This window comes from Chloroflexota bacterium (genome assembly GCA_016875875.1).
Classification (GTDB): domain Bacteria; phylum Chloroflexota; class Dehalococcoidia; order GIF9; family UBA5629; genus 9FT-COMBO-48-23.
This window is the reverse complement of sequence record VGOP01000013.1, coordinates 1-57,671: the sequence shown is the minus strand read 5'-3', so window position 1 is coordinate 57,671 and position 57,671 is coordinate 1. Positions and strand designations below refer to the sequence as shown.

At 46.2% G+C, this 57,671-nt stretch carries 47 protein-coding genes and 1 riboswitch (1 of these 48 running past the window's edge); of the genes, 25 read left to right on the top strand and 22 right to left on the bottom strand.

Annotation, left to right across the window (positions count from 1 at the left end; all coding sequences use genetic code 11):
- Window positions 1-1,315, bottom strand: the 5' portion of a protein-coding gene (locus FJ023_09060; protein ID MBM4447471.1) for a hypothetical protein. The gene continues 125 nt to the left of window position 1, outside the view; the window shows 1,315 of its 1,440 coding nt (coding positions 1-1,315); it begins with the start codon at window positions 1,313-1,315; its stop codon lies off the left edge, out of view.
- A gap of 156 nt (window positions 1,316-1,471) precedes the next feature.
- On the opposite strand from FJ023_09060, the gene FJ023_09055 reads away from it, so the two are divergent.
- On the top strand, window positions 1,472-1,693 hold the full coding sequence (locus tag FJ023_09055) for a biotin/lipoyl-binding protein (protein ID MBM4447470.1): 222 nt from the start codon (window positions 1,472-1,474) through the stop codon (window positions 1,691-1,693).
- Window positions 1,694-1,714: 21 nt separating this feature from the next.
- Window positions 1,715-3,265 (top strand): methylmalonyl-CoA decarboxylase, encoded by a 1,551-nt coding sequence (locus tag FJ023_09050; GenBank protein ID MBM4447469.1) that lies wholly within the window; start codon window positions 1,715-1,717, stop codon window positions 3,263-3,265.
- Between the two features lie 60 nt (window positions 3,266-3,325).
- On the opposite strand, the gene FJ023_09045 is transcribed toward FJ023_09050, so the two are convergent.
- Window positions 3,326-3,736, bottom strand: coding sequence for a DNA-binding protein (locus tag FJ023_09045; GenBank protein MBM4447468.1), 411 nt, complete (start codon window positions 3,734-3,736; stop codon window positions 3,326-3,328).
- Window positions 3,737-3,781: 45 nt separating this feature from the next.
- Here FJ023_09045 and FJ023_09040 point away from each other — a divergent pair, with 45 nt between their 5' ends.
- Window positions 3,782-4,852: a hypothetical protein gene (locus FJ023_09040; GenBank protein ID MBM4447467.1), complete on the top strand. Its 1,071-nt coding sequence runs from the start codon at window positions 3,782-3,784 to the stop codon at window positions 4,850-4,852.
- 2 nt (window positions 4,853-4,854) lie between these two features.
- Entirely contained in the window at window positions 4,855-5,688 is an 834-nt protein-coding gene (locus FJ023_09035) for a PAC2 family protein (protein MBM4447466.1), read from the top strand.
- A 44-nt stretch (window positions 5,689-5,732) separates the two neighbouring features.
- Here the strand turns inward: FJ023_09035 and FJ023_09030 are convergent, their stop codons facing one another.
- On the bottom strand, window positions 5,733-6,572 hold the full coding sequence (locus FJ023_09030) for a DegV family protein (GenBank protein ID MBM4447465.1): 840 nt from the start codon (window positions 6,570-6,572) through the stop codon (window positions 5,733-5,735).
- Between the two features lie 207 nt (window positions 6,573-6,779).
- Between FJ023_09030 and FJ023_09025 the strand changes: the two genes are divergently transcribed.
- The 5 genes from FJ023_09025 (at window position 6,780) to FJ023_09005 (ending at window position 10,005) form a co-directional block, all read left to right on the top strand.
- Complete coding sequence (locus FJ023_09025) at window positions 6,780-7,271, top strand: zinc ribbon domain-containing protein (protein MBM4447464.1); 492 nt, start codon at window positions 6,780-6,782, stop codon at window positions 7,269-7,271.
- Window positions 7,272-7,395: 124 nt separating this feature from the next.
- On the top strand, window positions 7,396-8,154 hold the full coding sequence (locus FJ023_09020) for a PrsW family intramembrane metalloprotease (protein ID MBM4447463.1): 759 nt from the start codon (window positions 7,396-7,398) through the stop codon (window positions 8,152-8,154).
- 64 nt (window positions 8,155-8,218) lie between these two features.
- On the top strand, window positions 8,219-8,491 hold the full coding sequence (locus tag FJ023_09015; GenBank protein MBM4447462.1) for a hypothetical protein: 273 nt from the start codon (window positions 8,219-8,221) through the stop codon (window positions 8,489-8,491).
- Between the two features lie 10 nt (window positions 8,492-8,501).
- On the top strand, window positions 8,502-8,723 hold the full coding sequence (locus FJ023_09010) for a YtxH domain-containing protein (protein MBM4447461.1): 222 nt from the start codon (window positions 8,502-8,504) through the stop codon (window positions 8,721-8,723).
- A 181-nt stretch (window positions 8,724-8,904) separates the two neighbouring features.
- Complete coding sequence (locus FJ023_09005) at window positions 8,905-10,005, top strand: AI-2E family transporter (protein MBM4447460.1); 1,101 nt, start codon at window positions 8,905-8,907, stop codon at window positions 10,003-10,005.
- A 74-nt stretch (window positions 10,006-10,079) separates the two neighbouring features.
- Here FJ023_09005 and uvrA read toward each other — a convergent pair whose 3' ends face one another.
- From uvrA to FJ023_08930, 15 genes are all read right to left on the bottom strand, one after another.
- A complete protein-coding gene (gene uvrA / locus FJ023_09000; protein ID MBM4447459.1) occupies window positions 10,080-12,941 on the bottom strand; it encodes an excinuclease ABC subunit UvrA in 2,862 nt (953 codons plus the stop codon).
- A gap of 224 nt (window positions 12,942-13,165) precedes the next feature.
- Entirely contained in the window at window positions 13,166-16,033 is a 2,868-nt protein-coding gene (locus FJ023_08995; protein MBM4447458.1) for a hypothetical protein, read from the bottom strand.
- Window positions 16,030-18,195, bottom strand: coding sequence for a hypothetical protein (locus tag FJ023_08990; protein ID MBM4447457.1), 2,166 nt, complete (start codon window positions 18,193-18,195; stop codon window positions 16,030-16,032). The genes FJ023_08995 and FJ023_08990 overlap by 4 nt, the downstream gene beginning before the upstream one ends.
- A 374-nt stretch (window positions 18,196-18,569) precedes the next feature.
- Entirely contained in the window at window positions 18,570-19,388 is an 819-nt protein-coding gene (locus tag FJ023_08985) for an alpha/beta fold hydrolase (GenBank protein MBM4447456.1), read from the bottom strand.
- A gap of 262 nt (window positions 19,389-19,650) precedes the next feature.
- On the bottom strand, window positions 19,651-20,175 hold the full coding sequence (gene cobU / locus FJ023_08980; protein ID MBM4447455.1) for a bifunctional adenosylcobinamide kinase/adenosylcobinamide-phosphate guanylyltransferase: 525 nt from the start codon (window positions 20,173-20,175) through the stop codon (window positions 19,651-19,653).
- A 7-nt stretch (window positions 20,176-20,182) separates the two neighbouring features.
- Window positions 20,183-20,860 carry a diphthine--ammonia ligase gene (locus FJ023_08975; protein MBM4447454.1) on the bottom strand — a complete coding sequence of 226 codons (678 nt, stop codon included), beginning with the start codon at window positions 20,858-20,860 and terminating at the stop codon, window positions 20,183-20,185.
- On the bottom strand, window positions 20,851-21,582 hold the full coding sequence (gene cobS / locus FJ023_08970) for an adenosylcobinamide-GDP ribazoletransferase (protein ID MBM4447453.1): 732 nt from the start codon (window positions 21,580-21,582) through the stop codon (window positions 20,851-20,853). The genes FJ023_08975 and cobS overlap by 10 nt, the downstream gene beginning before the upstream one ends.
- 11 nt (window positions 21,583-21,593) lie before the next feature.
- Window positions 21,594-22,667, bottom strand: coding sequence for a nicotinate-nucleotide--dimethylbenzimidazole phosphoribosyltransferase (gene cobT, locus FJ023_08965; protein ID MBM4447452.1), 1,074 nt, complete (start codon window positions 22,665-22,667; stop codon window positions 21,594-21,596).
- Window positions 22,668-22,686: 19 nt separating this feature from the next.
- Window positions 22,687-23,211 carry a cob(I)yrinic acid a,c-diamide adenosyltransferase gene (locus tag FJ023_08960; GenBank protein ID MBM4447451.1) on the bottom strand — a complete coding sequence of 175 codons (525 nt, stop codon included), beginning with the start codon at window positions 23,209-23,211 and terminating at the stop codon, window positions 22,687-22,689.
- A gap of 74 nt (window positions 23,212-23,285) precedes the next feature.
- Complete coding sequence (locus FJ023_08955; protein MBM4447450.1) at window positions 23,286-24,824, bottom strand: cobyric acid synthase; 1,539 nt, start codon at window positions 24,822-24,824, stop codon at window positions 23,286-23,288.
- Window positions 24,814-25,914 (bottom strand): histidinol-phosphate aminotransferase family protein, encoded by a 1,101-nt coding sequence (locus FJ023_08950; GenBank protein MBM4447449.1) that lies wholly within the window; start codon window positions 25,912-25,914, stop codon window positions 24,814-24,816. The genes FJ023_08955 and FJ023_08950 overlap by 11 nt, the downstream gene beginning before the upstream one ends.
- Window positions 25,898-26,827: a cobalamin biosynthesis protein gene (locus FJ023_08945; protein ID MBM4447448.1), complete on the bottom strand. Its 930-nt coding sequence runs from the start codon at window positions 26,825-26,827 to the stop codon at window positions 25,898-25,900. Before FJ023_08945 ends, FJ023_08950 begins: the two co-directional genes overlap by 17 nt.
- Window positions 26,828-26,841: 14 nt before the next feature.
- Window positions 26,842-27,630 carry a heme ABC transporter ATP-binding protein gene (locus FJ023_08940; GenBank protein MBM4447447.1) on the bottom strand — a complete coding sequence of 263 codons (789 nt, stop codon included), beginning with the start codon at window positions 27,628-27,630 and terminating at the stop codon, window positions 26,842-26,844.
- Entirely contained in the window at window positions 27,631-28,710 is a 1,080-nt protein-coding gene (locus FJ023_08935) for an iron chelate uptake ABC transporter family permease subunit (GenBank protein ID MBM4447446.1), read from the bottom strand. It lies immediately after the preceding gene.
- 49 nt (window positions 28,711-28,759) lie between these two features.
- On the bottom strand, window positions 28,760-29,674 hold the full coding sequence (locus tag FJ023_08930) for a cobalamin-binding protein (protein MBM4447445.1): 915 nt from the start codon (window positions 29,672-29,674) through the stop codon (window positions 28,760-28,762).
- Between the two features lie 98 nt (window positions 29,675-29,772).
- Window positions 29,773-29,899: riboswitch (cobalamin riboswitch) on the bottom strand.
- 105 nt (window positions 29,900-30,004) lie between these two features.
- Between FJ023_08930 and FJ023_08925 the strand changes: the two genes are divergently transcribed.
- The 16 genes from FJ023_08925 (at window position 30,005) to FJ023_08850 (ending at window position 52,035) form a co-directional block, all read left to right on the top strand.
- Entirely contained in the window at window positions 30,005-32,356 is a 2,352-nt protein-coding gene (locus FJ023_08925) for an oligosaccharyl transferase, archaeosortase A system-associated (GenBank protein ID MBM4447444.1), read from the top strand.
- 502 nt (window positions 32,357-32,858) lie between these two features.
- Entirely contained in the window at window positions 32,859-33,746 is an 888-nt protein-coding gene (locus tag FJ023_08920; protein ID MBM4447443.1) for a bifunctional 5,10-methylene-tetrahydrofolate dehydrogenase/5,10-methylene-tetrahydrofolate cyclohydrolase, read from the top strand.
- Window positions 33,747-33,823: 77 nt separating this feature from the next.
- A complete protein-coding gene (locus tag FJ023_08915; GenBank protein MBM4447442.1) occupies window positions 33,824-35,584 on the top strand; it encodes a formate--tetrahydrofolate ligase in 1,761 nt (586 codons plus the stop codon).
- A gap of 85 nt (window positions 35,585-35,669) precedes the next feature.
- Entirely contained in the window at window positions 35,670-37,112 is a 1,443-nt protein-coding gene (locus FJ023_08910; GenBank protein MBM4447441.1) for a hypothetical protein, read from the top strand.
- Between the two features lie 4 nt (window positions 37,113-37,116).
- The gene (locus FJ023_08905; GenBank protein MBM4447440.1) at window positions 37,117-37,341 is read left to right on the top strand and encodes a DUF2905 domain-containing protein; all 225 of its coding nucleotides are present in this window, start codon (window positions 37,117-37,119) and stop codon (window positions 37,339-37,341) included.
- A 13-nt stretch (window positions 37,342-37,354) separates the two neighbouring features.
- The gene (gene queA, locus FJ023_08900; protein MBM4447439.1) at window positions 37,355-38,383 is read left to right on the top strand and encodes a tRNA preQ1(34) S-adenosylmethionine ribosyltransferase-isomerase QueA; all 1,029 of its coding nucleotides are present in this window, start codon (window positions 37,355-37,357) and stop codon (window positions 38,381-38,383) included.
- A gap of 174 nt (window positions 38,384-38,557) precedes the next feature.
- A complete protein-coding gene (glmS, locus tag FJ023_08895; protein MBM4447438.1) occupies window positions 38,558-40,333 on the top strand; it encodes a glutamine--fructose-6-phosphate transaminase (isomerizing) in 1,776 nt (591 codons plus the stop codon).
- 172 nt (window positions 40,334-40,505) lie between these two features.
- A complete protein-coding gene (locus FJ023_08890; protein MBM4447437.1) occupies window positions 40,506-41,387 on the top strand; it encodes an NAD-dependent epimerase/dehydratase family protein in 882 nt (293 codons plus the stop codon).
- On the top strand, window positions 41,368-42,147 hold the full coding sequence (locus FJ023_08885; GenBank protein MBM4447436.1) for a glycosyltransferase family 2 protein: 780 nt from the start codon (window positions 41,368-41,370) through the stop codon (window positions 42,145-42,147). Before FJ023_08890 ends, FJ023_08885 begins: the two co-directional genes overlap by 20 nt.
- A 91-nt stretch (window positions 42,148-42,238) precedes the next feature.
- Entirely contained in the window at window positions 42,239-43,462 is a 1,224-nt protein-coding gene (locus FJ023_08880; protein MBM4447435.1) for a GDP-mannose 4,6-dehydratase, read from the top strand.
- A gap of 243 nt (window positions 43,463-43,705) precedes the next feature.
- Window positions 43,706-44,905, top strand: a complete 1,200-nt coding sequence (locus FJ023_08875; GenBank protein MBM4447434.1) for a glycosyltransferase family 4 protein — start codon at window positions 43,706-43,708, stop codon at window positions 44,903-44,905.
- Window positions 44,906-44,986: 81 nt separating this feature from the next.
- Window positions 44,987-45,838 (top strand): SDR family oxidoreductase, encoded by an 852-nt coding sequence (locus FJ023_08870; protein ID MBM4447433.1) that lies wholly within the window; start codon window positions 44,987-44,989, stop codon window positions 45,836-45,838.
- Window positions 45,838-46,863 carry an NAD-dependent epimerase/dehydratase family protein gene (locus tag FJ023_08865; GenBank protein ID MBM4447432.1) on the top strand — a complete coding sequence of 342 codons (1,026 nt, stop codon included), beginning with the start codon at window positions 45,838-45,840 and terminating at the stop codon, window positions 46,861-46,863. Before FJ023_08870 ends, FJ023_08865 begins: the two co-directional genes overlap by 1 nt.
- Window positions 46,864-46,870: 7 nt before the next feature.
- Window positions 46,871-47,965, top strand: coding sequence for a UDP-N-acetylglucosamine 2-epimerase (non-hydrolyzing) (locus tag FJ023_08860; GenBank protein ID MBM4447431.1), 1,095 nt, complete (start codon window positions 46,871-46,873; stop codon window positions 47,963-47,965).
- A gap of 150 nt (window positions 47,966-48,115) precedes the next feature.
- The gene (locus FJ023_08855) at window positions 48,116-50,866 is read left to right on the top strand and encodes a DUF2206 domain-containing protein (protein ID MBM4447430.1); all 2,751 of its coding nucleotides are present in this window, start codon (window positions 48,116-48,118) and stop codon (window positions 50,864-50,866) included.
- Window positions 50,863-52,035 carry a glycosyltransferase gene (locus tag FJ023_08850; GenBank protein MBM4447429.1) on the top strand — a complete coding sequence of 391 codons (1,173 nt, stop codon included), beginning with the start codon at window positions 50,863-50,865 and terminating at the stop codon, window positions 52,033-52,035. The genes FJ023_08855 and FJ023_08850 overlap by 4 nt, the downstream gene beginning before the upstream one ends.
- 62 nt (window positions 52,036-52,097) lie before the next feature.
- On the opposite strand, the gene FJ023_08845 is transcribed toward FJ023_08850, so the two are convergent.
- The 4 genes from FJ023_08845 to FJ023_08830 are packed head-to-tail and all read right to left on the bottom strand — an operon-like array spanning window position 52,098 to window position 57,178.
- Window positions 52,098-53,186, bottom strand: coding sequence for an NAD-dependent epimerase/dehydratase family protein (locus FJ023_08845; protein ID MBM4447428.1), 1,089 nt, complete (start codon window positions 53,184-53,186; stop codon window positions 52,098-52,100).
- Window positions 53,186-54,142 carry an NAD-dependent epimerase/dehydratase family protein gene (locus FJ023_08840; GenBank protein MBM4447427.1) on the bottom strand — a complete coding sequence of 319 codons (957 nt, stop codon included), beginning with the start codon at window positions 54,140-54,142 and terminating at the stop codon, window positions 53,186-53,188. Before FJ023_08840 ends, FJ023_08845 begins: the two co-directional genes overlap by 1 nt.
- A 12-nt stretch (window positions 54,143-54,154) precedes the next feature.
- Window positions 54,155-56,092, bottom strand: coding sequence for an asparagine synthase (glutamine-hydrolyzing) (gene asnB / locus FJ023_08835; GenBank protein ID MBM4447426.1), 1,938 nt, complete (start codon window positions 56,090-56,092; stop codon window positions 54,155-54,157).
- A gap of 15 nt (window positions 56,093-56,107) precedes the next feature.
- Window positions 56,108-57,178 carry a methyltransferase domain-containing protein gene (locus tag FJ023_08830; protein ID MBM4447425.1) on the bottom strand — a complete coding sequence of 357 codons (1,071 nt, stop codon included), beginning with the start codon at window positions 57,176-57,178 and terminating at the stop codon, window positions 56,108-56,110.
- Window positions 57,179-57,671 lie beyond the last annotated feature (493 nt).

The window sequence follows — 57,671 nt, the reverse complement described above, 5'->3', positions numbered from 1 at the left end:
CAGTGCGGCGGAAGCGCAGAGTAATTAGTGGTTTATTATACTTCTTGGGGAGGGCAGCAAATAGCTTAGCGGCTTGAAATGCAGCCTCGATAGCATTAGCTAAGGCTTTGTCAGTATCCGCTGATGTGGGCTTGAGACCCCAAATCATGGGATTTATAGGGACATTAGTTATCACACCATCAATATAATTGAGGCTGAGGAGCTTTTCTATCACCAATTTTTCACTAAGGGCAGTGCGGTAGCTGCCGGCGAAGTCAACTGGATTCTTAGCCGGGGGGGCATGAGGTGGTAGCAGTTCCTTTAGGCTCCGCGTGGTCTCTTCATCGAACTCAGGAACTTCAAGCCCTAGGGAGACGCAGGCATCGGTTGCCACAACGCCCTGGCCACCACTTCCCATGATTGCTACTCTTCGTCCCTTAGGTAAAGGTTGTTCTACAAGTGCCTCAGCCATTTCGAAAGAGTGTATAGCTTCGTTAGCCCTTATGAGACCTATCTGGTGGCACATCCCTTCAAATACGTCTTCAGAACCAGCGAGCGAGGCAGTATGAGATAATGTGGCTCTGGCACCAGCACTGCTGCTACCGCCTTTATAAATGATTATGGGTTTCCTCTTTATCACTTCTCTGGCGAGTTGGAAGAACCTCCTGCCATCTTTGAAACCCTCCATATAGAAGACGATAGCTTTTGTCTCATTGTCTTCGGCCAGATATTCCAGGTACTCAGAAGCGGTGATATCTGCCTGATTGCCGATGCTTATGAATTTGCTCAACCCATAGCCTTTGGCATTGGCTATTTCGGATAGGTAGCCACCAAAGGTTCCACTCTGGGAGACGAAGGCGATGCCTCCTGGTTTAGGTGACTGATGAAAACATAGGTTGAGCTGCCCGGCGGCACTCCATATTCCCATGCAATTGGGCCCTACAAACCTTATTTTCCCCTCCTTGGCTATTCTCGCAACTTTATCTTCAAGCGCTTTACCCTCATCGCCAGCTTCGGCAAACCCCCCAGATATGATAATTGCGCCCTTTACTCTTTTGGCAACACAATCTTGTAGCAGCTTGGGTGTGGTGGGAGCGGGGGCTACTATCACTGCTAGGTCAACCTGGTCTGGAATGTCCAAGACACTTCGATAAGAATTGAGACCAAGGATTTCATCTTTATTTGGGTTCACGGGATATATAGCTCCGCTAAATCCTGTTGTCAATGGTCTTTCCACCATTATGTGTCCCCATTTGCCGGCCCTATCGGAGGCACCTAATATGGCGATCGATGTGGGCTTGAATATGTGGTCTAATTGCTCTACTGCACTGCTCACTATTGGGTATCTCTCTATTTTTAATAGTTTTGCATGAATCTGACGCGGCGTATAATTATACTCGATTTGTTACTTTGTTGCTCCACCTGTTTTGTTGACTTTTCGATTAGCATGAGTTTATCATGCAGGGCGATTATATCTCGAAGGAGGATAATAATGGCAAGAGAGATTGTTGTCAGTCCAATGCCTGGGATAATAAAAAACATCGATGTTGCTGTGGGTGACAAAGTCAATGAAGGTGACACGCTTTGCATACTGGAAGCTATGAAGATGGAGAATCCTATAGTGGCTCCGGTAAGTGGCAAGATCAGCGAAATAAATGTTTTTGCAGGTCAGTCAGTAAAGCGTGGGGACACGTTGCTGATAATGGAGACTTAAGACATTCTATGAGGTAGGGAAATGGACATGAAATCGGCACTGGAAGAACTTCGTAGGCGCAGGCAGAAGGCGCTCCGGATGGGGGGAAAAGTTAAAATAGACAGGCAACATAAACGTGGTCATTTGACCGCTCGGGAGAGGATAGATAAATTGCTTGACCCGGAAACTTTCTTGGAGACAGGCATTCTAAATCAATCGGACATTCCGGGCATGGAGGATGAAACGCCTGCCGATGGTAATATTGCTGGTTTTGGGAAAATAGATGGCAGAACGGTGGTTGTCTGTGCTGCTGACCGTACGGTGCTGGCGGGTGCCGAGGGTAGGGTGGGAACTTTCAGAAAGGAACAACGGGTAACAAGGATAGCTGTTGAAAAAGGTTATCCTGTTATTAATCTGGGTGATGGTGGTGGGGCTCGCATACCTGATATTATGGGTTCAGATGGGCTCAGTTCTATGACTTTTCCCATTGAGGGGCTTAGGTACCCTAGAAAGGTGCCATTTGTAGCTACTATTATGGGTGATTGTTTTGGTGGTCCATCGTGGATGGCAGCCAAGGCGGATTTTGTGGTCATGGTCAAGGGCACCTGTATGGCAGTTTCTGGGCCTAGAGTACTCGAAATTGCAATTGGGGAAAAAGTCACTCCCGAAGAGCTTGGCGGCTGGGAGTTGCATGCTGAAGTCACTGGGCAGGTGGATGCCTTCGCTGCTGATGATGAGCATTGTCTCTGCATTGTGAGAGAGTTTCTGAGCTATATGCCGTCACATTGTGAGGAGGAACCACCATATGTCACTACTAATGACCCACCAAATAGGAAGCTGAACGAGGTGATGGATATTTTGCCTGATGATCCCAACAGGTCTTACGATATGCACAAAATCGTTAAGTCGATAGTCGACGATGGTAAGTATTTTCCTATAAAATCTTATTATGATCCGAGCTTAATTACCTGCCTGGCACGGATGAATGGAAGGACTGTGGGGATTATAGCTAATCAGCCTTTGTTCTTTGCTGGGGCGGGGGGAGCGGGTGCTTGTGAGAAGGCTGCCAGCTTCATTGTGTTATGTGATTCATTCAATATACCCCTTATTTTCCTCCACGATACCCCTGGCTTCTTTGTGGGTAAAGAAGCTGAGAGGCGAAAGATGCCGGGCAAGATTATGGTATGGATGGAGGCGTTGGCTCTCTCCACTGTGCCCAAAATATCCGTAGTAGTCCGCAAAAGCTATGGTATGGCCTATTCCAACATGGCTGGTACTAATTGTGGTGCTGATTTTCTTGTTGCCTGGCCTACTGCTGATATTAGCTTCATGATGCCTCAGACTGGTGTGAATGTGGTGTACCATAATGTGCTACAGGCAGCCAAGGATCCACAAGCAGAAAGGGGAAAGCTGGTCAAACAGTGGGAGTATCAAAGTGCCCCTTGGAAAGCTGCAGCTAAGCATCTCATTGATGATGTCATAGACCCACGGGACACGAGAGAGTTTATTATCAAAGCACTCGACATCCTACGCAGTAACGGTCGGGGTTTTATAAGCAAGAAATACTTGCAAAACTGGCCTACTGTGTTGTAGGCAGGCCTGCTGATAGATTCTAGTAGTCAAATCGCTTTGTGTGGCATACAAGGCCTCGATTTAACCCAGCATCTCATTAAGGCCGGTGTAGCTATCGGTATTCCTGCGAAGCTGGTAATCAAGTTCACCTATGGTTACCTCGGCTGTAGAAAACACAATCGCCTTGGCAAGATGACCACCGGAGCAGATATCCTGTCCTGAAAGCTGGATGTGTATGTGGATAATGGGTATGTCATCCTTCAGGGCTATTGAGCCCTGAGCACAGACAATTTCCAGCGGGCCGCGATAATCCAAGCTGTCATATTTCCCAGGGAGCGCTTTTAGGAAATTGAGTTGGGCATTCTCTACCGAGCCGATGATGCCGATGACTACACCTGAAGAAACTCTATACTCTTGACAGTAATGTGCTATCTCATTAAGTAATTCTTGCCCTGGTTTGACCCTGAATACATGTACTCTTTTGAACAACAGGTTGCCTCCTCTTAATAGTCTTTCACCTTATTAGTTTATCATAGCTTGAGCCCGGTCTTCCTTCAGATTCTGTCTTTTGCTGACATGCTGTGGCTGTACAATTGCGATTGCGTTTTGGTCAGTCAGCTCATTGGGTTAAAGTTATTTAGGCTGTGTGCTATACTTATCGAGTGTAATGTCCGAAGTAGGAAAAGAGAGGCGATGATGGGATTCAGACTCTACAAAGAACCAAAGCTGAATAACCCAGTTTTGATAGCCTGTTGGCCAGGAATTGGAAACATTGGCGTCATAGCAGTCGATATTTTAAGAAGGATGATGGCGGCAGAAGAACTCGGCGAGATAGAATCATGGGACTTCTTTTATCCGAGAAGGGTTCTAATAAGAGATGGTGAATTGAAAGATTTGGAGTTCCCTAATAACAAATTCTATTTTAAGAGGACTGAGACAAAGGATTTGCTGTTTTTTATTGGAGAAGAACAGCCTAGTGATGGAACGAGAGTTTATGCTGAGGGAACAAATGCTTACAGAATGGCTAATCTCGTTCTAGATGTAGCACTGAAATTTGGATGTCAGCGAGTCTATACCTCGGGAGCGGCTGTTGCACCCATTCATCACACTGCCATGTCGAGAGTCTGGGTGGTGCCTAATAAGGAAGACTTAATTGCTGAGGTAAAAAGCTATGAGAATACAGTGTTAATGTCAGACATAGAAGGCAGGGATGGGCAAGGCAGTATCACTGGATTAAATGGTCTACTACTAGGCGTTGCTAAGAAGAGAGGACTAGAGGCTATCTGTGTGATGGGCGAGATACCGATTTACATTCATGGTTTTCCTATCCCTTACCCCAAGGGGTCGAAGGCAGTGCTCGAAGTGTTGAGCGCTGTCTTGGGAATTGAAGTTCCGATGGATGAAATTAACGCTCTCGTTCAACAAAGCGAGGATGAGATTGAGAGTGTGTATGAAAAACTGCCTTCGGAGATAAAAGAGCAACTTGATAAATTAAAATATGTTACTTATGCCAAGCCTAGCGAGCCAGAACCGATAACGGAGGAGGATAAGAAGAGAATACTCCAAGAAATCGACAGGCTGTTTAAAAAAGAACCTGGGAGAGATTAGTTTTGAACGAAGGACAGCCATTTAGACTATTTACTAAACCTAAGTTGGAGAACTCGGCCTTGGTGGTAGCCTGGAATCAGGATGCTGGGAGGGTCGGGCCAAGAGTTGTTGACTATCTAAACACAAAACTGGAGAGCCGGGAGTTCGCTGAAATCGATCCTGAGGGCTTCTTCTCGCTTGGCGGAGTTTCTGTAGAAGGCGATATAGCCCAATTCCCGGAAAGCAAATTCTACTGGTGCCAGGCAAAGAGCCTGGTGATTTTCAAGAGCGACATACCCAGATATGGGTGGTATGAATTTCTGGGCTTGGTCTTGGACATAGTTGAGAAATATTGTAAGGTGAAAGAAATATATACTGTTGGTGGCATGGTCTCTCCGAGTGCTCATACCACACCCCGAATGTTATTGTCTGTAGCCAATTCGGCTGAGATGAAGATGATGTTGAGCCATCATGACCTTATAAGCGATATGGATTATGAAACTCAAGATGGCCAAAGACCAACCTTTAGCTCCTTTCTTCTTTGGGCTGCCAAGAGGAGAAATATTGCTGGGACAAGCCTTTGGATGCCAGTGCCTTTCTATCTGTTGGCAGTTCAAGACCCGTGGGCCTGTAAGAAAGTCATGGAATTTTTTAACAGGCATCTAGAGCTAGATATTGATTTTACAGATATGGATGAGGAGGTGACAAGGCAGAACAGGGAAATAGCTCAGGTAAGGAGGCAGTTTCCTGAGATCGATGGCTACATCAGCAAGCTTGAAAGTAACCTTGGCCTGACTGTGGACGAAAGCGAAAAACTGGTTAAGGAAATAGAGGCATTGCTGAGGAGAAGACATTGAAACTGAGCCATTGAGATGGTTTTTATACCCTGAGTGTATAAGTTTTATTTGGCTTTCTTAACGATTGCGACCAGAGCTCCAGGTCCGCCGTGTACCCCTAGTGCAGGCCCGAGCCTTGTTATGCGTGGTACCAAATTGGGAAAGAGTGACCGTGCATAATCGGCAAGTGTTCGGGCATCGTCAAGTGTAGTGCTATGGACGATGGCCAAGTCATCTATGTCTGATGCTGCTATGAACTCACGTAATTTATCTATCCCTTTCACTCGGGTTCGTGCCAATCCGGCTGGACGTACTTCGCCATGATGCAGAGTGATCAGTGGCTTCACTTTAAGCTTTGATTCGATCGCAAAAATGGTATTTCCAAGGCGCCCACCTTTGACTGCATATCTCAGAGTATCTAGAAGTGCTAGGGCACGCAGTTGATTAATGGTCTCGTGTGCTTTGTTTACCACCTGTTTTAAGCTGCTTCCGGCCTTGGCAGTATGAGCTGCGGCTATGGCGACGAGACCTTGCCACATTGTTATGCCACGAGAGTCGATAACTTCAACCTTATAACCTTTCCCTTCAGCAATTTCCTTGCCCACTAGAGCAGAATCATACATGGCGCTGTGCTTGCCGGTAACATGTATGGAGACAATCTCGTCGGTTTCTTTGGCTATCTCCTCATAGACTTTGGCGAAATCTCCCGGTGATGCTGCTGCAGTAGATGGGTGAATCGAGCTGGTTACCAGTTTGTGATAGAATTGGTCGCAGTCAATGTCGACTCCGTCACGATAGACCTCGTCACCAAAACGGAGATATGCTGGCACAACTGTAATGCCTAATTTTTTGGCTTCCTCTTGTGTGATATCAGAACAACTGTCAGTAACAACTTTGATCGTCATAACTTAAATACCTTTCTAAGAACTATAGCTCGTGCGAGATTAGGCTTAGAGTATACTGTATGGTTGTGGTTGTGTAAAGTGATTAGCTGCCATTGAGTCAGATGGCTTGAAGTATAGACTTTGGCGGGTTAAAATGAGGATTGGCGTTTCTGTATAAAGTCTGAAGATCCAAAGCATTGGTTTAACTAAGGTAGAAGGCGGTAATTGATGGATCAAATTTTTTTCTGTCCTACGTGCGGTGCACAAAATGTCATAGGTCAAGAATTCTGCCAAAGATGTGGGCAGAAGTTCCAATACAATTGCCCCTTCTGTGGTGCTATTGTTGATTCTACATTTATAAATTGCCCTGGGTGTCGTGAAAGTCTCTATTGGCCAACGCCGCAGAAGGTAAAACCTTTCCCAAAACAACCAACAATGTATCAAGGGCGGGGGGAAGGCGGAGAGGAAGAGGCTAAATCCAAGAAGAAGTCAGACCCATGGCTTACGGGGTGTCTTGGCTTGGTGATCCTTGCATTTTTAGTGTTGGGAGCCTACTTTGTCTACGATAATTTCATTAAGAAACCGTCGCCTATCATTCCATTGGCACCTTCTTCAGGTGAAGAAATAGGTTTCAAGCCAATACAATCTCCAGAATTGGAGCCCTTGCTAGATGTAAGAGCAGTCGTTTGCCAGGAAGATGAGACGCAAGGGTGGCTATAGCTGTTATGTGTTTGTCACTTAGACTTGATAGGGGTATGTGGCTACATCAGCAGTCGCCAAAAACTACAGAATCTGACCTTAACGAAATGTGCACCTGGATAATGTAACCATAGTAGGAGGATTCATGATGCAAAGAGTGCTTGATTTCTGTGTCCATTTGTTCTCAAATCCCAGTATCTTAGGGATTTGTCTGGCAGTGGTCTTCGGGGCAATTTGGCTTGCTTGTTACAGGCCTCCGTTGATTACTAGACCGTGGCTCTGGGCAGTTATGATTGCTGGTGTTGTTATGATGGGGGTTGCTGGCCTAATTGATATTGGTCTGGAATATTTGAGCGGGCAAATACTATATCACTTCTGGGATGAAGCAACATTCTGGCACTGGCTTTTGCCTGCTGCAATATTTCAAACGCTACTCAGTGGGCTGGTTCAGGAAGGTGCAAAACTTTTGCCAGTGGTGGTCTACTGGTGGCGTAAAGGCAGAAACATCGACCCCAAGCTAGCGCTGGTTCTCGGTGCTGTAGCCGGAGTTGGTTTTGGGATTATCGAGGCAGGGTGGATATTAAGTGGTGTATTTGCTTCTGGTTGGAGTTGGTCGTATGTAGAGTCTAGTGGCATCGTAGAGCTTTTCCCCATTTTGATAAGATTCGATATATTAGGTTTTCATGCTGCAGCTTGTGCATTGGCAGGTTGGGGCTTGGCAAAGGGTTTTGGGTGGCAGTTTTATCTCTTGGTTTCTTTTCTTCATGCCCTCTCGTATACTGGTGTGTTTTTGTTTGAGGAGAAAGTCTTCTCACTTGATCAAGCAATGGTCTTTAATGCTACTTGGGCATTGCTGATTGCAGGAGTGGCCCTCTGGCTTCGGTGGAGAAAGGTGAGGGGTTGAGTGGGGGGTGCAGTAAAGATTGATATGGTGAACCTAGGTGTAAATAGGAACGGAGGTGTTGGTTATGGATATAGCATGGTTTAGAGATCTAGTTATTTGTATTGCGGGGCTGGTGATGACAGTGGTGGTCATCCTCATCGGTGTGTTATCATATTTTCTGTATACTAGGGTGAGGGCTATACTGAATTCAATACAGGCTACTTCAACAAATATACATGAGATTTCCTCAGCGGTGAAGGATGACATAGTCAAGCCTGTAGTTCAGTTGGTGGCTCTTGTCCGGGGTATATCTCAAGGCATTGATATAATTAGTAGGTTTTTTAAGAAGGAACAGTAAGGAGGTAGAGATGGCTGACAGTGATAGAGGTGGTGGATTTGCTATCGGGTTTATCGTGGGTGCAGTTCTTGGTCTGGCTATTGGGGTTCTCTTTGCCCCTCGATCAGGGGGGGAGACGAGGCAATTATTGAAGGAGAAGGCTGGGGTGGTTCGAGAAAGGGCAACGGAAGCCGCCAGAAGAGTTAAGGAGACTGCTGGCGAGGCGGTTAAGAAGGCACAGGCAAGAGTATAAAAATAGACGGTGTAGACAAACATGGGCCCTTGCTATGTAGTTCGCACTTAGTTTTTGGTTAGAAGAGACTTGCGTTATTTTCCAATTTGATGGTCTACTGAGAGCAGTTTATTCTGATTTCATATTGTGTAATCATGATTCTTGGTTTGCCGATACTGCACATAGATAGGGGAACTTAGAATTGGAACCATCCCGTAGTATCTTTAAAAGACAATGGCGCTTGATACTTTTCGTACTGGGCATAATAGCAGCTTTCTGGATTCTCTGGGTGTTTTGGAGTATCTTACTTCCTTTCATCTGCGGTCTGATACTGGCTTATCTTTTGTACCCCATTGTTTCTTGGCTTGAGAAGAAGTTGCCTGGTCAAGGCAGGTGGTTTGCAGCCAGGCGAGCATCTTTGATAGCACTTATCTTTATAATAGTCCTGGTAGTTGTCGGCTTATTCGCTTTCTACATCATTACAGGCGTGGTTGGTTCCTTTTCAATTTTATTGAAAAATGCACCTCAGTATTTTTCTCAAGGTTTAAAAACTTTACAGGATTGGCTTCATAGCCTTCAACAATGGCTTCCACCTGAAACGCAACAGCAGATACAAGGCACTCTTCAGAGTGGGGGTACGTCATTGGGTAATGCTTTGCGAGATGCTTTCTTGAAGGGTGTTTCATACGTATCTGGCACCTTTGGTTTTATCCTCGGTTTTGTTGCCTTACCTGTGTTCCTTTTCTATATCTTGAAAGATTGGGAAAAACTAAGCAGTAGCTTCTATTCTGCTTTTTCACCACAGATGGCCGTACATGTAAGGGGTGTTGTCGCGGTTATAGACAAGGTGCTGGGGCGATGGATTCGCGCCCAGCTAATGCTTTCTGCAGTCGTGGCTGTTTTGAGCTTCATCGGTTTAGCTGCTTTAGGGATAACACTTGCCCCAGCGCTTGCAGCGTTTCAGGGGCTAATGGAGTTTGTTCCCATATTAGGCCCGTGGATTGGTGGTGCTGTTGGTGTAATTGTTGTTCTGGCTATAGCACCAGAGAAGGCAATCTGGGTAGCTGTTGTCTACCTGGCTGTCCAGCTACTGGAAAATATTCTGCTTGTCCCCAGGATTCATGGAGGTTATTTGCGGATACACCCGGCCATGATTCTGGTTTTACTTCCCCTGGGAGCTTACATTGCCGGCCTGTGGGGAATAATACTGATTATCCCTTTGACGGCCACTGTAATAGAAATTTACAAGTATGTACGTGATAGCATAAAGGCGGATGAGATACAACAGCCCGCTGAGCAGTAAGTGCCACCCTTCATTTGATGCTCACTCCACGGCACAGTAGTCTCAAACGCGAGCGAGACGCAAGCTTACCGAAGTTATTGCTTGGCTAAAGAGTACTCTTTCTGTTGCTTTTTTATCACATTGCGGAGATACTGACCGGTGAATGAAGTACCTATTTGTGCTACTTCTTCAGGGGTGCCTGTGGCTATAATGTAACCACCTTCATCACCAGCGCCGGGACCGAGGTCTATAATATAATCGGCGTTTTTCATCACGTCCACGTGGTGTTCAATGATTACCACCGTATTGCCAGCATCTGCCAGTCGCTGAAGTACTTGAAGCAGGCAGGCTATATCGGCAAAAGACAGACCTGTAGTAGGTTCGTCGAGAATGTAAAGGGTTTTACCTGTAGAGCGGCGAGATAGTTCGGTGGCAAGTTTGACCCGCTGGGCTTCACCGCCGGAAAGGGTAGGTGCTGGCTGTCCTAGGCGTATATAACCTAAGCCAACATCACGCAGTGTCTCCAGCTTGTTCCTAACTTTAGGGAAGTGTTCAAAAAAGGTTGAAGCTTCGTCCACGCTCATATCCAGAATGGCGGCTATGTTTTTGCCTTTAAAATGAATTTCCAGCGCCTCTCGGTTATAACGTTTGCCTTTACACACTTCGCAGGGTACGGTAACATCGGGGAGAAACTGCATTTCTATCTGGATGTAGCCTTCGCCTTGACAGGCTTCGCAACGGCCGCCGCGGACATTGAAAGAAAATCGCCCAGGCTTATAGCCACGCATACGGGCCTCGGGAACGGTAGCAAATAGTTCACGAATAGGGGTAAAGGTCCCGGTATAAGTAGCTGGATTACTGCGTGGAGTGCGACCGATAGGCGATTGGTCAATGTTGATAACCTTGTCAATATGTTCAACGCCGATGATACCATCACATTTACCAGGTCTATCCTTTGCTTTGTAGAATATTTGAGCCAGCTTCTTGTATAACACCTCGTTGACAAGCGTGCTCTTGCCGCTGCCCGATACCCCACTGATGCAAACAAACTCGCCCAAGGGTAGGGGGATATCAATATTTTTCAGGTTGTTTTCGCGGGCACCCTTGATTACTAATTCCTTGCCTGTGCCAGGACGGCGCTTTTGCGGCAGAGGAATTTGCTTTGCTCTACTGAGGTATTGCCCGGTTATTGATTCTGGACAGCTCATGACGTCTGTCAGTGTTCCAGTGGCTACAATCTGTCCACCATGTTCTCCAGCTCCAGGTCCCATGTCAATAATATAGTCTGCCGCTCGCATCATGGCTTCATCGTGCTCTACAATAAGAATTGTATTACCAAGGTCACGCAACCGCTTCATTGTTTCTATTAGGCGATGTATATCAGCTGGATGCAGACCAATTGTAGGCTCATCGCAAATGTAGAGAACCCCCATTAGGCCACTGCCGATTTGAGTAGCCAGGCGGATTCTCTGGGCCTCGCCACCACTCAAGGTCGCTGAGGGACGGCCTAAGGTCAAATAGCCTAGTCCAATGTCTATAAGAAAGCCCAAGCGGGTGCTTATCTCCTTTAGGATCTGGTGGGCTATCTTTAGTTCGTGGGGCGTTAGTCTGGGCTTGCTATGGTCGCCGTTAAGAAAACGCATCCAGCGCAGTGTTTCTGAAGCTGATAGTTCGGTCACCTTTATTATATTCATGCCATCTATTGCAATGGCTAGAGATTCAGGCTTAAGCCGCTTTCCATTACAAGCTGGGCAGGGATAAGAGGCCATGTATCGTTCAATTTCAGCGCGGGTATTATTGGATTCGGTGTCCCGATAAATCCGCTCTAAGTAGGGGATTGCCCCTTCATAGTTGGTAAAGTATTCTCTTACTCGTCCGTAGCGATTTCGATATTTGACCAGTTCCCCATCTTCACCGTAGAGGACGAGGTCGAGATGCTCCTTACTGAGCTTGCTTACCGGGGTTTGAAGCGAGAAGCCGTAGCGACGCGCTAAATCATGTAGCTCGCTGGCATGCCAGGCAAACCATCCCCAGGCGCGGATAGCACCTTGTGCCAAACTGAAGTCTTTATTGGGTATAAGTAAGTCCGGGTCGACCTCTAGCTTTACACCGAGTCCGCTACAGGCTGGGCAGGCTCCGTGGGGACTATTAAAGCTGAATGTCCGTGGGGCGATTTCACCAAGACTAATGCCGCAGTGGACACAGGCGAAGTGCTCAGAGAACAACAATTCTGCTCCATCTATGATTGATATGAGAACAACCCCGGCTCCAAGTTTCAGCGCTGTTTCTACGGAGTCGGCGATGCGGCTATTTTCAGCCTCGCCTATCTGAAGCCGGTCAACTACAGCTTCAACAGTATGCTTCTTGTTCTTGTCTAAGCCGAATTCTTCGGACAGGTCACGGAGATATCCGTCGACGCGAACCCGGACAAATCCTGCCTTACGTAAGTCATCGAATATCGACTGATGCTCGCCCTTTCGGTCTCTAATTAATGGCGCCAAAATCATGAGCCGGCTGCCAGTTGGTATTTCTTGTACTGCGTCCACAATTTGTTGTACTGTCTGCCGAGAGATTTCACGTCCACATTTGGGGCAGTGCGGATGACCGACACGGGCGAAAAGGAGTCTCAGATAGTCATAAATCTCGGTTACCGTCCCCACAGTGGAGCGGGGATTGTGAGATGGCCCTTTTTGGTCAATTGAGATAGCCGGGCTCAGGCCCTCGATGTAATCAACGTCGGGCTTTTCCATCCGTCCTAAGAACTGTCGAGCATAAGCCGACAGTGATTCTACATAGCGACGCTGTCCTTCGGCGTAAATAGTATCGAAAGCTAAAGAACTTTTGCCTGAGCCGGAAACGCCGGTGATGACTACCAGCTTGTCTCGAGGTATAGTTACATCTATGTTCTTGAGATTGTGTTCCCGTGCCCCTTTTACAATTATGTTCTCTAAAGGCATAGCATATCCTTGCGGTGTAAATTTACTATTTATTTTAGCACTACATCCGTCGAAATCATAAATCCGAATTTCTAAGCCCTAAACAAATTCAAAACTCCCAGATACTAATGACCAAAACTGTTTTTGAACTTGGAGAATTTGAATTTTGGTATTGTTTAGAATTTAGGGTTTAGTATTTGGGATTTCCCAATTGGGTTGTGTTGAGGTGGGGCTGAAGACTGGCACTACCTCTTTGTTCTGCTGACGAGGAGGGCGGCAACAGGTATGACAACGAGTAAGAAGGCAATCGTAATCCATGCCCACAGAGGGAGATTTGCTGTCCACGGTAGAGGTTCAGTTTCTTTTACGGTACCATTTGGTGGAGTTGTCGGGGTAGGGCCAGGTTGAGAAGTTTCCTCTGGTGGTGGTGATGCTATGCTGAATGACATGACCTTAGACCACTGGCCATCATCTTTTTCACCTGTCTCTGCTTGGCTGACCCTTATCTTCCAGTAGTATTCCTTACCTTTTTCTAAACCGACTGTCTTGGGCAATGTCCAGCTAGGTGTCTGTCGGCTCTCGGGTTTTATCGCTTGTTGCAATATTAACTGACTGAAGGCTTCATCTTTAGCCAGCCAGAGTTCGTATTCTATGGCCGCCGTCGGGTGTTTCCATTTGAATACGATGGCGCCAATATCTCCAGTATTCAAGTATATGGGTATTACCTCATCTATCACCGGTGAAGCCGGTATCGGAGCCTGGAATAGTACCTCCCGGCTTGGTGGAGGTGGTGGTGTATATTGAGGGCTTGGCGAAAAGCAATCGTAGAAATTCCAAAGATGGCCTGTAGTGGCAGTGTGAGGTCTATTGTCGATTGCCCACAGGTTGATGCCCGCTGAGATTTTTAATGCGACAGGCTCTCTGGTGAAAACAACACCCGGGGCTAATCCCACAGCTAAGTCATCCCATTCAATGTAGGGAGGGCCAAGCCTCTCTGGTTCCAGAGTGCGGTCAGCAGCGGTGATGCCACCGCTTGACCAGGCACCATAGAGTGTCTCAAGCTGAGCTAGGCCATAGAAGCTGCGACCGGGTGCTCCCATAGCTGTCCAGCCGAGGTCTGAGTCTATGACCCAGTCATAAATGTCGCTTCCGTCACTATCACTGGCAGCGTAGATGATTACGTCATTCTGGAACCTATAGTCGGCAATTACATGCATCTTACCCGGCTCTGGGATAGCTGGAGTTTGCTCAAAAGAAGTGCCGCCATCCAGCGAATAGGCGATCATGCCCTCAGCTTTATCACCGACTACGACAACGCCCGTTGGTGTAGCGATGATGCTGTGTCCTGTATTTAAAGTTGTGTCTGTTTTTGGTGCCCATTGCCATGCTAGTCCATTGCTGGCCCCTTGGCGAATGTAATTGTTATCCAGGATGTATATGCGAGGTACACCATTAATTCTGGTAACGGCAAAATCGGTCACATTAACCCCCGGCAAGGTGTTATTCCAGTTCTGGCCACTATCCGGCGATTGCCTTAAATCATCTGTTAACCGGGAGGCTAGATATATAGTCGGGTCATTGCCGACATTGCTTGTGCGCAGGATTAAGTCGTTGGTTGTTGATAGGAGACACAGGACTCGTTCCCATACCTTTCCTGTTGGAGGGCCTGTTGTCCGCCAGATGCTGTCAAAGTTGTTGATCCCGACGTGGTTATTGATAGATGCCAAGTAGATGGTATCTGAGGCTGGTGTTACTGCCACATCGGAGAGAAAGCTTATCTCAGTATCTATCAGGCTGAGCTGATTCCACGTTTCGGCGTTATCCAAGCTTAGAGACAAGGCTGATTCATCTAGGGCAACGCCTGCCAAATAACCCCCAGGCCAGCTTGCCGGGCTATTGAGCAAGGCGGAACTGGTAGCGCAATATGCGCGGTTGCCATCAGAACTCCATATCACCTGAGAGTTGGCAAGACCTGAGTTGCCGCCACCAGTTGGAGCTTTTTGACTTTGGTACCAGCAGGTTCCTTGGCAAGTCGTAGCAGCATCAGTAAACCATGTTATTACTGCAGATGTGTTGGCATTGCCGCTAACTTCGCCAGCCAGTAGTTTGCCTGAGCTATAGGTTCCGTAGTAAGCGATGCTGGAAATCCTTAAAGGAGCAGGAGTAGGCATCAGCAGATGGCCGACAGTGTCATCGAAGCGGTAAATGCCTGTATTCGCCGTCGGCGCATCTATGCTGACATACATACGGCGCAGACTTGGTGCTTGCCCTGAGAAGTCGGCGGGTAGCTCAATGTCGGCGGTTATAACTTGAGCTATTGTTGGAGAGGTGCCAGCACCTGCAGCCGTTATCTCTATCGGGCCCCAGTTACCCCAGCTGGTGATGTTGGCCACTCTGTCGTGAATTCCAATGTTGATATAGGTACCAGTGGGATGGGCTGAAATTGTAACCAGACTAGAATCGGCTCGATAGTTGGGTGAGAACTTGAGTACTAGTATGTCGCCGGTGAAGCCCTGGGAAGCCCAGTTGCCGGGGCCAGCTGCATTGAAAATATAGACATCGCCGTTGCCAGCTCCAGTTCGTGTGCCAATAGCTATATCATAGCCACCATAATTGGGAGAGATAGCAATGGCACCGATGTTGCTCGTCACCGGGCAATTTATGTCTTGCCAATTATCACCACCATCGGTTGAGATAAATACCTTTCTGGGTAAACCACCGTCGCTGGTCACCATGGTTACAAAGTTCGGGTTATCTGGCGCGATAGCTATATTCCAGGCGGGCAGAACAGCACCAGCAATTGTCAGATAGCCGGTCAGGTCATCCCAGGTAATACCTCCGTTCGATGACTTATAGACTTTGCTGTTGGGTATATCGATAGCGTAAAAAGTTCTGCTATCACTGCCGATGGCGATGGCGTCTATTTCTGATGGGCTGATAATGACGTTACCCGTGTTGTTTGGTGTGTCGACGGTGGTCCATTGCATTGTCCCAGCGTGGGCTGAAGGTGTCCTAGTGGGAGCTATGAAACAGACGGTCATAATCAAAGCCAGCGCAAGCCCAAGTCCAAGTCCAAGTCTTAGATGCTTGCTGGCAATGTCGTAGCCTCTCATGGCATTGTTTCGGGGGGCAGCTTGTCGGAGGGAACAACCTCGCCGGCAGTCACCTCTACTCGGGGCATGCCATCTGTATAGTGAGGTGTAGGTGGCTCGAGGTTCTCACCTGGCGCATAGATTTTCTCTTCTGTGATGGTATTAATCTGGCTGTAGACTACCTCTACGCTGCCTTCGTGGGGTTCTTTGTGCCCTTGTTGCAGCCAGCAGTTGAGGATTTCCCATTCTTGGTATATATCTAGTGTCCAGACTATGGCAAGGCCAGTCTCACCTTCAGTTGCCTTCCCCTTGGTGGATGGCGGGGCTACAGTCCTGGTCTCCACTTGCCTCCAATTACTGGCAACCACTCTCAGGGGCTTCTTCGAAGTGAAGCTGCATGTTGTGTCTTCTTTTTCTGGTGTGGCGTCTGTTTCTGCTACAGTTGGCGGAGTTTCTTCAGGTGCTGCCAGCCTTCTCTCCTCCTCAACCGTTTTAACTCCAGGTAGTTCTTTGGCACCTATTGAGGTTTTGATCTCGTCCTCGTATTTCTCGAGAAGTTCACCGAACTTTTCCATCAGTTGCTCTCTAGTTGTTCCCTGGCCCAGTTTTGGCTTATCTCCACCTATCATTACCACTGTGGTTTGAGGTGGTGGCACAGGCTGAGGAGGTGGTGGAGGCATGTATGGGTACGGCGGAGGAAATGGTGCTGGCTTTGGTTGCAAACTGCGTAACAGGAGATATAGGCCATAGCCGCCCAAAATGAGCAAGACAATTGCCGCAGGTATCAGAATGAATGGCATTGTATAGTCGGGCTCCCAATCTATGGTTATTGCCTTGGGGCCATCTATAGGCGTAGAACCGCTGGAATTCACAGCATTTAGCTTGCCGCCGAAGACACCGAGAATACCGGGCATGCGGACTTGCGTATTCGTCATGCTCCATTCGGCTATGCTGCCAGCCTTGTACCAGTTACTACCTTCCGCTTCGCCATAAGGCGATGTTAGGCTTAGCCTATAATAGGTGTCGTAATAGGCGAGGCAGTTCCCCGGAGAGTTGACTGTCAGGTTCAGGTCTCTGCCGGAGATGGTTTCACCGGAGGGCAGTTTCCAGTAGGCAAAGCGATATTGTGTGCCCGGGTCATTTGGGTCATTGACCTCGTTCGGAGCGCTGACTCTAAGCATATAGCCCTCCTTATACCAGCCAGAGCCTGATAGTTGGCCGACCTTTGAAGGCTCGGTTTTGAGCTCGATAGAATACTCCGTGTGATAGGGGAAGGTGGCATCAGGTGAAGCTTCACTCACTGTAATTCTATCTACCTCGGCTTTGAACCTGACGCTGGACTCAGTCGGATGCTGGATAACTGGGTCTACGCTTACCGACCGGGTTGCGCCGATATCGAGGCTGAGTTTCGTGGACTCGCCGCCTCGCAGCGTAGCCAATGGGCTTCCCGACACGTATACCTTTGTCTCTCCGACTTTTAGCCCATCGCCGATGGTTATGGTAGCTTCATAGCCGCCCTTTTCCACTGTGATGCTGAAGCTCTGCTGACCAGTGATTGTTGGTGATGAGCTATCGCTGACGCTGACCATGAAGCTATAGCTGCCAGTGCTGCCTTTGGCTGGAACACCTGAGATGTAGCCGTTGGATACATTTAAAGTTAGCCCTGTTGGCAATGTACCGCTGGCGATAGACCAGGTATATGGTGTTGTACCACCGCTGACTGCTATTGTGCTACTGTAGGCCTTGCCCTCTTCGGCTAGTGCTAAAGTAGTTGTAAAGAACTTTAACGGAGGTTGAGTCACGTTGATAATAAATGGTTGGCTTGCAGTAACAGCCACGCTGTCGGTAACCGTGGCTGTGAAGTTGAAATTGCCGGCCATGGTTGGCGTACCTGATATAATCCCTGATGCTGCAAGACTTAAACCTGGTGGTGGGGCGCCGCTGGTGATGCTCCAGGTAAAAGGTGGGTTATCGCCAGTTGCTGTTAGTACTGCATAGTATGGGCTGCCCACCTGGCCTTGTGGCAGAAGTGGTGAGGTGGTGATAAACAGCGCTGCCTGGACAGGACTGGCAAAGAGGAGTAAAGCGCTTGAGATGGTGAGCAGGCAAGTCATTGTCAGGCAAAGCACACGGCTAATGCCACATCTCAGTAGGGGGCGCTTATGCAAACGGATGAACTTCATCTGGTTACGTCTATTATAGTAGTCAAACTGCTATTTGTCGACATTTTGATGTGTGGTGGCTGAGGCAGGAAAACAGTTAGTTGAATAAAACAATGGATTGTTACTTTAATTAATGCCGGATATGACTACACCCTTTTCTTCAAAATTGTTCCTACATATAGCATGCACAGTTATATTGCAGTATGTAAAAATATCTTTTTGAAGCGGCCAAATTGAGAGAAGGCTAAAGCAAGAATCCATGTCACCAGATGCTCTCGAAGATGAGATTGCCAGCGCACGGGCAAAGATTAGTGACCTGCTTTGGGTAAACAGATCGAAGCATAGTAGGCATAGGCCGTTGTGTATACCACCCAATCGTAGTTGCACAACATGACCTAGCGAGGACGGCTGTGACGCTTCAGGAAGCGTAGTACTGCCTTGTTTACTTCATCAGCCGCCTCGATGTTGAAACCATGACCCATGTTCTTCAGTATCACCAGTTCAGCCTTGGGTATCCTTGACGCAATAAGCCGAGAGTTTTCGACTGGAACCAGCCTGTCAGCATCTCCAGCGATTACGAGAGTAGGCACCGTAATCTCTGGTAGACGCTCGTAGGTATCATGACTTATTACCGTTTCCACCTGTCTCATATAGCCATGCGGCGGGGTAATATGCTCCGTCATTTTTGTCATGAGCTGTTGAATGAGGTCTGGATTCTTATCGATGAACTCCTGGCTCATGACGAAGGGAAGCGTTTCCCTTTGCCTTTCTTCTGGAGTCAGCCTTTGCATGTGCTCCATGTCGAAGAGAACTCTTATTGCCTCCACATCCGGCATTACCCTGTGGGTCCCCCCGAATGTAGTGGCCCCCAAAATAAGACTGGTCACTCTTTCCGGATAGCGCAGAGCAAAATGCTGAGCTATCATCCCACCCATGGAAAGCCCGAAAACGTGGGCAGCCTTAACGCCAATGGTTTTCAGTATGCCGGCAAGATCTCCCGCCATCATCTCCATTGTGTAGGGTATATCAGGTGCATCGCTGCGTCCAGTTCCTCTATTGTCAAAGGCAACTACTCGATATTGCCTTGAGAACGCTGGAATCTGTCGGAACCACCACGCTGAACTACCCCCTAATCCCATGATCAGGACAAGTGCTTCTCCGTCACCATGAACCTCGTAATAAATATTGATGTCGCCAACATTTACTGTAGGCATGCTGACCCTCCTCGCTCTAGAGTCGCACAACACACGCTATGTCTTATTGTACAGGATTCAGAGAGAAGCTGCCTGATAAAATACGGAGTAATCGGCGTCCAGTGAGTGGACTTGTTAGTATACGCGAGAGCACTTACAGGGTCTTATTTCAGGAGAATTATAGTACAAACTGCTAAAAGTCGAAACGCTAGTAAGGCTTACTCTCTATCCCTACAGTAATCCACAAGCTGATGGTATGAAAATACTGACCTATTGGGGATAGTTATTGTCCTTTTACCTGGACTGGCAGGCAGGCTACCATGAGATAGACTTCGGTGGCATGGCTGGCGAATAGCTGGTTGGCTTTGCCCAGCAGGTCGCGGTAGATACGGCCGAGCTTAGTCTCGGGTACCAGGCCCATGCCAACCTCGTTGGAGACGATGACGAAGCTGGCATCTAGCTTGTCAATGGTGGTGATAAGCTGGTTTATTTCAGATAGCACCCTTTTTTCTGCTTCAAGGTAGTCAGGCTCGTCGCGGAGCAGGTTGGATACGAGCAGGGTGAGGCAGTCTATAATCACCACCTCGGCATCGCCGATTTGCTTCTCTATCTCTTTACCAATGCCGGTTGGTATCTCCAGTGTCCGCCAGCTTTTGGGGCGGTCTTTTTTATGCTCTTCAATACGGGTTTGCATCTCTTCATCGAGTGCCTCACCGGTGGCGACAAAGAGGACTTTGCCGCCGAGTTCCATAGCCAGTTGCTGGGCGTAATGGCTTTTGCCGCTACGGGCGCCGCCGAGTAGGAGGATAGTTTGCTTAGCCAAGACTGTACTCCAGTATGTCTAAAGTCCAGTGGTCATCTCTGTCTATAGGGACTGACTTGACTATTTTTATGGGCTTCTTGAACGTTGGCCCGTCATAAACAAAGGTGTGAAATTCCCCGGTTTCACCGCAGACGTCGATTTTTGATTCCGCCGCTAGTGCTTTAAGTTCGGAGGCCAGTTTGCTGTCCACCTGCCTGCCTAGCCACTCTTTGCCGAAGAACTGAGCTTTGACGCTGACGACAATGGCTTTAAAGCCAGCCTCGATGAAGTCAGTTAGAAGCCAGGTGCTGTCCATCTCCCACAATGGCAATACCGCCTTAATGCCTGATTCACCACAGACCCTGTCTATCCAGTCTTTGTGTTCCTGGAGGTGAATATCGCCGGTAATCAGGCCGGCGATGCCTTTGAGCTTCAGCTTCTCTAAGGCGTCTTTGAATCCGGTTTCGTAGGTTTCCCAGGTGACTTTTTGCTGGAGTATGGGCAATCCCATAGCCTGTGCCTGTAAAGCTATCAGCTTGTGGTCTAAGCCGTGAGACATAGCCCTGGTTGAATCTGTATTTATGAAGTTGAGCAGGTGGCTGACCTTCAAGCCCTGGGAAATTGCTTTCCAATAGGCGAAGCAACTGTCCTTGCCACCGCTCCATGAAGCCGCATATTCGGTCACTGCAATCTCCCAATCAGGATGAGTAGCAGGAGCACCAGAACCTCAGCCAGCTCGTTGATGGCTCCATAAGTATCGCCGGTGAGTCCGCCCAGGCGTGAGCGGAAGCAGCTGGCTATGCCGAAGGCAATAAGCCACAGGGCTGCCATCAGCACCAGCCCCCACAGTTTCAGCAAGGCTACGGCGACAATCAAAGCTAGTACTGTGGCTATGGTCAGCTTCTGCCATGTGGCACCCCGTTTGAAGGCAAGTCCCATGCCAGAGCGTTTGGCGTAGGGAAAGGTGAAGATGATGGAGACCATTGCCCAGCGGCTTAAGGTGGGCATAAGCAACAAGGCTGGCAATATCGGTGAGGAGGACAAGGAGGCATATTTGAGCAGCAGCAGGAGAATGGCGCCGACGATGCCGAAGGCGCCGACTTTGCTGTCCGACATTATAGCTAGCCTTTCTTTTTTAGATTTGCCGGCGATGATGCCGTCGCAGGTGTCGATGAAGCCGTCGAGGTGATGGGCTCCGGTCAGGATGACCAGGGCTATGATGAGCAGGGCATTTACCACAGAAGGTGGCAGAATAAAAGTTAGTCCATAATTAAGACCAAGTAGGATAGTTCCGAGAATTAAGCCGACCAGCGGAAAATAAGGGAGGGACTGGCCGGAGGTCTTAGCTGTGACCTCGTGGCGGAGAGGAGTGGGAAATATGGTTAGAAATTGGAGTGCTGCCCAGAAACCCAAAGTTTAGCTCCTTACTGCGACTCTAGCGGTTTGGCTTCGGAGACGCCGGCTTGGGCGAAGGTAGCCATCTGGCTCAAGGTCCTGGCGGCAGCTTCAGCGAGGGAAATGCCCAAAACAGCGCCGGTGCCTTCACCCAGCCGCATGTTTAAATCAAGCAGCGGTTTCAGGCCAAGGAATTGGAGCAAAAGCTCATGTCCTGTCTCTGCCGAGACATGAGCGGCGATGAGGTAGTCTTTGGCTTGTGGTGACAGGCCGGTGGCGATGAGGGCTGCAGCTCCGGAGATGAGGCCGTCAATGACCACCGGTATTCTGTAGGCAGCCCCAGCCAGTATCACTCCAACCAGGCCGCCGATCTCGAAGCCACCAACCTTGGCTAGTACGTCTATCGGGTCTTTAGGGTTCGGTTTGTTAACGGATAAGGCTCTCTCTATCACCTTGATTTTATGGGCGAGCTGCCTATCTCCAATGCCGGTGCCACGACCGGTGATTTTCTTGGGTGGTCTGCCGCTGATGGCAGCGAAGATGGCACTACTGGCGGTAGTATTGCCGATGCCCATATCTCCGGTGCCAATGATATCAAGTCTTTTTCCCATCTCAGCCTCAAACACCTGGATGCCGGCCTCTATGGTAGCTATGGCTTGCTGGCGGGTCATCGCCGGTCCTTGTGTGATGTTCTTGGTGCCGAAATCAATCATTTTACATAATAACCCGGGTAGTGGTTGGAAGCCGCCTATTACACCCATATCTACTACTATAACCCGGGCGCCTATCTGACCGGCGAGGACATTTATGGCGGCACCGCCTTTGAGGAAGTTCAGCACCATCTGGCGGGTTACTGCTTGGGGGTAGAGGCTGACTGTTTCAGCAACGACACCGTGGTCAGCAGCCATGATGATTATAGATTTATGTTCCAGTTTAGGTGTGGCTTCACCTTTGATTCCGGCAAGCTGGATTGACAGCTCTTCCAGCCTGCCTAAGCTGCCGTGCGGCTTGGTCAGGCTGTTCTGACGGCTTTGGGCAGCGGCCATTGCTGAGCTATCCAGCGGTTTTATTTCTTTAAGTATTGTGTCTAGGGAAGTGGCCATAGTTTAAGCTCCTTGCCTGTTAATATTCAATGCCACGTCTGGCATCTGTTCCTTCGGTGAATGGATGCTTAATCAGGAGCATCTCGGTGACTAAATCAGCCCGTTGGACTATCTCTGGAGGTGCCTTCCTGCCGGTCATGACCAGCTCAACCGAGGCTGGTTTTGAGTCCAATAAGTCCAAGACTTGTTTGATGGTTATCAGTCCCTGGCTGATGGCAACAAAGATCTCGTCGAGTATGACCAGGTCATATTTCCCGCTGAGTATCTCTTGCTCAGCGTAGGTTAGCGTTTGCTGAGCTTCTTGGCTTAACTGTTCTTTTGGTTTGTTAAAGCTATCTCCGACGCTCACCTGGATTATTTCAAAAGGGTTATACTGCTTTACGAAGAGATGCTCGCCGCAGGGTATTCCTTTTAAGAACTGGATGAAAGCTACCTTCATACTTTGTCCCACTGCTCGCATTGCCAGACCTAAGGCGGCAGTGGTCTTGCCTTTGCCGTCACCGGTGTAAACGTGGACGAGGCCTTTGGAGTTTTTTTCAACCATAATTCCTCCTAGTGTTAGTCAAGAGCTGTTTTAGGGTAATTGTTAGCCTTTAGCCCCAGCTTTTTACGGCGAGGCTAAAGCCTTGCGTTATGCCGGTAAGGCTGATTCCTCCCCAGAGTAATTTTATAGACCTGGGACATATCGAGGTTCTGCCTGATTATATCAGCTAGTTTATCATATATTTCCTGTTTGCTTATTGACGTGGCGGATGTTTCAGGCAGTTTGCGGAGCTGTTGCAGCCTGTTCAAGAGGAGGTGTGTGAATGTTGCATTGTGAAGTAAGCCATGAATATAGGTTCCGAATATCAATCCATTGTTGCCGACAGCGCCATCGAAGTAATTGACTTTCCCCTGAGATGTTTCGAAGATGTGGAGTGCCGGCTGGCAGTCCCGGCTGCTGGTTTGCCCCATGTGAATCTCATAGCCAGTGACCTCTATGTCCTTAAGCCCTTTGAGCAAGCCTTTGTCGGCAGCCACCCGAGCTTTAACCTGTTTGGTAGTTTTGTCATTGTGAAAGATGGTTGTGCTATTGAGTAAGCCCAGTCCGGCAATGCTGTCCTGCTTGGATTCGATTTTGTCAGGGTCGTGTATGCTCTTGCCCAGCATCTGATAGCCTCCGCAAATGCCTATCACTGGAATGCCGGACCTTGCCCGGTGGATTATGGCCTGTGCCAGTCCTTGTTGTTGCAAGTGCATTAAATCGGCGACGGTGCTTTTAGTGCCGGGCAGAATTAGCAGGTCGGGATTACCCAGTTCAGAGGTATTTGACACATAGCGGACGGTGCAACCTTGCTCCTCTAAGGGGTCGAGATCATCGTAGTTGGAGATGTGGGGTAGACGTATCACAGCCACATCGACAGTTCCGTTAGCCGAGCTCGTTTGCCTTTCATCGAGATAGACTGAATCCTCTTGAGCGATGTTGATGTCTCGGAAATATGGGATGACCCCCAGAACTGGCTTGCCAGTGCGTTTCTCTAAGATATCCAACCCTGGTTTCAATAGCTTCAGGTCGCCGCGAAATTTATTGATGACGAATCCTTTGATGAGATCGCGCTCCTGTTCGGTTAGCAGCTCCAGGGTGCCGACTAGAGAGGCGAAGACACCGCCGCGGTCGACATCTCCTGTTAGGAGGACAGGAGCATTAGCCATTTTGGCCACTCGCATATTGACTATTTCCCTCTCTTTAAGATTTATTTCTGCCGGGCTGCCAGCTCCTTCGATGACCACGATGTCATAGGCAGAGAGTAGTCGGTTCAAGGAGCTTTCGATTATCTTCAGCAGGTTGGGTGTGTGGCTGTAGTATTGGCTAGCCTTCAAGCTTTTGGCCACCTTGCCAAGGACGATTACCTGTGAACTGGCATCAGCCTCGGGCTTAAGCAAGACAGGGTTCATGTGGACTGAAGGCTCGACGCCGGCTGCTTCGGCCTGTACTGCTTGGGCTCGTCCGATCTCACCGCCTTCTTTGGTGGCGAAGGAATTTAAGGCCATATTCTGAGCTTTGAAAGGGGCAACTTTGAAGCCGTCTTGCCGGAAAATACGGCATAAACCAGCTACAATGATGCTCTTGCCTACCGAGGAGGCTGTGCCCTGTATCATCAGGGTTTTAGCTGGCATGGCTCAGTACTCCAATTTCTTTTATAGACTCGATTAGCTTCTGGCATTCCGGCAAGATGCGTGGTGCCAGGCGTATGTATTCAGATAAGCCGAAGGATGTACAATCACGGACTAATATACTTTTCCTTAATAGGGCTTGTCTAAAAGCCGTGGCGTTGCCGACCTTGACCAGGAAGAAATTGGTTTGTGAGGGTAGTGGCGATAGCCCCAGGCGTTCAAGCTCTTCTATCAGAAAATCTTTGGCTTCTCGGATTTTGTCTCCGCATTCCTGAATATAGCTGTCGGCGTTTAGAGCAAGTATGCCAGCTTTTTGGGCTATGACATTGACATTCCAAGGGGGGCGAACACATTTCAGGGCGGAAATAATTGACTCAGCAGCTATGGCGTAGCCGAGGCGTAGTCCGGCTAGGGCATAGTCCTTGGTCATTGACCGAAGGATAACTAAATTACTATTGTTTATTAAATCCAAAGATGTCCAGGCGTTTTCGGTGAAGGCGATGTAGGCTTCATCAAGGATAAACAGGCTGTTCTGAGCACTTGACATAATCCGTAGCAATTTCTCCTTGGACATATATTGTCCGGTAGGGTTGTTGGGATTACACAGGAAAATGGCTTTAGGTCGGTGCTTTTGGAGCAAATTTGTCATTTCAGCCATATCTAGCTGGAAGTTTGGCGCTTTTAGCACTGGCTGTTTCAGTATTTGAGCGTTGGCGAGGTGGCATGCTGTTTCATATTCACCATAGGTAGGCTGTGGGACAATAACCAAATCATTAGGTTCAAAGTAGGCAGTAGCTATAAGCCTGATTAGCTCAGTTGAGCCGCTGCCTATTATGAGATTGTCCGCAGATGTGTCTAGCTTTCGAGCCAGCAACTGTTTCAGTTCACTGGCTTCAGAGTCGGGATAAGATTCTATTAATGTATCGGCTAAAGCCTCTCTTATCCCTGGTGGTGCCCCGAATGGATTACAGCTAACGCTGAAGTCGAGGACAGCCTCTGGGGAAATGCCGAGGTTCCTTAGCTCTGCATGGTCTATGCCACCGTGAGCGCAGGGGGTGAGCTTATCTATAACTGGTCTAGGTCGCAGCAAAATATATCACCTCGGCAAGTATGGATATTAAGCACCAGATAATAGCTGTCACAGCAATGATTTGTCGAGAAGCATTAATTGTGTCAAGTGATAGGGGATAGTAGCTATCACCCAGTCTGTAATGGTTGACTTTTTCTAGTTGCACTCCTAAAGCGCCGGCGATGGCACTCATTGTCCAGCCAGCGTTGGGACTTTCAGTTTTATTATGGTCTCGAAGCATAATGTGCCAGGCTCGTGACGTATTTTTTCGGCATATCAGGCCTGCTAGAATTATTATTAAGGCGGTAATCCGTGCCGGGATGAAATTAGCGACATCGTCCAATCTGGCGGCAAATTTACCCAGGTATTCCCATTGTCCATGGTAGCCCACCATAGCATCAAATGTATTTAGTACTCGGTAGGTTATGGCACCGGATACGCCGAAGAGGAGGAAATAAAAAAGGGGAGCTACAAAGCTGTCACATATATTCTCGGCTGCTGACTCTACAGTGGCTGATATCACCTGACTCTTATTGAGTTCAGCAGTGTCCCGACTGACCAGAGACTTTAAGCTTATGCGTGCTTGGAACAGATTATGTTTAGCCAGAAGACTTTTAACTGCTTTAACGGCTTGCCTAAGCCCGCGTAGAGAAAAACTGAATTTCAGTAAAAGCCCAGCGACAATGACGTAAACCACGGCGTTAAATTCGCTCAAGTGAGCAAGCAAGAAGTAGATGGCTGTGACAATTAGTCCAAGCGTTATTAAAACAATGCCACCACCATAGGTGAGCTGTCTGAGTTTGCCCTTTTGTGGAGATAATCTTGTCTCTAGTGAAATTAGCTTACCCAGCCAGGCTATGGGATGCCAGGTATTGGATGGCTCACCAACGATGAGATCAAGGGCAAGAGCTATGAGCAGGATGATTATTGTGTCCATGATTTTTCAAGCATTTATCTGTCTTTGTCAGACACGATAAGGGTGGCGGGCAAAGCATTAATCGGGTGGGGATAGACATAGACTTCAGCCCCGTAAACCTCCTTGATAGCCTGGGCATTGATCACGACCTTAGGAATCCCATTGCAGTAGATTTTACCATCGCTGAGCATTACCAGCCGGTCGCAATACTGAGATGCCAAGTTTAGGTCATGAAGCGTCACCACCACAATTAAGCCTTGTTCTCGACATAGCTGGCGAGCCAGATCTAGAGTTTCTATCTGATAATTAATGTCTAAATTGGCAGTAGGCTCATCCATGAGTATTATTTTTGGTTCCTGGGCTAAGGCGCGGGCGATAGTTAGGCGTTGTCTTTCGCCTCCGGACAGCTCGCCGACTCTGCGTTCAGCAAAGACAAGTGTCTGGGTAGCTTCCATGGCTCTTTGAACAATAACCAAGTCCTTTTCTCCTTCATATCTCAATAGACCCAGATGTGGTGTGCGTCCCATAAGTACCACCTCAAGAGCAGTGAAAGGTTCAGGTAGGGCAGGATTTTGGGGGACAACAGCCACCAGTCGGGCTAAATCTTGCTGGTTCATATCGGCTATGTTAGTGCCGTCAAGGAAAATTTGTCCTGAGCTAGGTTTGATTAGCCGCGTTATACCTTTGATCAATGTTGATTTACCGGAGCCGTTGGGGCCGATGATGCCCAGCATTGCTCCTGGCTTGGCATCAAAGCTGATATCATGGAGCACAGTTTGTTTTCCGTAACCTAAGTTGACGTTAGCTAGTTGTAAGTTGAACATTTAGAATATCGCCCTCTTCCTTTGGCGCAAGAGATAAAGAAAGAAAGGAGCACCTAGAAAGGCGGTAATTACGCCTATTGGTATCTCTGTGGGTGCTAGCATGGTTCGGGCGGCAGTATCAGCTAGAATCAAGAAGATAGCACCAGCGAAAGTGGCTAGTGGTAAGAGAAAGCGGTGGTCGGGACCCCAGATAAGCCGAACTGCATGGGGGATAATGATGCCGACAAAGCCGATGGTGCCGCAGAAGCAGACTGCAGCAGCAGTTATCAGAGTTGCAGCTCCGAGCAAAATCAGCTTGACCTGTTCCACATTGATGCCTAGCTGCTGTGCCTGCTCTTCGTCAAGTTGCATTACGTTTAAAGGGCGGGCATGGAGACAGATAACTATTGTGCCGATGAAGATATAAGGTGCCACTATAGCTACCTGCCACCAGCTAGTTAATGAGAAGGTGCCCAGAAGCCAGGAAATTATGCCGTGCAATCTGTCTCCTGAGGCAATCATCAAGTATGAAGTGATTGCTGCTATGAAGGCACCAAGGGCTACGCCAGCCAGGATAAGGGTTGTCATGGGCAGAGTTTTACCGACTCTGGCTATGGAGTAGACCACAGCTACGGCTGAAACGGCCCCAATGAATGCCAGTAACGGGATACAGCTTGCCTGCCACGATATCGGTAGCATGAAACCGATAACGGCTCCTAAAGCTGCGCCTTGGGCAACTCCGATGAGATAAGGGTCAGCCAGGGGATTGCGGAAGAGTCCTTGATATGTGGTGCCAGCCACAGCCAGCGCGGCACCTACCATGCCTGCTAGGAGCAGTCGGGGCAGTCGAATGTCGAAAACAATGGTCTCTATGTTGCTTCCCCATGTAGGTTCTACATGGATAAAAGGCAACTTGGCCAATAGGACATGGTATAACGTATCAAAGGGAATGTCAGTGCTGCCTACGGCTAAGGTAACTATAATTGTTAATACTAAAAGTGAAGCCAGTCCAACTATGGCATAAATTCGGCTACGCCACTGTATGGTATAAAGTACAGCAGTTTCGGGCATAGTCGTATTCTTAATCAGGTCTAATGCCATTCTAGGGCAATCCTTACTTCATTTGTAGAAATGCTAACTCTCCTTTGGTTCAATTGAAAAGTTCAGGGTGGATAAATAGTGCCATCTGTTCCAGAGCTTCGACTATTCTGAGACCAGGGCGGTGTATCAGGTCACCATCGATTTTATATACCTTACCGTTTAATAGTGCTTGGATGTTTTTCAGTCTTGATTCACTTCGCACATATTGCCATGGTAAGTCTTCACCAGCCCCCATACCAACCGAGGCGACAATTATCTGCGGGTCTCTGTAGATGACTGTCTCTAAGTTGATAGTTTTGTCGCCAGAAATATTGGAGGCAATGTTTTGTCCGCCTGCCTTGCTGATTATGTCGTTGGCTAAGGTTTCTGCGCCAGCAGTCATCAGTTGGTCATGCCAGGTGATATAAAAGACTCTCGGCATTTGATCTTGAGATAAGGTTCGGGTTTTATCAATTACCGCTTCACTCCTTGCCCTCAAGTCACAAACTAGCTCCGAAGCCTGTTTATTTTGTCCAGTTATTTTACGTACCAGTGTTGTATTATCCAGCACTTCAGGTGAGGAACTTGGTGTCAGAGCAACAACTGTTAGGCCAAGTTCTTCCAGCGCGGGAATGACGGTTTTACCTTGGATCTGGGTTGCCAGCACTAAATCTGGCTCGAACGAAACTACCTTTTCTATGTCTACAGTACTGAAACCACCCACTTTAGGTTTAGTCTTAGTCGCCTGAGGATAGTCACAGTACTCAGTGACTCCAACCACTTTGTCGCCTAGCCCGAGAGTAAACATGATTTCGGTATTACTCGGTGCCAAAGAGACGATTCTTTGAGGTATTACATCGATCGTTACTTTTATCCCGAGACCATAAACTATGTTCCCCGGCGGGGATTGTGGAACACAGCTGAGACAGAGAAACAATGCCATTGCTGCCAGGATACAAAAGCCTTTTCGGATGTAATGGTTCATCGTTGTCTTCTTATGATCTAAAGCAAAATAAAATCCCCTGCTCCATAAAGCAAGGGGATTGATTCAAAATAATAAATCCCACCCCCTTACTCCGCGGAGGCAGCCATACCCAATAGGGCTGATGTTCTGACTGTTACAGCAGGCGGGACTGTGTCGGAATTACACCGGCTTGCATTTCAATTAAGCCCTTGGTCACCCCTGGGCACCCTACCACAGTTATTCAGTTTGTTAATAGGATAGCTCGAAATCAGCCCAAAGTCAATAGGTATCGTTGTGCTGGTCTTGCATTGCAAGTAAAGGCGGGTTTATAATTTAGCTCAAGGTTTGCAAATGGGCCAGCGTAGCTTTCCTAAAGAAGTCATTGCCGGTATTTTAGTAGCTCTGTTTTTTGGCTTTGCCCTGTATGTCCGAGCTGCTCTGCCCTTCGACAAGGTTTTTGTCGGCGACTTGATCAAATTCACTGGTAATGATGCCTATTTTTTTATGCGTATCGTGGACAACCTGGCCTATAATTTCCCCCACCTTAATTCGTTCGACCCCTATCTCCTTTATCCCACTGGCATGGAGCTTCATGGCATCCGTCCCCTTTTCGTTTACCTTCTTGCTGGAATTATATGGCTTATCAGTTTAGGCGTGCCGACACAGCATATTATTGATGTGGTCGGCGTATACTTTCCGGCTGTATTAGGCGCTTTGACTGTCATCCCGGTCTATTTTATTGGCAAAACGCTGTTCAGTCGTTGGGCTGGTGTAATAGCTGCTGGTTTAGTTGGTATCTTCCCCGGCGAATTTCTAGGTAGGTCAATACTTGGTTTCACTGATTACCATGTTGCCGAAGTGCTGTTCACCACAATTACCATGATGTTCATTATTTTGGCGGTAAAGAGCGCTAAACAAGGTGGCTTGACTTTCAACCATGTGAAAGCCCGAGATTGGGGAGCTATAGCTAAACCTCTTGTTTATAGCCTGCTTAGCGGCATTTTTCTGGGAATTTACATTCTTACTTGGCAAGGCGCTCTGCTGTTTGTCTTTATCATCTTTGTCTATGTTATAGCTCAGTTTGTGGTTGACCATTTGAGGAACAGGTCAACTGATTATCTCTGCTTAATCAGCATTATTACCTTTGGCATTGCCCTGCTGATATCTCAGCCCATCTTTCTGGACATGATGTCTTTGGTGTCTCTGAGTGCCGCCGTTCTGATTGTCTTAATTCTGGCCGTGCTTTCATATTTCATGGCCAAGCGTGGTATAAAGCCAATTTTTTATCCAGCGGCTATTCTTGGGCTTGGTTTGGTCAGCCTGATAATTTTCCGAATTGTTAGTCCCGCCCTTCTTCAAACCATGCTGAGTCATATCGGTATCTTTGCCTGGCCTTCTGAAACAACTGTCTTCGAAATGCGACCGTTGCTTCTCCCCTTTGGTTATTTTTCGCTATCTGTTGCCTGGGCTAATTTCAACACCTCCTTTTTCCTCAGCTTCATCGCTCTAGGCATACTTATCTATTTTGTTGTCAAGCGGGGTGAGACTGATAAAACATTGCTTGTTGTCTGGAGCCTGGTGATACTGGCAGCTACTCTATCTATGCGGCGCTTTGCTTATTACTTTGTTGTCAATGCGGCTCTGCTTGTTGGATATTTATCCTGGCTAATCCTAGAGTTCTGTGGATTTAGGAAACCAGTAGCTGAGCTTTCAGAGTTACCCAAGGAGATAAAAAGGAAGGCCAAGCAGAAAAAGAGGCCACAGAGTGGCTCTCGCCCTGCTGCCAGCCGTTTCAATATGGCACTAGGAGTGATTATTGTCTTTCTCTTTGTCTTCTATCCGAATACCGGCCCCTTGCCAGGCGGAGCCAAGCCTGTGATAGATGTTGCCAGTAACCCACAGTTTGCACCCAGTGATGCTTGGTGCGAATCTCTTTATTGGTTGAGAGATAATACGCCAGACCCTTTCGGTGACCCTGATTTCTACTACGAGCTTTACCAGCCATCACCACGGGGTAAAGGCTATGACTATTCTCAGACTGTTTATGGTGTCACTGCCTGGTGGGATCAAGGCTACTGGATAACTCGCATTGGCCGACGTATACCCACCTCCAATCCTGGTACTGGACATGGAGGGGAAGCTCGCCTTTTTACTGCTCAGGATGAAGCTTCAGCCAACAAAATACTGGAAGATGAGTGGGGTTCAAAGTATATAATTGTTGACCGCACCACGGTCATGCCACTGGGCGGCAAGTTTCACGCTGTGGCAAAGCTTAGCCTTGATGATCCAGGAAAATTCTGTGAGGTTTACTATCGTCCAGTTGACAGCAGAGCAGAACCGGTTTTCCTGTATTATCCCGAATACTATCACTCATTAGTTGTCAGATTATACAATTTCGATGGCAAACAAGTTATTCCCACAAGATCTGTGGTAATTTCTTATGAGGCGAGAGTGACCCCTGATGGTCAACCTTATAAGGAAATCGCTAGCGCGAAAACTTTTCCAAGCTATGAACAGGCTGAGGCTTATGTTACAAGTCAGAAATCAGGTAATTACAGGATAGTTGGCACTGATCCGTTTGTGAGTCCTGTACCGCTACAAGCCTTAGAGCATTACAAACTTGTTTATAGTTCTAAGGGCTCTGGGATACAGCCAGGCGGTGGGCTGATTTCAGAAGTAAAGATTTTTGAATACGTCGAATGACCTAAACACGGCGCAAATCATTCGCGCTCAGTCAGCAGCCAATTGGTTCTTGATGGCATAGAATACGTCTTGGGGCGCATCTATCTCGTAACTAAGGTTGACTGTTAGCAACAGGGCGTTTTCGAGATGGTCCCCCTTCAGGATTCCCTGCTCGGTTTACTTATCTAAAGGCAGGTATTTGTACGCTTGCTTTCACCAATTTTCGCATGATATAATCCAGCTTTGGCAAGGTAAAGCTCGGAGTGTTATGTGAAGGTAACTCTAGTTAATTACACTCTCAACCCCGCGCTTACTATTTTGTCTTCGGCTAGACCTTTAGCTGTCCAGTTAATCCTTGAGGAGCTTTTGCGTAAACTAAGCTCCAAGCCGAGAGATTTTTCCTACACTGCGCCCTGAAGTAAGAATAGATTAGGAGGTGAGAACTATCAGTAACATAGTTTAAACTGAATTTCAAGCTGAGTTGAATCAAACAGCCTTCGGTAATAGGGAGGAAAAAAACGACATGACAGCGAAGATTATTAGTGGCACTGAGGTAGCTGCCCAAATCCGTGAAGAACTCAAGGGGAGAGTAAAGAAACTAAAGGAAAAGGGAATAACTCCAGCACTAGCTGTAGTGCTGGTGGGTGAAGACCCAGCCTCTATATCCTATGTTACTGCCAAAGCCAAAGGTGCTGAGGAGATTGGAATGCACGAGGAGACCATCCGCCTGCCAGCTGATACGCCAGAAGAAAAGGTTCTACAGACAGTTGACAAATTGAACAAGGACCCTAAGTTCCATGGCATATTAGTTCAGCTACCCCTGCCCAAGCACATCAGCACTGATAAGGTGATCAACTATATCTCTCCAGAAAAGGACGTGGATGGCTTTCATCCTGTGAATGTGGGCAAGGCACTGAGGGGTGAACCCTGCCCCCTACCCTGCACTCCCCATGGAGTTCAACAGATATTGGTTAGGAGCGGCTATGACCCGGATGGCAAGCATGTTGTCATATGCGGTCGGAGCAATATTGTGGGCAAGCCATTGGCAGCCATAATGATGCAGAAGAAGAAGGGGGCTAATGCCACAATCACCATCTGCCACACCGGAACAAAAGATATAGGCTACTTTTCCAGGCAGGCCGACATTGTCGTAGCAGCTATGGGTAGTCCTAAGGCGATAACTGCTGACATGGTAAGAGAAGGCGCGGTGGTTATCGATGTTGGCGTTAACCGTGTAGAGGACAAAACTAAAGAAAAAGGGTTTCGTCTAGTGGGTGATGTTGACTTTGAAGCTATTAAAGAAAAGGCGGCAGCGATAACTCCAGTGCCTGGTGGTGTTGGCCCTATGACTGTAACTATGTTGCTGATGAATACGGTAGAGGCAGCCGAGATAAAAGCAGGTATAAGCTAGTAGAGTGGAATCTTAGTAAGCATTCAATTCCCGGATATTCAAATATAGGTAAAAACAAATAAAAAGGAGGATACGTTATGCCCTATGATGCAGTAAAAATGAAGGATTGGCAGATTTCAGAGGCTGCAGAAAAGAACATGCCAACCCCTGATGAGTGGCGAGAGAAACTCGGGCTGCAGAAGGACGAGATTATCCCCTATGGTAGGTTGTGCAAGCTCGATTTCATGAAAATTATCGAGAGGCTCAAGAAAAAGTCTGACGGCAAGTATATCGAGGTAACCGCTATCACACCCACGCCGTTAGGCGAAGGGAAAAGCACTACCTCAATGGGTCTCATGGAGGGCCTGGGCAAACGCGGCAAGAACGTAGGTGGCTGTCTACGCCAGCCGTCCGGCGGCCCTACCATGAACATCAAAGGAACCGCTGCCGGCGGTGGCAACGCTCTTCTTATCCCGATGACCGAGTTCTCTATGGGGCTAACTGGTGACATCAACGACATCATAAATGCCCACAACCTAGCTATGGTGGCGCTTACTGCCAGGATGCAGCATGAGCGCAACTACGATGATGCAGAACTGGCTAAACGTAATCTACGCAGATTAAATGTTGATCCTACTCGTGTAGAGATGGGCTGGATTATGGACTTTTGCGCCCAAAGCCTGAGGAATATCGTCATCGGCCTCGGTGGTAAGATGGATGGCTTTCTGATGCAGTCCAAATTCGGCATTGCCGTTAGTTCCGAGCTTATGGCCATGCTGTCCATAGTCACTGACCTCGCAGACCTGCGCCAGAGGATGGACAAAATCACTGTAGCTTTCGATGGTAAAGGCAAGCCGGTTACCACCGGCGACCTGGAAGTTGGTGGAGCTATGACAGCCTGGATGCGCAATACCATCAATCCCACACTGATGTGCACCGCTGAATATCAGCCGTGTATGGTGCATGCCGGCCCATTTGCCAACATCGCTGTCGGCCAATCCTCCATTATTGCCGACCGCATTGGCTTGAAGATGTTCGACTACCATGTCACCGAGAGTGGCTTTGCCGCAGACATTGGCTTCGAGAAGTTCTGGAATGTGAAATGTCGCTTGAGCGGTCTTATACCGCACGTTTCAGTGCTTACCACCACCATAAGGGCACTCAAGATGCATGGCGGTGGCCCCAAGGTGGTAGCTGGACTGCCCTTGCCCGATGCTTACACAAAGGAAGACCTTAAGACGCTGGAGAAGGGTCTGCCTAACATGATTCATCACATTAATACCATCAGAGCAGCGGGTATTAACCCTGTGGTATGCATCAATGCCTTCCATACTGATACTAAAGACGAGATTGCTATGGTGCGAAAGGCGGCTGAGGCGGCCGGTGCACGTTGTGCCCTTTCCACCCACTGGGCAAATGGCGGTGATGGCGCCCTGGAGCTTGCTGACACAGTTATGGATGCCTGCAACGAGAAGAATGATTTCAAGTTTCTGTATCCTATAGAAATGAAACTGCGTGAGCGGGTAGAAAAGATCGCCAAGGTGGTTTATGGTGCTGACGGTGTGTCGTGGACGCCTGATGCCGAAGCCAAAGCTAAGATGCTTGAGAGCGACCCGCAATATGGAGACTTTATGACCATGATGGTCAAGACACACTTGAGCCTGACGCACGACCCGTCTATTAAGGGCACTCCTAAAGGTTGGACCTTGCCTATCCGCGATGTCTTAATTTACTCCGGGGCAAAATTCCTCTGTCCCTGTGCTGGAACCATCAGCCTGATGCCAGGCACCAGTTCCGACCCTGCCTACAGAAGGGTGGACATTGATGTAAAGACCGGCAAGGTTATGGGCCTGTTCTAAAATTCAAGTAAGGGGAAATAACTTAAGGCTAGGTGATGCTTTGCACCACCTAGCCTTTTCAGTTAAAATCAATTTTGAGGTTAAATTGACCAAAAAAGAAATACTTCGAGAATTCGAGCCTATCTTCTATCCTAAGTCCATTGCTGTCGTCGGTGTCTCCCGAAATATATTTAAGGTAGGCTCTATTTGGTTAAAGGCCATTATGGATGCTGGCTTTAGCGGTGCTATTTATCCGCTTAATCCACGAGGCGGTGAGTTTCTAGGGCTGAAAGTCTATACCAGTGTTAGGGAAGTTCCTGGAATTGTGGACTACGTTATTGTCTGTATTCCGAGGGAAGCCGTGCCTAATCTGCTGGATGAGTGTGCTGGTAAAGTAAAAGCTGTTCATTTCTTTACCGCTGGCTTCAGTGAGACGGGTGATACGGTAGGACAGAAGCTTGAGAAAGAGGTGGTGGGAAAAGCACGAGAGGGCGGTTTCCGCATCATCGGGCCTAATTGCATCGGCACTTATTGTCCGGAGAGTAAAGTACCCTATGGGCCTGCTGGGGAAATAGGCGAAGTTGGTTCAGTAGGTTTCATTTCTCAAAGTGGCGGCATTGGTGAAAAGCTAGTTGAGCTGGGAGCCGCCAGAGGCATACATTATAACAAAGGAATCAGCTTTGGTAACGGTATAGACCTTGATAGCGCCGATTTCATGGAATATATGGCTGCCGACTCAAAAATCTCCATAATCGGCGCTTATCTCGAGGGAACCAGAAATGGTCGCCGGTTATTTAACACGATGAAAGCAGTTGCTAAAGTTAAGCCCCTGATTGTGTGGAAAGCTGGAAGGTCCGACGTTGGTGCTGCAGCAGCTATGTCGCATACCGGCTCCTTAGCCAGTTCAGCAACCATTTGGTCAGCAGCACTGAAGCAATCAAGTGTCATTGAAGTCCACGGCGTAGAGGAATTATCCGACACCTTGCTAATCTTTCAGCAGCTTGGGCGATGGCAAGGCAACGGTAATGGAATAGCCGTAGTCGGTGGGTTAGCAGACGGTGGTGGCGGCATTTCCGTCTCAGCCGGCGATGCTTGTGCTGAACTGGGACTTCATATTCCCCTACTCTCCGCAGAGACAAGACGGAAGTTGACTAGTCTTCTAGGCCAAGTAGGCAGTATCGTGCATAATCCAGTGGATGTTAGTCAGGGTGGTAGCAATCCCTCTATCATACGAGAAGCCCTCGGACTCATCCTTGCCGACCCATCCATTGAATTAATTATAGTCCAAGAAGATGCCGGGATACTCTTAAAGTATTTCCCTTGGGAATGGGTGCAGGAAATAAATGCTGTTTTCGTCGATTTGAGGGCAAGGCAAGATAAGCCCATTATCGTCATCTCACCGCCTGGGGCTGCTGAGGCACAACGTCTCGAGATTGAACGAATGTTGACTCAGGCTTCAATACCAGTTTTTCCCACGATGGAAAGGGCAGCTAAAGCTGTCATAAACCTCAGCAGATATTCTCAGTTTCGGGAAACTATAAAGAGCTAGTGATATGGAAGGAATCGGCAAAATTCTGCTTATAGTTGGCGGAATCATAGTAATCCTGGGACTGATACTTGTTTTCAGCCAACACGTGCCCTTTTTGGGCAAGCTGCCTGGAGATATATTTATAAAGAGAGACGGTTTTTCCTTTTATTTCCCTATTATCACCATCCTTATTTTAAGTGTCCTGATAACTATTATAGTTAATGTTATCTTGCACTTTATGAATAGATAAGAAGCCACTTTTGATGAAGACCAGTGATTTTGACTACCACTTACCTGCTGAGCACATCGCTCAAATACCTACTGAGCCGCGAGACAGGTCCCGTCTGATGATTATCCATAGAAACACTAACTCCCTAGAACACCGATACTTTTATGAGATTTGCAATTATCTTCAAGATGGGGACACTTTAGTTTTTAACAATAGCCGTGTTATCCCGGCACGGATTTTGGGACAAAGAGAAGATAGCGGCGCAAAAGTGGAAATTCTGCTATTGCGTAGGCTGGGCAACGCCCTCTGGGAGACACTAGTGTATCCAGGTAGAAAGACTGCAGTTGGAACAAGAATCAAGATAACTAGCAGACTTGATGACATTGATGTAAAGCTAATAGCTGAGGTGATAGAACATGGGGAGAACGGCACTAGAGTCGTGAGTTTTTCAGAGGAAAGTTTACTTGAGAAACTTGGCCAGGTTCCCTTGCCTCCTTATATCCGCACCACACTAACTGAACCAGAACGTTATCAGACAGTCTATGCCGAAATAAATGGAAGCGTAGCCGCGCCCACCGCTGGACTGCATTTTACGCCAAGACTTTTAAATGAGTTGCAGCACAAAGGCATTCAACTAGCTTTTGTTACTCTTCATATCGGACTTGACACTTTCCGCCCAGTTCGAGTTGATGAACCGAGTCAGCACCCCATTCACAAAGAGTATGGGGAAATAACCTCGGAAGTAGCTGCTTTGCTTACTTGGACTAAAAAACGAGGCAAAAAGATAATAGCTGTGGGTACCAGTACAGCTAGGATGCTCGAGGCAGCAGCCCAAGCTGGTACCATTCAACCTTTTGCTGGCTGGATTGATTTATTTATCCTGCCCGGATATAAATTTCGTGTAATAGATGCCCTCGTCACCAACTTCCATTTACCTAGATCAACTTTACTTATGTTAGTTTCGGCCTTTGCCAGTAGAGATTTTATCTTGCGGGCGTACGAACAAGCAAAGAATCTCGGCTACCGATTTTATAGCTTTGGTGATGCCATGTTAATTTTTTAAGGCGGCATTTTCGATGAAGTTTGCTTTAAGTAAGTGTCAAGTGCTATTGAGTATAGAAATTGGAAAATAGAAATAACCCTATGGCTTTGCCAATTAGCCATCATATATATATAATTTACTCCAGGGTAACAGTGATAGGAAAGTTTAACCGTTCTGGAATTTAGCTGGCTAAAAATGTGCGGTATTATCGGCTATTGTGGCAAACAAACAGCAGCTCCACTTGTTTTTGAAGGTTTGAAGCGTGTGGAGTACCGTGGCTATGACTCAGCAGGCATGGCTACCATATCCGACGGGCAATTGTCTGTTACAAAAGATACCGGCAAGCTTGAGGAAATTCAGAGCAAGCATAATCTAAGCTCATTACCAGGAAACGTAGCCATTGGCCATACCCGATGGGCAACTCATGGTGGTGTTACTCTGGCCAATGCTCACCCGCATTGTGATTCTACCGGTACGATAGCTGTCGTTCACAATGGCATAATTGAGAATTATCAGGAACTCCGCCAACATCTCATTAGCAATGGACATCGCTTCGCTTCAGAAACTGATACCGAAACCATACCACATCTTATTGAAGATGAAATGAAAAAGGGAAGCTCTCTTGAAGCGGCAGTTTTAGCTATTGCACCGAAACTAGAAGGCTCCTATGCATTTCTGGTTATATCTTCTCGTGATCCGGGCAAAATTGTCGGCACAAGAAAAGACAACCCTCTGGCTATTGGAGTAAGCGAACATGGCTATTTTGTTGCCAGCGATGCCTTGGCTTTCTCCGGGCTGGCTAACCAGTTGATGCCTTTAGCTGATACTGAGGTAGCAGTACTAACGACTAACGGGATCGAACTATTCGATGCTGCAGGCAATAAAATAGCGAAAGAAGCTACATACATCGACTCGAAATGGTGTGATAGTGATAAACAAGGCTATCCATTTTTCATGCTCAAGGAGATTATGGAGCAACCGCAGACCATCGAGGCATCTACTAACCAGGATAAGGAGTTGTTCACTAGAGTCTCTATGGATATTTTGAGAGCAGGCCAGGTGATAGTTACTGCTTGCGGTACTTCCAGATACGCTGCCCTAGTTGGCAGATATCTGTTCTCCAAAGTCGGTAGGAAGTTTTGTGATGTGGTTATGGCCTCTGAATTTCACTATTTTACCGATTCTGTCGACAGAAATACCGTGGTCTTAGCTGTCTCTCAAAGTGGCGAAACGGCCGATGTTATCCAAGGAGTGAAAAGAGCTAGAGATGCCGGTGCCCAGATCGTCTCTATTGTCAATAGGCCCCAGTCCCAATTGACTGAGATGAGCCACCATGTTATCCACCTAAATTGTGGCCCTGAACTATGTGTCGCAGCTACCAAGTCTTTTGTCAGCCAATTAGTGGTCTTTTACCTACTGGCTTCCTCAATGGTTAGTCACTTTGACAAAGCTGTTGCCGACCTCAGGGGTATCAGTGATAAAGTGTCTGAGGCTATCGAGTGGAATAACAAAAAACTCAAAAATCTGAGTCAGGAATTAAAGGACAAGAACGACTTCTACTACATAGCTAGGGGAATTAACTTCGCTATTGCTTCTGAAGCGGCCTTGAAGCTCAAAGAAATCTCCTATATTCATGCTGAAGGGATGCCTGCTGGCGAATTGAAACATGGCACTCTAGCCCTCATCGAGCCAGGGATACCGGTAGCTGTAATCTGTCCTGATGATTATACCCATCGTGAGACTTTAAGCAACGCCATAGAGGCTAAGTCACGAGGTGCTTATATCATCGCCGTCTCTGATAAGAAAAACGAAATATATGATTTCTGGGTGAAAGTTCCTAAGGTCAATGAGCTATTGTATCCTGTAGTCACTGTAGTCCCTCTTCAGCTGCTAGCATATCATTTGGCGGTTAGCCGAGGCTATGACCCAGATAGACCTCGTAACCTGGCAAAATCTGTGACCGTAAAATAATACTTATTGAAATACTGGGCTGACATGTCGGAAATTAGTGCTGCAGTCCTCAGATTAGCCAAAGAGCTGCTTACCAGTGATATGATATCCAGAGGTAGCAGACACATCTATCAGGCAGCCGTCATTGAGAATAGTATAATAAACAGAACTCCAATCTGGAGTGGAGGAAAAAATGGATAGAGTTTTGATAACCGGTGGAGCTGGTTTTCTGGGCAAGCACTTGATTAAAAAGTTGCTGGACAAATATAGTGACATCGAAATTAGGTCAATTTCACGGCATGAAAACGAAATTGTAGAAATGCTGGTAGCCTGCAACAACAATAGTAGATTAAAGCCTATCATAGGTGACATAAAAGAAGTCGACACACTAGGACATGTTCTTAAGGATGTTGACACAGTAATACACTTAGCAGCAATGAAACATATTGATTTTTGTGAGCTATATCCATCGGAGGCTATTTCGGTAAATATCATTGCGACCATGAATTTGTTGGAGCTGTTCTCGGGAGATACTTTTATAGGAATGTCGACAGACAAAGCCGTTGAGGCTACGGGCTGTTATGGTGCTACCAAACTTCTTTTGGAGAAATTAGTACTGGAGCAAGCGCGAAAAGAGCCAGAGCGCAGGTATATGGTAGTCAGAAGTGGCAATATCTTTGGCTCAAGTGGTAGTGTAATACAAAGATGGAGACAAGAAATAAAACAAAGTAATAAGATAACAATCACGGATTTAGAAATGACAAGGTTCTTTATTGGTGTAAATGCTTTAGTCGCCTTTATCATACAAGTCATTGAGCAAGGTGAAAGTGGGAAAATATATATACCGTTTCAAAAAGTCGCGAAGCTGGGAGATTTGGTAAAAGCCATGGTTGAACTTTACGGAGATAAGAAAACTAAGATAGAGGTCGTAGGATTAAGAGGGGGTGAAAAGATGCATGAAAGATTGCTTTTGCCGTGGCAAAAAGAGGTTGTTTCAGATTTAACGACTGAGTGCTCCGAGGATGGAGAGGTCTTAAGTATAGAGGAAATTAAGGATTGGCTGGCGGATTACTAGAATTTCGGGGAAGGATACATTGAAAAGAGGGGTGAGTGTAATTATTCCAGCTAAGAACGAGGCAGATTCCATTGGTGATCTCATTGCCAGGACTAAGGCAACCCTTCACGGGCGTAACTTTGAGATAATTGTTGTCGATGATGGCTCAAAAGATAGTACTAAAGACACTGCACAGCAAAGTGGTGCCATAACCATATCCCATATTTGTAGTTTAGGCAAAGGTGCTGCTATAAGAGACGGTGCCCTTTCTGCAACCGGGGACGTACTTGTATTCCTTGATGGAGATGGCGCTCATTACCCAGAAGATATACCGAGCATGATTGCCCCTGTTAGTCAAAATAGAGCAGACTTGGTTGTTGGTTCTAGAGACTTCCGCAGTTTAAAAATGTTTAGCTCCTATTTGCCGAGGCGGCTTACTAATAAGCTTGCTTCGCTAGCTACCTCAATTATTATTTCGTTTCTTTTACCGCTAATTACTTTGTTTAAATGTCCTATGAAATGGATTAGGGTAGCAGATGCTGAAAATGGCTTTAAAGCGATTAAAAAAGAAAAATGGGACAAACTGAATATCGTCTCGCAGGGATTTGAGATAGAGACTGAAATAATATATGAGGCAGCAAAGAATGGATTTCGTATTCAGAATGTTCCCGTCAACTGTAATTGGGATTCCAAGATTTCTCGTCTTTCCATTCTTAGAGATGGTTTGAAGACTCTAAAATTACTAACTTGGAAGCTCTTAAAAGATTTAGGCATAAGATGATAGAATATTTCAGTTGTACGTCTATATACTTTATGGGGCCGTAATGCAAATCCAATGCGAATTGTGGGCTTTAACTTGAGCAGAGGCTAAATTGAGTTTAAAGAGCAAGAACATATTCATTACCGGCATAAGCGGTTTTGTCGGTTCACACATGGCGAAGCATCTCCTTAATGAAGGAGCGAATGTCTTTGGACTGTTCAGAAGACGGGCTGATGGCAGTATCCCACAAAATATTAGGTATCTGGGAATTGAGAATGAGGCAGTCCTGCTAGAAGGAGACATACGGGACATTTCAAGCGTTGCCTTTGCTTTAGACCAGGCCAAACCAGATGTCGTCTTCCATCTTGCTGCCCAATCCTTTATTCCAAGGTCATTTTCCTCACCGATTGAAACCATGGATGTGAATTGTTTGGGAACGGCCAATCTCCTTGAGGCGGTTAGAAACAAAGGCTTGGATCCAGTAATAGTCTTCGCAGGAAGTAGTGAGGAATATGGGCTGGTGTTTTTTTCGGACGCACAGTATCAACACGCAATAAGTAAATATGGTGTGGTTTTTCCTCCGCCTATAAGTATCCCTGAGTTACCGATTACAGAAAGCAACCCGCTGCGGCCTATGTCTCCTTATGCTGTCAGTAAGGTATATGCCGACTATCTTGTGAGAAATTATCATACATGCTTTGGTCTTAAGACGGTAGTCTCCAGGGGTTTTAACCACGAAGGCGCTGGCAGGGGCAAGATGTTTGTAACCTCATCGATTACGCGACAGGTGATGCAATATAGGCGTGGTGAAATTGGGAAGCTGGTTATAGGCAATGTCAATGCCTTTAGAGATTGGTCACATGTCAATGATGTCTTAAAGGGTTATTGCTTATTAGTTGAGAAAGGTAGGTATGGAGATGTCTATAATCAGGGCTCACAGAGAACTAACTCAGTGCTAAGCTACCTTTTATTGAGTCTTGAATGTGCTGGTTACAATGTTAACAGAGTTGAAACATTTAGCGGTGATAAGAAGATAGATAATCCCAGCGATATGGATAGCTCGAAGCTATTTGGCCTTTCCTTTGAAAAGACCAGGGTGGATAGATTGATGGTGGAAGGCAAGTTAGAGTTTCAGCTTTCAGACGTGGGACTTATTGCTATTACTGATAAAGAGAAAATTCCTATAGAATTTGATAAAGAAAAGTTCAGGGCAGCTGAGGTGCCTATGTTGTTAGCAAAAACATCCAAAATCGAGAAACTTGGTTTTGAGGTACAGCGCAGCCTGAAAGACATAATTGGAGACCAGTTGAACTATTTCTTGGATCCGGCTCGATAGCAGGGCAGACAGGGAAAATACTTATTGGCGTGGAAAAAGTTCTTGAAACAGAGAAACCTTTGGTTGGCTATACTGGATTAGAGCTCGTGGGATTCAAGGTAACCCTATTGCACAGAAACTAGAAAGGGCTATGGTGGTAGAATACAAAGAAAGAGAAAAAGACTTAGGATATATGACATCGAACATGATTAAATCTCTGCTAATCTGCGTGAATCACCGTCAGTTTCCATCAAATGAGGTAAGATGAGAATTCTCATAATTCAGGAAAGCGACTGGTTCAAGAGGGGACCTCACAACCAGCACCACCTGGCGGAGAAACTATCGCTAAGAGGTCATAAGGTTTGTGTTATTGACCACGAGATTCTATGGAGAATAGAAGATAATAGAGGGTTATATTCTAGGCGACATGTCTTTAATAATGTATCCAGAATCTATACTGGTGCAGTGATCACAGTAATCCGTCCCGGCATTGTGAAGGTCCCAGTGCTGGATTATGTCTCCCTGATATTTTCTCATAGGAAGGAGATTCGGCGTCAGATAGAGGACTTTGCACCTGACGTAATAGTCGGGTTCGGCATACTTAACAGTTATCTGGCTGCGAGAGAGGCGAACACGAGAAATATCCCTTTTGTTTACTACTGGATAGATTTACTTCATACGCTCATACCATTTAAGTTGTTTCAACCTCTAGGCAAAGGCATTGAAAGAAGGACATTGAGGCAAGCAGATATGATAATTGCGACCAATACGAGTCTAAGGAACTACTTGCTACGGATGGGAGCTTGTCCTGAACAGACTCACATATTAGGATTTGGCATCGATCCTGGAAAATTTGACCCTGCCATAGATGATAGTGAGGTAAGAGCACAGCACGGAATTAAGAAAGGTGATATTGTACTCTTTTTTGTAGGCGGATTAGATCAGTTTACAGGTGTGAGAGAGGTAGCACTGGAACTGGCCAGAATTAATGACCCCCGTCTTAAATTCCTAATTGTAGGTGATGGCTCATCAGAATGTGAGCTTCGGCAAATCCAGGAAGAATACGGTTTGCGAGATAGGCTAATCCTTACAGGCAGAAGACCTTACGATGAGATTCCTGGCTTGGTGGCTGCTGCCGATGTTTGTCTATTGCCTTTTCATAATGTGGAGATGATGAGAGAGATTGTTCCTTTAAAGCTTTTTGATTATATGGCCATGAGGAAACCAATTGTTTCGACTAGACTTCCTGGCGTCGTGGAGGAATTTGGTGAGGATAACGGCTTTGTCTATGTGGATAGACCGGAGGATGTCGTTAAAAAGGCAGCGGGATTGGTTGCTGAAGGGAAATTAGATGAGCTTGGGGCAAAAGCGAGAAGATTTGTTGAAAGTCGCAGTTGGGACAGTATTACCGATAAGTTTGAGAAATTTCTAAACCGAGCCATAGCGGAGAAAAGCGATAGATAGGTTGCATTAGACACGAGGCCAAATGGGAGCCGATTTGAACAGAGGTTTCTTGTGAAAATACTGGTCTTGGGCGTTGCTGGAATGTTGGGGCATAAGGTCTATCAAATGCTTGCAACAGCATTTGATGTAGCTGGCACAATTAGAAGTGATTATAGCAACGTCAGCAGATTCGGATTCTTCCGGGAATCTGATATAATTCCCAATGTTGATGCTGTCAAAATTTCCTTGATAGAGGCGATAATCGAAAGAATTGCCCCTGATGTGGTAATTAACTGCATAGGGATAGTAAAATCTGTGAATGAGGCACAAGACAGGCTATCTAACATCTGGATAAATTCACTATTTCCGCATCAGCTATACGAAATTTGCACAAGAGGGAAAACACGGTTGATTCATATCAGTACAGATTGCGTATTCTCAGGCAGAAAGGGAAACTACCAAGAAAATGATATCCCCGATGCAGAGGATATATATGGAAAGACCAAATATCTCGGCGAGGTAAGTGGGGAAGGGGTATTAACTATAAGGACTTCGCTTATCGGCAGGGAATTGTCAACCACAAACAACCTAATAGAGTGGTTTCTATCCAACCGGGGGGGGAAGGTTAACGGTTTCACCAATGCCATATTTAGCGGCTTCCCCACTCTTCACTTCGCCCAAATTACAGCCAAAATAATTGCTAAAGAGCAAAATCTAAGTGGTGTCTATCACATTTCATCTGAGCCAATCAGTAAATTTGAGCTCCTTACCCTTATACGCGACAGGATGGGGCTTGATATCGAGATTGAAGAATATCCAGATTTCTATTGTGATAGAAGTCTGGACTCAACACTTTACAGAAACAAGACTGGTTTTGAGCCTCTCTCTTGGGCAGCAATGATTGATGAGTTTGCTCATGATGCCCGACAATACCAGCAATGGAGAGCGAAATGATTTTTCAAAATAAAACAGTTTTGATTACCGGCGGTACTGGGTCGCTAGGGAATAGCCTGGTACGTAAGATAATGACCGGCGATTTAGGTATACCCAAGAAGGTTATCATTTTTTCCCGAGATGAAGATAAACAGTATTTGATGAGATTGGAGTGGAAGAACATAAAGGTGGCTACTGATGATGTGCTTTATCACGATGCTGAAGGGATATTAGATTTTCGCATTGGCGATATAAGGGAATATGAGTCAATACTCAGAAGCGTGAAGGAGGCTGAGATAGTAATACATGCTGCAGCACTTAAGCAAGTTCCCGTTTGCGAGTATTTCCCCTACGAATCAGTAAAGACAAACCTTCTGGGAGTTCAGAACATAATTCGCGCCATTGCGGAAAATGAAACTAGGGTTGAGACGGTCATTGCTGTCTCCACTGATAAAGCTTGTAAGCCAGTCAATGTTTATGGCATGTGCAAAGCAATTCAGGAAAGATTAGTAATAGAGGCAAATCTTAGATGCCCCAATACTAAGTTCATTTGTGCCAGATATGGCAATGTAGCAGCATCAAGAGGGTCAGTTATTCTCCTCTTTAAAGAGCAGATAAAAAATGGTGGGCCTGTCACTATTACTACAAAGGAAATGACAAGATTCCTGCTAACCCTAAATACTGCTTGTAACATCATCTTTGATGCTATTCGGCTAGGTAAAGCCGGTGATATCTATGTTCCGGACCTTCCCTCCGCAAAAATAGTGGATTTAGCTGAAGTTATGATTGGAGGAAGAAAGATTGACATAGAATATACCGGCATACGGCCAGGGGAGAAAATACATGAGATACTAGTTTCTGAAGAGGAGATATCGAGGACGGTTAAAAAAGGCAACTACTATGTGATTCGCCCAATTCTTCAAGAAATATGGAGGGGCGAAATTGATATGCCCGCGCTGGCCAAAGAGCTTTCCTCTGCCGACCGGACAATGAGTAAAAGCGAGTTAAAGGATTTTCTGGAAAATGAGAGGCTATTAAAGTGTTGAGGCTAAAATGAAAGTTATGACTATATTGGGTACCAGGCCCGAGATTATTAGATTAAGTCTAATTATCAAGAAACTGGACATATATTGCGACCATGTCCTTGTTCATACTGGTCAGAATTTCGATGAGAACCTTAGCTCGATTTTTTTTAGTGATTTAGACTTGAGACAACCAAACTATTATCTGGGAGTAAAAGCTGATACATTCGGCGAACAGGCAGGGAAAATAATTATCGAAACTGAGAAGGTAATCCTGAAGGAAAGACCTGACAGGATACTCATCCTGGGTGACACTAACAGTGGGCTGGCAAGCATTGTGGCTAAAAGAATGGGAATACCTGTTTTCCATATGGAAGCAGGAAACCGTTGTTTCGATTACCGCGTTCCTGAAGAGGTAAATAGAAAAATTATTGACCATTGCAGCACCATACTTCTCCCATATACCTATAGGAGCAAAGAGAACCTGCTTAATGAGGGGATTAGCAATGAGGTAATCTTTGTTATCGGAAACCCTATATATGAGGTCATAGGGCACTGCTCAAAGGAGATTGAGAGCAGCAAAATACTGAGTAAATTAGAGGTGCAGCCGAAAAAATATTTTCTTGTTACCATGCACCGAGCAGAAACTGTCGATTGTGAACACAGACTTAAGAGCATTCTCGCTGGCCTGGGCAAAATAAATGAAAAATACAACTTTCCTGTTATCTGCAGCTTGCACCCGCGAACAAAAAGTAAGATAGCACAGTTTAATCTAAGGACAACCAATAAGGACATCCGCTTCTCAAAACCGTTTGGTTTTTTTGACTTTGTTGCTCTGGAAAAGAATGCATTATGCATCGTTACCGATAGTGGAACTGTTCAAGAGGAGTGCTCAATCCTCAAGCTGCCAAACATCACCATCAGAGATGTGACTGAAAGACCGGAAACGATTGAAAGTGGTAGCAACATGCTAGCCAGTATTTCGCCAGATTTGATATTGAAAGCTGTGGAGATTGCATTGACAGAGAAACAAGAATGGGAACCCCCGGCAGGATACTTAGATAAAGATGTCTCATCAAAAGTAGTCAAGATTATCCTCGGCTATCTCAGAAGCACTGACGCTTGATTAAGTCCAGCGGTTAAGACAATCCTGGAGTGAACCACCTGAGACTGGATACATTCGATAATACCCGAACGAAACTGGCGGACAGAAGGCATAGCTGACAAGTTATGTTATGATACCCTATGCTGTACTCTCATAAGCAGGTTCTCAGCTATGACGGCTTTTAATGACTGGCCCATCAAAAAGTGCCTGGTACTTTCAGTTAGCCTGTTATTAGCTACGCTTGGGCTAATAGGACTCGCAGCCTTGGGCCTTGATATCCCCATTCTAAGGCAAATTGTTGGTTTTGCCCTTCTCACCTTCGTTCCGGGTATTCTGCTCCTTAGAATCCTTAGAATCCACAATATAAGCATAATAGAAAGCCTGCTCTACTCTGTAGGTCTAAGCCTTGCTTTTGTGATGGCAGTAGGCACACTGGCGAATTTCGCCTTGCCTCCTTTGGGAATCAAGCACCCCATCTCTGTGGGTCCACTGGTGGTTTCTTTTACTGTTTTCCTATTAATTCTATGCGCTTTTGCTTATCTGCGCGATAAAGACTTTCATCTGACCAGCATACCAGCCGATGCCAACAAGAAGGAGAGCAAAGTTGGTTTTGGGAAAAATCTTAATCCCTACCTGCTGGCTATTCTGCTGCCTCTCCTGGCTATTTTGGGCACTAGTATGGCCAATGCCTATCAAAGCAACCTCCTTCTTCTAATCCTCATTGTCATAGTTGCTATTATCATTGGTGTGGTCGCCTTTAACAAAGTCATTCCACCGCAAGCTTATCCTTTCACGATAGTCATGATGGCCCTGGCGCTCTTATACCAGACTACCCTTGTATCGAACTATCTGGTGGGCAGCGATATTCACTTGGAGTATTACTTTGCCTGGGTGGTGGCACAAAATGGCTTCTGGAATGCTGCCGTGGCTGTCCCTGTAAACGCCTGTCTGAGTATAGTTATGCTTGCACCCGTCTATTCATTGTTGCTTAACATTGACATTGTCTGGCTGTTCAAGATAGTTTATCCAGTTTTCTTTGCCCTGATGCCTCTGGCACTCTTCCGTATGCTTCGTCTACAAATAAGACCCCAATATGCCTTTCTTGCCACGGCCTTTTTCATCACCATGCCCATGTTTACCATGGACATGGTCCAACTCGCTAGACAACAGGTTTCTGAGCTATTCTTTGTCCTTGTGATATTGCTGATGGTTGACCGTAAGTTGACCTTAGTCCAGAGGACTGCCTTGGTTCTCATTTTTGGCTTTGGTGTAATAGTGTCTCACTATGGAATGGGGACTGGCTATGCTATCGGCTACCTGACATTTGGTGTACTTGTGCTCATCTTCATTAAAAGCCGGTTTGGTCGTGCAATATGGCAGTGGCTGATAGGAAAATCAAACTCCTTACCTGCAGATTTAGCCGCACCGGGCGCTTTCAGCAGGAAAGCATTAGCCACCATTGTTTGCCTGAGCTTGGTTTTCATGTTTGGTTACTACGGTGTTGTTGCCTCTGGAACTAGCCTGCTGGGCACTCAAATTGTTATAAACACTGCTAAGGCCGTAAGTGAACCGTTGACTCAATATATTAGTCCTCCGCGAGAAACTGAGGCACCACCAGCACCAAATTTGATATCGCCGGCCGCTAACTCAGGCATAGTGAATCTGACACCTCGCCTGGAGTGGGCTGCCTCCCCTTGGGCAACCTCATACTGGTTGCAGGTATCGTCCGATGCCAATTTTACTGAGCTAGTTATCGATAAGGCTGGGATAACGGACACCCACTATGATGTTACTGCAGAACTTGAACAGAAAACCGTATATTTCTGGAGGGTAGATGCCTCAAATGCCTATGGCATATCGGAGTGGTCGCAATGCTGGTACTTCGTCACATGGGTACCTACATTGTCACAGGCAGCAATAACAGAGTTGCCTGGAATAGAGTTACCTGGTTTTGTTCAAAATCTAACTACTAGGTTCCCGATGTTGAATCCGTTAGCCAGAGAGCCTTTGGTTCAGACTGCCTTAGGCCTGGACTTTATTTGGGCATCACCAGGAGGTAAGGTTTGGCGCATATTTCAATACCTCGTCCAGCTCTGCCTAATCATTGGGTTTATCAGATTTATTTTCCGTCCTGGAACACTGGGGCAATTCAAAGCTGAATACCTCTCGCTTACCATCGTCAGTATTGCAATCCTGCTAGGCATTTTCCTCTTGCCTACACACTCCTATGGTCTTGGTGTCACCCGTATCTGGCAAATCACCTTGCTCCTTATTTGCCCCCTGTTCATATTCGGTGGCGAAGCCGTTGCCCAAGGTATAGCTAAGTTAGTTGGGGTATTCCGAAAAAGCTGCGTACTCTCTAGGTCAGGACATGATAGTCTAGCGCTTCTTCGATTTCCCATCCTCATGATATTGATACCATACTTTATCTTGAACAGTGGCTTGGTTTTCGAGCTGAGTAAAAGCAAAACCACGTATTTCATCGACATGCCCTACTCTATAGCGTTGTCCAGCCATCGGATGGATTTAAACACGGTTTTTGTGACACAAGACATCACCGCAGCTACTTGGCTTTCAAAACTTAAGGCCGATGACTGTCCTATCTATGTTGACTATCATGGAATGCTTGCCTTTCCTGATTACTGGGGAGATGAAAAAGCGCTTGCTAATATAGTTGAGCGTGGCACTATCAGGATGCCCCCATTTCCCGCTGATCTCAAGGACATGACTTTTCCGTGCTATATCTACTTTAGAGCCTGGAACACTGATAACAGGATGCTGACTTTCCCTACTGTATATGCCGCCAGGCAGAGCATCGGCTTCGATGCCATCCTGGGCTTACCTCAGCTTGTCAATGATGAAAACAGAATCTACAATAATGGGGGCGCCCAAGTGCTGTTACCCTATCAAAACGAAAAATGAAGACCTTACAGATATGTGGCATCTTTCCACCGCAGCCACGCAGTTTCGCTGGTGGAGCAACTCAAGCTGCCTACTACATCAGCAGGGAGCTTGTTAGGCGAGGGCACAGTGTTGAAGTGTGGGCGGCAAACACTTTAGACCTGAAGAAAAAAATCAAAAGCGAGCTAGTGGTAGTCGACGGTATAGAAGTACACTATTTCCCCTATGTTATGCACTATCGCGCCTTCTTCTTAAGCCCGTCCCTGGTTAAAACAGCAAGAAATAGACTCAGAGAGTTTGATGTAATACATATACATGACTTCAGGACTTTTGAGGGGCCTGTAGTTGCCCATTATGCCCAAAAAGGCAACGTACCCTACCTTCTGCAAGCTCAGGGGTCCTTACCCAGAATGATAGCTTTGCAGAGAGTAAAACGGGTTTACGATGCTATTTATGGTTATAGGCTTTTGAGGAATGCGTCCAAAATCATTGCTGTTACAGAAGTGGAAGCGGAGCAATATAAGACCATGGGTGTGAGCCAAGATAAAATAGAAATTATTCCTAATGGGATAGACTTGTCTGAGTTCCGAAAGCTGCCGCAAAAAGGACGATTCAGGAAAAAATATGGCATAGGTGATAAACAGAAAGTGATTCTGTATTTAGGCAGAATACATAAAATAAAAGGCCCAGATTTGCTAGTCGAGTCATTTGCCGAGCTGGTAAAGGAAGTATCTGATGCTAAACTGGCGATTGTGGGACCTGATGATGGATATCTGTCTGTCCTGATGCAATTGATAACCGCTCTTGGGATTAACAACGAAATTTTATTTACAGGGCCTCTCTACGGGAGGGAAAAGCTCACCGCGTATTTAGATGCTGATGTTTATGTTGCACCTTCACTTTCTGATGTAGGACCCATTACAGCTCTAGAGGCATGCGCCTGCTCCATTCCGGTAATTGTTACAAATCGCTGTGGTCTAGCAAACTGGGTGGAGAGCTATCAGGCGGGATATGTGGTTCCATATGACAGGATGCAATTGAGGCATGCCCTGAGTGTAGTCCTCGCAGATGAGAGATTAAGACAAGAGACGGGTAAGCAGGCACGGGTGTTAGCTGAGACGCAATTCGCATGGAATATTATAGCTAACCGGATTGAAGCGTTGTATAAAGCTGTAATCGATGATTCATAAAACAATGTGTGATCAAATTGCCATGACTGCTGACGTTTGATTCATAGTTCGGAAAAGTCGGACTATATGGATGCTAATCCCGTTTCAGTCAGGTATTTACGCATCTTGTCATCATGCTTGGCAATTGTCGCCTCGATTATATGCAAATTATCTTTTGTCCATTCAATTGTTTTTACCAGTCCATCCTTAAGCCCGACGATTGCTTCAAAACCAAGTTCTTGTTTAGCTTTGAAAGTACTTCCAAAACGCTTCTCTGAACTATCCCACGGCCTCTTTGGCAAGTATTCAAGGTTGGCATTATTACCCGTTAATCCGTTAATTAAAGATGCCAACTCAAGTATTGTTGTTTCTTTACCGCTGGCAAGATTATAAACATCACCAGACCTTCCTTTTGCTGCACAGGCTATTAAACCACGGCATATATCTTCACCGAATATGAAATCTCGGCTAGCAATACCCTTACCCTCAACGGGCAAAGGGATTCCCTTCAATGCTTTGTAGATAAAGGTGGGAATTACATTGCGCCACACCGTTGCTGGTGTGCCACGCCATTTACCTGCACCCAAAATCTCACCTGGGCCGTACACATTTTGAAACCTGGCTCGTACAGTCGGAAGATTATGCTGCTTATGATAATAGACTGAATAGAATTCCCCGATAATTTTAGAAATGGAATAAGGGCTATCCTGTTTTATCTCTATTGGGTCGGCTTCGGTCGTAGCGACAGCATCTCCGTAAGTTTTCTTGGCTACGGAACAACCTGAAGATGAGTAAACTACCCTTTTAATTTTTTCGAAATCTTTGATATGTTCGTATAACTTTAGAGTTGTTAAAGTGTTGTTCTCATGGTCAGCTAGCGGATCAACAATCGAACTTTGATTGCCGTGATAAGTTGCCAAATGAAAGACATAATCAAATTCATCTTTGATACGAGACAATATTTTATCATCAGTGATTGACCCTTCGATAAAATCGACCCGGATATTGTCCGGAACATTTATTCGTTCCGCGGAAAGAAGATTGTCAACGATTGTAATCGCTACGGTTTTTGATGACTGGAGTAGTGTTTCAACCAGATTGCTGCCGATAAATCCAGCACCACCTATAACAAGAATATTTGCCTTATCAAAGCTTTTGGTCACAGCGTCCATTATCTCTTTGGCTCGGCGGATTTCAAGTGGGTGTAGGTCTGGCTTACGCCGTGTGTTTTATACCACTCAATCGTTTTTTTGACACCGGTTTCCAGTGGGGTTTTAGCGTCCCAGCCGAAATCATGTTTAGTTTTCGAAGAGTCTAACAAAATCGAATATACATCATCTGGTCCCCGTGAACGCACCTCGACTTCCTTATCCAACTTAATGCCCAATGCCTTTACGGTGGCATCAAAGAGCTCTTTAATCGAAGAATCCGAGCCTGTGGAAATATTATAGTATCCTCCACTTCCAGCACCCTTTAAGGCTTTCATGACAACTTCAACGATATCGTCTATGTAAATAAAATCTCGCCGCGTATCCATCACAAAGCATGGCTTATTTGTTGTTAGCCGTTGATAAAAAGTCGGCAGCGGACCAGTTATGTTCCTCGGCCCATAGCCATTCGCCAGACGGAATGAAATAAAGTCCAATCCGCTCAGCTCAATGTACTGTTCGCCGGCGGTCTTACTTATAGCGTAGCTGCTGCCTCCAGCATAGCTGCCGGAAAACAAAGGGTGTTTTAAGGTTATAGGTTGTTCCAATGGCGTTAATCCATAGCATAGAGCCGTCTGAAAGTAAATCAATCTTCTAACATTCGAATTTTTTGAAGCCATTACGATATTAATTGTCCCCACCACGTTGGTAATTGCATCCTCCAGCCAGTTATTAGGGTCCTTAAAAGAAGCTGCAGCGTGAATTACCTGCTCTGGCTGAAATTCATGAAACAGTTTGTCCACCAATTTCTTATCAGCAATGGTTCCTTCGACCACTGTTAGATTCTGGTGAGGGACTAAATTATCTCTCCTTGCAGTCTGATAATTATCTATCACCAATACCTTATGCCCCTCAGCCAGCAATCTATCGGCTATGTGTGAACCAATAAATCCAGCGCCACCGGTAATTAAAATGTCCATTTCCACTCTCCTTTAAGGGGGAAACGCCTGTTTGCATGTTTCCTTCGTCATCTTTTGATAGTAATTTGCCTTATCGTGAAATTCCTGCTGCCATAATTCTAGGCATAAAAGCCCCCATAGTTTACGGCTAAACCTATCTTCTTTAGAAATTAGAGAGCTGATATCAAATTCAGGGTTTAGATATTCCCTTTGGCGAGCTTTTTTACTTGAAAAAATGTCAGATATAAACTCACGAATATCTCCTCTCATCCATTCATCAAATGGAACGGGAAAGCCCATCTTGTCCTTTCGGTTAACAATCTTTGGTGGGAGAATATCGCTAAAAGTTGTCTTTAATAGGTGCTTTAGCTCACCATTTTGAAATTTTATGTTCGATGGGACAGTCGCCACAAACTCAATGAGGGGATGGTCTAAAATGGGAACTCTCGACTCCAGTCCATGTGCCATACTCATTCGGTCTTCCACCTGCAGCAATGCCGGCAATAAGGTTTTGAAATCAAAGTGAGTCATGCTGTCGAAGTATGACTCCTTTTCCACATTCTCACTCCAGAATACCTTCTTAAACGTTTCAAATGCAGAGTAAGGCTCCAGGACTTTCCAATTGACCTCTTCCTTTAAGGTATTGGCCCTGCTAATCAATCTGAAATAGCGCCTGTCCCTATCTTCAAAAAGGCCGTCGCTCCAGAATTCCTTCATTAGTGGTTTATATTCTTGCAAGGTGCGAAGATTTGGAATTATGGACTCATAGGTAACTATGAATTTTCCGCTGTGAAGGGTACCATCAATCGCACCCTTAATACATTGCTCGAAATAAGCCAGCAAATACCTAGCATACCCCCCGAAGACTTCATCCCCACCCTGCCCTCCTAGAACCACCTTTAAATTTTTGCCGGCTAACTGAGAGACCATATACTGGGGAAACGAACCCGGCCCTGCAGCAGGGTAATCCAAGTGATAAATGACCTTCGTTACATTGTCAATAAAATCATTGCTCTTTATATCTATCTCAAGTAGATTGAACTTTTGTTTCTGCGCCACCTCTTTGGCATATTCCGACTCGTCATACTCTTTGCCGAGACTGAATTTGCCATGGAAGACCTTGAAATCATTTTGCCTCCGGTATTTATTGGCCAGCGTCGCTACTAAACTTGAATCGATGCCGCCGCTCAAATAGGCGCCGATTGGAACATCGCTTCTTAAATGAAAACGTATCGAGTCTTCAAGGAGCTCTCTCACCCGACGGTGAAAATAATGCTCAGTACGCTCCCAGTCTAAGGTATAATTTACCTCCCAGTATTTTTTAGTGGTTAGCTGACCATTTCTAACCGTCAGAATGTGTGCCGGCAAGAGTTGTTTTATATTCATAAAGAGCGTTTTATCGCCGAGGCATAATTGAAATACAAAATAATCCTTCAAACCATTAAGGTCGGTCTCTATTGCTGACAAAAATGGCAGCAGTGCTTTAGCTTCCGAGGCGAAATAAAATATATTATCAACGATGGTATAGTAAAAAGGCTTTATGCCAAAACGGTCCCTAGCGCAAAATAGCTGTTTTTTCGATTCGTCCCAGATGGCGAAGGCAAACATTCCCCTCAAATGATTAACACAGTCGGTGCCCCACTTTTTGTAGGCAGCTAAGATAACCTCGGTGTCCGATTGGGTTTTGAAGTTATAAAATCCCTCTAGCTGCTCTTTCAGTTCAATGTAGTTGTATATTTCTCCGTTGTAGCATATAACGTTTTGTCCATCGGCTAAAGGCTGGGCGCCTGTTTTCAAATCGATAATCGCCAAACGCCTGTGACCAAAGCCTGTAAACCCGTCCGGATGTATCCATGTTTTATCAGCATCTGGACCTCGGTGAGCCTGAATCTGGTTCATAGCCTGCAAATGCGCTTCTAAATCAGGATAGATATTCAATGTTGTGTTGAATATTCCAGCTATTCCGCACATTAGATAAGTTGTTTCCTACCTTTTGAAAATTTTATACACTCCTCCAATTCCAGCATGCCTCCGCTCAAATTTAGGGTATCCTCTTTCATCGTATTTCAATTTACTTAAGAACTCAGTGTGTTCTTGTGCTAAGCTTTCATTTTTTAAGGCCTTCTGGCGAAATTTTCTTAACCAATGCAGCTCCATGCGATGGAAATAACCTCCCACATAATTAACTTCAAAGCCCGTGTTTCTACAAATTGAAATGAATTCATCTGGCCTGTAGCATCTTGAAATGGGGCAATTTGGGCCGTCAGTATTTTTGGCAAAAGCATCTTTCACACACATTCCACTAAATTTGTTCTCAATTACCATAAGCAGATAAGCGATATAAACGTGGAAGAAAATACTATTCTGATTATAAACCATAATACTACCCGTAGAGTTCTTCTTAAGTACCCTGAAAAATTCACCAAGGATTTTCTCCGGCTTAGTCATGTGGTGCAAAACTCCGACACAATTGATATAGTCAATGCTCTCGCTGTCTACTGGCAGAGAGCCAACCGAATCCGAGCATTGAATTAACTCTAATCTTTCAGGATTGATTTTGTATAGTGATAACCTCTGTCTCGCTAGTTTCAGCGTTTTCAAGGATACGTCCACGCCTATTACCTTCTTGGCATTGTTGAGAACCAGAAGTCGAAATATGTCGTTTCCAGGTCCGCATCCATAGTCAAGGACTACCTGGTTATCACGTTTTTTACCAAAATCCATAAACTCAGCTAATAATGGATATTCTTCAATCAGCCACTCGTAATACTTTTGAGATTCCCATCGTGTTGAGAAGGGAAGTGAATTAACCGTATATTCACCCCAATATTGGTCTACAGCAGTTGCCTCATCTGGAGAACATACTCTTATCGAAACCATCAGTTCAGGATATTTTCTCTTGGTAATCACTTTATAAATTGATGATATCCGCCGTATCAAGTATAACTTCAAGTATTCATACAACGAGACTACTGATATTTCACCAATCACTATACGCTTAGCCACAGACGAAGCATAGCCCAGAGCTACATACAAGTTCATCTTTGTTTTGCTCATCTCACACGAACCTCACATGTTCCTGTATTCTCGTGAACCTACCCATCTTATAATTGATGTGGGCACCGGTCTATCTACCTGAGTAACTAAACATAATTTTTCATCATCGTCTTCTTAAATATAGCTTCGATTCTTTTGTAATCTTCATATAAGTTTAGCTTCAAAAGGCACTTATAAACAACGTCTTTGAGATATGCAATTGAAAAGGCAACTGGTGAAAAAATAAGAGGAAATCTCTCACGAAGTTCCAATAGCTTCAAATAACGCGAGTCATCAGGATTATTGATAGACATGTGCTGATGTACACTCTTAACATGACTAAGGACTATCTGGACAAAATTGCGATATGTGTATAAATCTGATTCAACAATATCCCGATAGGCATTATCAGCAATCTGCTCACAAAATTCCACATCCTCTATCTGCCTTATAACATCAGTGATATTGCTCCAGTCCTTCTTAATTTCAATATAATGCACTCCTGGCTTGAGTA

What these genes read in the sequence shown, in the direction of transcription:
- glmS (MBM4447438.1), top strand. Translation starts at nt 38,558, where the DNA reads ATGTGCGGTATTATCGGCTATTGTGGCAAACAAACAGCAGCTCCACTT.
- FJ023_08855 (MBM4447430.1), top strand. Translation starts at nt 48,116, where the DNA reads ATGACGGCTTTTAATGACTGGCCCATCAAAAAGTGCCTGGTACTTTCA.
- uvrA (MBM4447459.1), bottom strand. Translation starts at nt 12,941, where the DNA reads ATGCCTTTAGAGAACATAATTGTAAAAGGGGCACGGGAACACAATCTC.
- queA (MBM4447439.1), top strand. Translation starts at nt 37,355, where the DNA reads ATGAAGACCAGTGATTTTGACTACCACTTACCTGCTGAGCACATCGCT.
- FJ023_08990 (MBM4447457.1), bottom strand. Translation starts at nt 18,195, where the DNA reads ATGAAGTTCATCCGTTTGCATAAGCGCCCCCTACTGAGATGTGGCATT.
- FJ023_08995 (MBM4447458.1), bottom strand. Translation starts at nt 16,033, where the DNA reads ATGAGAGGCTACGACATTGCCAGCAAGCATCTAAGACTTGGACTTGGA.
- FJ023_08985 (MBM4447456.1), bottom strand. Translation starts at nt 19,388, where the DNA reads ATGCCTACAGTAAATGTTGGCGACATCAATATTTATTACGAGGTTCAT.
- FJ023_08890 (MBM4447437.1), top strand. Translation starts at nt 40,506, where the DNA reads ATGGATAGAGTTTTGATAACCGGTGGAGCTGGTTTTCTGGGCAAGCAC.
- FJ023_08845 (MBM4447428.1), bottom strand. Translation starts at nt 53,186, where the DNA reads ATGGACGCTGTGACCAAAAGCTTTGATAAGGCAAATATTCTTGTTATA.
- FJ023_08850 (MBM4447429.1), top strand. Translation starts at nt 50,863, where the DNA reads ATGAAGACCTTACAGATATGTGGCATCTTTCCACCGCAGCCACGCAGT.
- FJ023_09030 (MBM4447465.1), bottom strand. Translation starts at nt 6,572, where the DNA reads ATGACGATCAAAGTTGTTACTGACAGTTGTTCTGATATCACACAAGAG.
- FJ023_08840 (MBM4447427.1), bottom strand. Translation starts at nt 54,142, where the DNA reads ATGGACATTTTAATTACCGGTGGCGCTGGATTTATTGGTTCACACATA.
- FJ023_08870 (MBM4447433.1), top strand. Translation starts at nt 44,987, where the DNA reads ATGTTGGGGCATAAGGTCTATCAAATGCTTGCAACAGCATTTGATGTA.
- FJ023_09050 (MBM4447469.1), top strand. Translation starts at nt 1,715, where the DNA reads ATGGACATGAAATCGGCACTGGAAGAACTTCGTAGGCGCAGGCAGAAG.
- FJ023_08935 (MBM4447446.1), bottom strand. Translation starts at nt 28,710, where the DNA reads ATGGCATTAGACCTGATTAAGAATACGACTATGCCCGAAACTGCTGTA.
- FJ023_09025 (MBM4447464.1), top strand. Translation starts at nt 6,780, where the DNA reads ATGGATCAAATTTTTTTCTGTCCTACGTGCGGTGCACAAAATGTCATA.
- FJ023_09010 (MBM4447461.1), top strand. Translation starts at nt 8,502, where the DNA reads ATGGCTGACAGTGATAGAGGTGGTGGATTTGCTATCGGGTTTATCGTG.
- cobT (MBM4447452.1), bottom strand. Translation starts at nt 22,667, where the DNA reads ATGGCCACTTCCCTAGACACAATACTTAAAGAAATAAAACCGCTGGAT.
- FJ023_08875 (MBM4447434.1), top strand. Translation starts at nt 43,706, where the DNA reads ATGAGAATTCTCATAATTCAGGAAAGCGACTGGTTCAAGAGGGGACCT.
- FJ023_08940 (MBM4447447.1), bottom strand. Translation starts at nt 27,630, where the DNA reads ATGTTCAACTTACAACTAGCTAACGTCAACTTAGGTTACGGAAAACAA.
- FJ023_09020 (MBM4447463.1), top strand. Translation starts at nt 7,396, where the DNA reads ATGATGCAAAGAGTGCTTGATTTCTGTGTCCATTTGTTCTCAAATCCC.
- asnB (MBM4447426.1), bottom strand. Translation starts at nt 56,092, where the DNA reads ATGTGCGGAATAGCTGGAATATTCAACACAACATTGAATATCTATCCT.
- FJ023_08905 (MBM4447440.1), top strand. Translation starts at nt 37,117, where the DNA reads ATGGAAGGAATCGGCAAAATTCTGCTTATAGTTGGCGGAATCATAGTA.
- FJ023_08930 (MBM4447445.1), bottom strand. Translation starts at nt 29,674, where the DNA reads ATGAACCATTACATCCGAAAAGGCTTTTGTATCCTGGCAGCAATGGCA.
- FJ023_08960 (MBM4447451.1), bottom strand. Translation starts at nt 23,211, where the DNA reads ATGGTTGAAAAAAACTCCAAAGGCCTCGTCCACGTTTACACCGGTGAC.
- FJ023_08925 (MBM4447444.1), top strand. Translation starts at nt 30,005, where the DNA reads ATGGGCCAGCGTAGCTTTCCTAAAGAAGTCATTGCCGGTATTTTAGTA.
- FJ023_08955 (MBM4447450.1), bottom strand. Translation starts at nt 24,824, where the DNA reads ATGCCAGCTAAAACCCTGATGATACAGGGCACAGCCTCCTCGGTAGGC.
- FJ023_09055 (MBM4447470.1), top strand. Translation starts at nt 1,472, where the DNA reads ATGGCAAGAGAGATTGTTGTCAGTCCAATGCCTGGGATAATAAAAAAC.
- FJ023_08830 (MBM4447425.1), bottom strand. Translation starts at nt 57,178, where the DNA reads ATGAGCAAAACAAAGATGAACTTGTATGTAGCTCTGGGCTATGCTTCG.
- FJ023_08945 (MBM4447448.1), bottom strand. Translation starts at nt 26,827, where the DNA reads ATGGACACAATAATCATCCTGCTCATAGCTCTTGCCCTTGATCTCATC.
- FJ023_08860 (MBM4447431.1), top strand. Translation starts at nt 46,871, where the DNA reads ATGAAAGTTATGACTATATTGGGTACCAGGCCCGAGATTATTAGATTA.
- FJ023_08920 (MBM4447443.1), top strand. Translation starts at nt 32,859, where the DNA reads ATGACAGCGAAGATTATTAGTGGCACTGAGGTAGCTGCCCAAATCCGT.
- FJ023_08915 (MBM4447442.1), top strand. Translation starts at nt 33,824, where the DNA reads ATGCCCTATGATGCAGTAAAAATGAAGGATTGGCAGATTTCAGAGGCT.
- FJ023_09015 (MBM4447462.1), top strand. Translation starts at nt 8,219, where the DNA reads ATGGATATAGCATGGTTTAGAGATCTAGTTATTTGTATTGCGGGGCTG.